Below are 51609 nucleotides of genomic sequence, written 5' to 3'. Positions count from 1 at the left end.
TCGAGGGCGTGGACGTTTTGCGCCCACGCCTCTGCGCACCCCTTCGACATAAAACCCAGCCCCGCTCCCGTCCTCCCTCGGGACTCCTCCTCACTCCCTCGGGCTGAAACGGCGAAACACGAGCCAGAGGAAGAGGGGACATTCACACACCGCTTCGCCCGATGCTCAGCGCGCCTTGCGGAAGGTGAGGTTGAGGCGCTGCGCGCCCAGCCGTGCGTGGTGCCCGTCCTCGAGCGGCAGGATGCCGTGGTAGCGCAGGCGCGAGGGTCCGCCCCAGACGACCACGTCCCCGTGCTCGAGCCGCACGCGCTGCGGGCGTTCGCTGCGCTCGAGGCCGCCGAAGAGGAACACCGCCGGCAGCCCCAGCGACACCGAGACGATGGGGGCGCCGTAGTCCTGCTCGTCCTTGTCCTGGTGCAGCGAGAGCTTCGCGCCGGGCAGGTAGCGGTTCACGAGGCAGGCGTCCGGGGTGAAGCCCTCGTAGCCCGCGCGCGCGGCGGCCCGGGTGGCGAGCTGCTGGAACGAGGCGGGCATCGCGGGCCAGGGCACCCCACGCTCCGGGTCCAGCGCCGCGTAGCGGTAGCCCTGCCGGTCCGAGACCCAGCCCAGCGGCCCGCAGCTCGTCATGGCGACGGACATGCGCAGGCCCCCGGGCGTGGTGAGGTGGCGCGGCGGGGACTGGGCGAGCACAGACTCGACATCTGCGAGCAGCGCGTCGAGGCCCGCCAGCGCGTAGCCGCGCAGCAGCAGCGCCCCGGGGGCGAGCGCGATGGTCTCCCCTGCCCCGCCGGCCAGGTCGAGCGTGAGCTGCGGGCCGCTCATGCCGCGTCGTGGAAGATGAGGCCCAGCGTGTGGCGGCGGCCCGCGCGAAGGCGGCTCACGCCGTGGCGCAGCTGCACCCGGTACACGCCGCGCGTGCCCTGCACCGGGCGGTGGTGCACCGCGAACACCGCCGCATCGCCCTGGCGCAGCGGCAGCACCATGGGCCGCGACTGCATGCGCGGGCGCTGCTCGGTCATCACGAACTCGCCGCCCTCGAAGTCGCGCCCCGGCTCCGAGAGCAGGAAGGCCACCTGCAGCGGGAAGACGTGCTCGCCGTAGAGGTCCTGGTGCAGGCAGTTGTAGTCCCCCTCGCCGTACTGCAAGAGCAGGGGCGTGGGGCGCAGCTGGCCCGCGGCGTGGCAGCGCTCGACGAAGGGCGCGTGCGCTTCGGGAAAGCGCGTGGGCAGGCCCAGCGCCTCGCTCCAGCGGTTGGCCACCGGCGCGAGCCGCGGGTAGAGCTGCTCGCGCAGCAGCGCGACCAGCGGCGGCAGCGGGTAGGCGAAGTACTGGTACTCGCCGCGCCCGAAGCCGTGGCGGCCCATGACGACGCGGCTGCGAAACAGCTCCTCGCGCGGATGGAGCGCGGCGAGCGCCTCGCACTCCGCGGGCTGCAGCAGGCCGGGCACCACGCTGCCCCCCTGGGCGTCCAGCTCGCGCGAGACGGCCTCCCAGTCCACCCGCGTGAGGCGCTCGGGCACGGAGGGCTCGGCGGGGAGCGCGCGTGCGGGCCTCATCGCGCGGCCTCGCGCTCGAGCAGCGCGCGCTTGCGCTCCACGCCCCAGCGGTAGCCGGAGAGGGCGCCGTCGCTCTTCACCACCCGGTGGCAGGGGATGGCCACGGCGAGCGCGTTGGCGGCGCAGGCGGCGGCCACCGCGCGCACGCTGCCCGGCGCGCCGATCGCCCGCGCCACCTCCGCGTAGCTCGCGGTGCTCCCTGCGGGGATGTCCTGCAGGGCACGCCACACGCGCTGCTGGAAGGCCGTGCCGCGCACGTCCAGGGGCAGCGCGTGGCCGAGCCGGGGCTGCTCCACGAGCCCCACCACCTGCGCCACGAGCCTCTCGAAGGCGGGGTCTGCGCCCAGCAACGTCGCGCGCGGGAAGCGGCGCTCGAGGTCGTGCACCAGCGCCTCGGGCTCGTCCCCCAGCAGCACCGCGCACACGCCGCGCGCGCTCGCCGCCACCAGGATGGCCCCGAGCGAGCACTGGCCCACGGCGAAGCGGATCTCCACGTCCGCCCCACCCGCCCGGAACGCCGAGGGCGTCATGCCCAGCAGCGCATCCGTCTCGGCGTAGAAGCGGCCGCTCGAGCTGTAGCCCGCGCCGTAGATGGCCTCGGTGACGCTGCCGCTCGCCTCCAGCTCCGCGCGCACCTGGCGCGCCCGGTGCGCCGCCGCGTACGCGCGCGGGGTGAGCCCCGTCACCGCCTTGAAGAGGCGCTGGGTGTGGAAGACGCTGAGCCCCGCGTGGCGCGCGAGCACCTCGAGCCGCGGCACGCGCTCGCTGCGCTCGATGAGCCGGCACAGCGCGGCCACCTGCGCGGCGCGGCGCTCCTCGGCCGGAGGCTCGGTGGGCCGGCAGCGCTTGCAGGCGCGGAAGCCCGCGGCCTCCGCCTCCTTGGGCCCCGCGTGGAAGGCCACGTTCTGCGGCCGCGCGGGCCTGGAGGCGCAGGACGGCCGGCAGTACACGCCGGTGGTGCGCACCGAGTAGACGAAGCGGCCGTCCTCTTTCGGGTCCCGGGCCCGGACGGCTGCCCAGCGGGCGTCCTGCTCTACCTGGGTGCTGCGCTCCTCGTTCTTCGCAGGCATCTCGTGCTCCTCGTCCCGCCCGGAGGACTTCCGCGGGTCACGGGAGGAAGCTAATGGGGGCCCCGGGTGCCAGCACTCCGGCTCTTGCTCCGCAATCCCGAGCGCGGCGCTACTTCGCCCCGGCCACCGGGCCCTTGCCCGGGCCCGCCTTCGCGCCGCGCACCACCCGCTGCACGAGCGTGACGACGAGGAGGATGAGGCCTCCCGCCATCACCCCTACGAGCGCGCTGAGCAGCGGAGGCACGAGCGATGCGAGCGCGCCCGCGTGCTCCTGCAGCCCCTCCTCCAGGTGGTGGAGGAAGGGCAGGCCGTGCACGAGGATGCCGCCGCCCACCAGGAACATGGCCGCGGTGCCCGCGACGGACAGCCCCTTCATCAGCCAGGGCGCGGCGGCGAGGATGCCACGGCCCAGGCCCTGCGCGCCGCCCCCCGGGCGGCGGCTGAGGAAGAGGCCCGCGTCGTCCAGCTTCACGATGCCCGCGACGAGCCCGTACACGCCCACCGTCATCACCACGGCGATGCCCGCGAGCACCACCAGCCGGGTGCTGAAGGAGGCCGCGGCCACGGTGCCCAGCGTGATGGCGATGATCTCCGCGGAGAGGATGAAGTCGGTGCGCACCGCGCCCTTGATCTTGTCGCGCTCGAGCGCGACCAGGTCCACCTGCGGGTCCGAGAGCGCCGTGCGCAGCTCGCCGCGGTGGGCATCGTCCTCCTCGCGGTGCAGCAGCTTGTGGGCGAGCTTCTCGAAGCCCTCGAAGCAGAGGAAGCCGCCGCCCACCATCAGCAGCGGGGTCACCAGCCAGGGGGCGAGCGCGCTGATGGCGAGCGCGGCGGGCACCAGGATGGCCTTGTTCACCAGCGAGCCCTTGGCCACCGCCCACACCACGGGCAGCTCGCGCTCGGCGCGCACGCCGGCCACCTGCTGGGCGTTGAGCGCGAGGTCGTCCCCCAGCACCCCCGCGGTCTTCTTGGCCGCGACCTTGGTGAGCACCGCCACGTCGTCCAGCACGCTGGCAATGTCGTCGATGAGCGCGATGAGGCTGGTGCCGGCCATGTGGGTCTTCCGGGGCTCGGGGAGGGGGCGGGGAGGCACGACGCCGCGTGTAGGACGCTCGCGAGATACCACAGCAGGCGCAGGGACGTGCGAAGCTGCGGCCTCGGAGCCCCCGCCCCTGGACACCCCTCGCCCACCGACGGTCTTCCTCCCTGCCCTCTGCGCGCTGGCGCTCCTGCTTGCGGGCGCCGCGCCGAGCACTGCCCACGCCGAGCTGCCGCACGATGCGCACTGCGAGCCATTGGTGGCCCGCCCCGGCGCGCCGCGCCTGTGCATCCGCGGCAACGCCGTGCTCGCCGAGGGGGTGTACCGCGCGCTGCTCAGTCCCCCGCCGGACGTGCGAGCGGACGAGGAGGCGGCGGCGAACGTGCAGGGCCAGCTCAGCAGCTTCCTCACCCGCGCGGGCTACACGCTGGGCAGCGTGGCGGTGACGGTGGAGGGCCCGGACCTCCTCGCGGACGTGGACGAGGGGCAGCTCGAGCGCGTGGTGCTGCGCGGGCGCCTGAGCTGGCGCGCGCTGCGGCTGTGGCTGGGGCTGAGCATCCCCTCGGGCGTGTTCAACCAGGGCGCGCTGGAGCAGCAGCTCACGCGGCTGCGCGAGGAGCTGCGGCTGGAGCGCGTCTGGTACGAGCTGGTGCCCACGCGCGGCGTGACCCACACGGGGCCCCAGGCGGACGAGCTCGCGGTGCTGCAGTCCCTGGGGGTGGCCGAGGTGCGCCACCCCTTCGAGCTGCACGTGTTCGTGCAGGAGCCGGCCTGGCGCGAGGGGGTGGGCGTGGAGGTGCGCTCCGGGGCGCAGTACGGCCAGGAGGTCCTGGGCGCCTACCAGGGCTCGGGCCTCCTGCTCGGCCGCGACCGGTGGAGCGCGCGGCTGGGCGTGGGGATGCGGATGCAGCACCCGGTGGGCGACGGGGGCCTGCGCCCGGTGCCCACGCGCGTGCTCGGCGAAGTGCGCTGGTTCGCGCCGCCGCTCATCGGCGCGAGTGCGCGGCCCTACCTGCTCCTGCAGGGAGACGTGGTGCGCGAGCGGCGCGGGGACCTGGGGCTCGAGGCCTCCTACCAGCTGGAGACGGCCGGCTCGCTCAACCTGCTGGTGGAGCCCTGGCGCCGGCTCACCCTGAGCACCGGCGTGGGCGGGCGCTACGCGGACGTGCTGGGGGTGGACACGGTGGGCGGCAGCGTGGCGCTGCCCGAGGTGGCCGAGCAGGTGCACCAGCCGCGCATGGACCTCTTCGTGCAGGCGCGCGCCGAGCGCGTCTTCAGCGGGCAGGCGGGCCGGGTGGACCGGATGCACGCGCTGAGCCTCGATGCGCGCCACCACCTGGGGGTGAAGGAGGCCTCCTTCACCGAGGTGCGCGCGGAGTACCGCAAGGCGTGGGGCATCGGCTGGCACGACCTGCTCTTGCGTGGGCGCGGCACCTACCTGCTCGGGGGCGTGGCCTACCCGGACGAGGAGCCGCTCAGCCGGCACCTGCGCGGGATTGCCGGGGACGAGCACCTGCGGCGCGGGGGCTCGGTGAGCGCGGAGTTCCAGTGGTCACTGCTGCGCGACGTGTACCGGGCGAGCGTGTTCCACGACTTCGCCACCTTCGGGCGGCTCGTGCGCACGTCCGGCACCGAGCGGCTCACCTGGGGCAACAGCTTCGGCGTGGGCCTGCACGCGCTCTACGAAGGCACGCTGCAGTTCAACCTCTACGGCGCGCTGGGCAAGACGCCGGAGGATCGCGAGCTGCGCAAGGGTTTCGTCTTCGAGGTGCAGAAGGTGTTCTGAGGGTGCTCTGAGGGAGGTCACATGCGGATCGTCGGAATCTCGGGGAGCCTGCGAAAGGGCTCGTTCAACGCCTCGCTGCTGCGCGCCGCCGCCGAGCTGGCGCCTCGCGGGGTGGAGGTGGACATCGCCTCCATCGCCGGCATCCCGCTGTACGACGGCGACCTCGAGCGCGAGCAGGGGCTGCCCGCCGCGGTGACGGCGCTCAAGGAGCGCATCGTCGGGGCGCAGGCACTCCTGCTGGTGACGCCCGAGTACAACAACTCCATCCCCGGCGTGTTCAAGAACGCGATCGACTGGCTCTCGCGCCCGCCGCAGGACATCCCGCGCGTGTTCGGTGGCCGGCCGGTGGGGCTCATGGGCGCGACGCCGGGGCGCGGCGGCACGCGCCTGTCGCAGGTCGCGTGGCTGCCGGTGCTGCACACGCTGGGCGCGGAGCTCTGGTCGGGCGGCTCGCTCTACGTCGCGGGCGCGGGCCAGGTGTTCGACGCGCAGGGCGCGCTGGTGGACGAGGCGGTGCGCAAGCTGCTCACCCAGTACATGTCCGGCTTCGCCCGCTTCGCGGCGCGCAGCGAGGGCTAGGGCGCGCGCTGCCCCCTTGCGCGCCCCGAGCCCTCTGCTCTAGTCCGGAGCCGTGAGCACGGACGAGAAGACCGACAAGGCCCACCGCGCCATCCACGCGGTCTGGAGGATCGAGTCCGCGCGGCTCATCGCGGGGCTGGTGCGCATGGTGCGCGACGTGGGGCTCGCCGAGGAGCTCGCCCAGGACGCGCTGGTGGCGGCGCTGGAGAAGTGGCCCGCGAGCGGGGTGCCGCAGAACCCGGGCGCCTGGCTCATGGCCACCGCGAAGCGGCGCGCCATCGACGTGCTGCGCCACGGGCAGCGGCGCGAGCGCAAGCACGAGGAGCTGGGCCACGAGCTGGAGGCGGACCAGGCCGCGGCCGTGCCGGACCTGGACGAGGCGCTCGACGATCACGTGGGCGACGACCTGCTGCGCCTCATCCTCACCGCCTGCCACCCGGTGCTCTCCTCCGAGGCGCGCGTGGCGCTCACGCTGCGGCTTTTGGGCGGGCTGACCACGGAGGAGATCGCGCGCGCCTTCCTCGTGCCCGAGCCCACCGTGGCCCAGCGCATCGTGCGCGCCAAGCGCACGCTGGCGGAGGCGAAGGTGCCCTTCGAGGTGCCGCGGGGCGCCGAGCTCACCGAGCGGCTCTCCTCCGTGCTGGAGGTCATCTACCTCGTCTTCAACGAGGGCTACGCGGCCACGGCCGGAGACGACTGGATGCGCCCCGCGCTGTGCGAGGACGCGCTGCGGCTGGGGCGCATCCTCGCCGAGCTCGCGCCGCAGGAGCCCGAGGTGCACGGGCTGGTCGCGCTGATGGAGATCCAGGCCTCGCGCGCGGGCGCCCGGGTGGGCCCCACGGGCGAGCCCGTGCTGCTGCTCGAGCAGAACCGCGCCCAGTGGAACCCGCTGCTCATCCGCCGCGGGCTCACCGCGCTCGCGCGCGCCGAGGCGCTGGGGGACGCGCACGGCCCCTACGTGCTGCAGGCCGCCATCGCCGCCTGCCACGCGCGCGCGCGGCGCGCCGAGGACACCGACTGGGCGCGCATCGCGGCGCTCTACGCGGCGCTCGCCGCGCTCACGCGCTCGCCCGTGGTGGAGCTCAACCGCGCGGTGGCGGTGTCCATGGCCGAGGGGCCCGAGGCGGGGCTCGCGCTGGTGGACGCGCTGCAATCGGAGCGCGCGCTCGAGCGCTACCACCTGCTGCCGGCGGTGCGCGCGGACCTGCTCGCGAAGCTGGGGCGCTACGCGGAGGCGAAGGACGAGCTGGAGCGCGCGGCCGCCCTCACGAAGAACGACCGCGAGCGGCGCCTGCTGCTGGAGCGCGCGGCTGCGTGCGCGCGCGACGCGGCGGTGTCGGGCGCCAAGGGGAGCTAATCCCCCACCCTAGCCCTCTCCCAGAGGGAGAGGGGACCTCGGCAGGCGCACGCGGAAGGTGGTGCCCTCGGCGGCGCTGGACTCCACCTCCACCTGCCCACCGTGGGCGCGCGCGATGCCCAGCACGATGAAGAGCCCGAGCCCGATGCTGCGCCCGGCGTCGTTCACCTTGTTCTCGCCGCGCTCGAAGGGCTGGAACATGCGCTGCAGCTGGTCCGGCGGAATGGGCTCGCCCCAGTTGTGCACCTGCAGCAGCACGTGGTCGCCCTCCCCGCGGGTGAGCACGCTCACGCGCGAGTCCGGGGGGCTGTAGGCGAGCGCGTTGACGAGCAGGTTGCTCAGCAGCTGCGCGAGCCGGTCCGCGTCCCAGCTGCCCCGTCCGTCGCCCTCCGCCACCCGCTCCACCTGGCGCTCCGGGTGGGTGAGCAGCACCTCGTCCACCCCTTGCGTGGCGAGCGCGTGCAGGTCCAGCGGGGCGGGCTCGAGCGAGAGCCCGCCGCCGCGCCGGGCGCGGGTGAAGTCCAGCAGGTCGCGGATCATCCGCGCCATGCGCTCCGAGGTGGCCAGGATGCGCTGCGCGATGACGGCGTGGCGCTCGTCCAGGCCGGGGCGGCGCAGCATCGTGGCCGCGGACAGCTGGATGCCGTGCAGGGGGTTGCGCAGGTCGTGGCTCACGATGCCGATGAGCTGCCGCTCGAAGTCCGCCTGCTGGCGCAGCGACTCGCGCACCTCGTGCTCGCGCGTCATGTCCCAGCCGATGGCCACGTAGCCCAGCACCCTTCCACCCTCCCCCCGGTACGGCACGTACGCGGCCTGCAGGTGCCCGCGCCGCCCACCGCCGAACACGAAGGGCGTCTCGAAGCGCACCGCCTCGCCCGCGAGCGCGCGCTGCACGTAGGGCAGCACCCCGCGGTAGCTCTCCGGGCCCAGCACCTCGGAGATGCGGCGGCCCGGCAGGGAGGCCGGGTCCACGCCGAACCAGCTGCGGTAGGCCTCGTTGCCCAGCACGTAGCGCTGCTCCACGTCGATGAAGGCGATGAGCGCGGGGATGGCGTCCACCACCAGCTGCAGCCGCTCCTCGCTCGCCCGCAGTGCGAGGGCGATGGCCTCCAGCTCCCGGCGCGCGAGCACGTGCGCCGTCACCTCGAAGCCGAACGTGGCCACCCCGTCCACCTTGCCATCCACGTCGCGCGTGGGCTGGTAGACGAAGGTGAACCAGGCATCCTCCAGGCGCCCGTCGCCGTGGCGATCCAGGCGCAGGGGCACCTCGCTGCCCTCGTAGGGCACGCCCGTGCGGTACACCTCGTCGAGCCGCGCGAGGATGCCCTGCTCCGCCACCTCCGGCACCGCCTCGCGCACGGTGCGGCCGAGTAGCGGGCGCACCCCTCCGATGACGCGCTGGTGCAGCGGGTTCACCAGCGCGTAGCGGTGCTCTGGCCCGCGGGTGACGCCCACGATGGCCGGGGCGATCGCGAACAGCTCGCGCAGGTGGGTGCGCTCGCGCTCCAGCTCGCGGCGCGCGAGCGCGGCCCGGGAGAGCGCGTCCTCGGCCCGGGCGAAGGCGCGGCGCACGCGCACCAGGGTGCGCACGCGGGCGAGCAGCGCCACGTCGTCGTAGGGCTTGGCCACGTAGTCGTTGGCCCCTGCGGCGAGCCCCTCGCGCACGTCCTCGCGGGCGCCGCGCGAGGTGATCATCAGCACCGGCAGCGCCACCTCGTCGTACTGCTCGCGCACGAAGCGCAGCGCCTCGAGGCCCGAGACGCCGGGCAGCTGCCAGTCCAGCAGCAGCAGGTCCGGGGGCACGGCGCCGTTCAGCCGCTCCAGCATGCTGGCGGCCTCCGGGAAGTGCACGACGGTGTACTGGCCGGAGAGCAGGGAGAGCGTGCGCTGGGCCTCGAGCGGGCTGTCCTCGACGAGCCACACCTGCGCGCCGGTCTCGACGAGCGGGGCGGGGTCCGGAGCGGGGGACGAGAGGCGGGCCATCCCCCCCTTCTTCCCACGGGAAGCCGCCGGGCCCAAGTCCCCCCTTCTCGATCAGTCCTCCTGTAGCGGCTCGCCCGCAAGCTCGTCGAGGGTTCGTGGGAGGACGGTGAGCAGGGGCTGCACGCCGGAGAGGACGGGCTCGAAGAGCGAGGGCTGGCCGGGGTCGGCGAACACCGCGCCGAAGTCCTCCGGGGTGAGCGCGCGGGCGAGGCGCGCGGCGAAGCTGTCGCGCAGCAGGCGCGCGTAGTACTCGGCGTCGTAGTCGCGCGGGTCTGCCGGGTCGAGGGCCATGGGGTCCTCGGGCCCGGCGTCCGCGTCCGGCTCGGGGAGCAGGCCCGCGCGCCCGCCCGTCGCGCGGTACACGCGCACGCGCTCGCCCAGGGTCCAGCTGCTGCGGCCCGCGGCGAGCAGCGCCTCGTAGGGCAGCTCGCGCCGGCGCGCGCGCTGCGAGAGGTACTCGGGCGCACTCTTCGTCAGTCGCACGCGCAGGGCCACCTGCAGCGTGGGCAGCTGGCGGCGGCGCAGCGCGAGCACCGTCTGGACGTAGGCCTCGCGCACGCCGGGCACGTCCCCGGCGAGCAGGCACGCGAGGGCGCGGCGCAGGAAGTCCTCCCCGAAGGGCTCGGCGCGGCTGGAGCGGAAGGCCACCCCGCGCAGCACGAGGGGGCCGCCGTAGGGCTGCAGCGCGTAGTTCTTCGGCTCGTGCGAGAGCATCGCCGCATAGCGCCCGTCGAACTCGAGGCGCACGCGCGGAGGGAGCAGCGCCGCCACCTCCGCCACCACGCGCCGCTCGTCGGCCTCGCTCCAGGCCTCGGGCACGGCGAAGTACACGCCGTCCGTGTCCGCCTCGAGCAGCGTCACCCCGCGCTCGGCGAGCGCGCGGCACAGCAGCGCGAGCACCAGGCGGCCGCGGCGCGTCACCTCGTTGGCCGCGTGCACGTCCGAGAAGCGGGTGAGGCCGCCCGCGCCCATGTAGCCGTAGGCGCTGTTGACCACGATCTTCATCGCGGCGCTCAGGGCCTCGTCGGTGTACCGCTCGGCGCTGCCCCTGGGCGCGGCGCGCGCGCGGGCCTTGGCCGCGAGGCGCTGCTCCACCAGGCGGTCCACCAGCGCGAGCAGCACGCCGAGCCGGTCGCGCGCGGGGCCGATGCGGTACTGGCGCATCAGCGAGGGGTAGAGGCTCGCCACGTCCGCCTTCACCACCCGGCGGGCCACCCCGGTGGCGAAGAGGTGCAGCGCCGCGCCGCTGTGCGAGGTGCCGTCCCCGGGCGCGTGCGCCGGGAGCGCGCTGCGCTCGCGCAGGTAGGCGCGCACGAGCAGCGGGTCCAGCACGCCCGTGGCGGGCCCCGCGTCCGCGAGCCGCTCGTAGCGGCGCGGCGCCATGCGCGCGAGCGCGAAGGCCGCGCCGCCCAGCAGCCGCGCGACGCCCGCGGCCTCGCGCACGTCGTCCATCGCATAGCGGCGCACGCGCGCGGGGTCCGAGAGGAACACCTCGTGCACGCGCGCGCCCGGGATGTGCTCGCGCTCGGGGCCCGCGAGCCCCAGGTGGCGCGCCACCGCCTTGAGCCCGTGCCCCGGCAGATCGCGCGCCGAGAAGTCATGGCGCCAGACGGCATCCAGCGTGTCGATGAGCTCGCGGCCGGGCACCGTGTAGCGCGCGCGCCGCAAGCCCTCCCCCTCGCTGCCGCGCACGAGCGAGCTGCCGCGCGCCGCGGGGCGCTGGCGCAGGCCCGGGGGCCCCCAGCGCCCCAGCGCGAGCGGCACGCCGAGCACGCGGGCCCGGTGGGCAAGGAAGGGCAGGTCGAAGCCGTGCAGGTTGTGGTTCTCGATGACGTCCGGGTCCGCGGCCGCCACGCGCGCGAGCACGCGGCGCAGCAGGTCCGCCTCGGCCGCGTCGCTCCCGTCCGCCACCTCCAGCGTCTCGGCGCGGCCCTCGGGGTCTCGCAGCGCGACGAGGAAGATGCGCCCCTCGGAGGGGTCGAGCCCCGTGGTCTCCAGGTCCAGCTGCAGGCGGCGCAGGTCGTCGAAGCCCAGGTCTCGAAAGTAGGTGCGGCCCGTGGCCACGAGGTACTGCTCCTCGGGGGGCAGCGTGAGCACGCGGTCCGAGCCCAGCTCGCGCAGGTGCCCGGGCGCCCCCGCCCCGAGCCGGCGCCGCGCGCCCTCGAGCACCGCCTGCGCGAGCGCGCGCCCGTCCTGCGCGCGCACGAGGAAGCGCAGCTGCCCGGGCCCCTCCAGCTCCTCGTAGGTCACGGCGCCACCGGGCGCAGGGCCCGCCGACTCCGGGCGCAGGCGCGGGCCCAGGTGGGCGAGGTCCTCGAGCGAGGCGAGCAGCAGCCAGGGCCGGAAGCGCGCCTCCTCGCGCACGAGCGTGCCTCCGCCTCCCGGGGGCCTGCGCCACACGAGCGCGCGCCCATCGGTCTCGGCCCACACCGAGACGATGCCGGGCGTGGCGTCCCACCCCCACAGCCACGCCTCCTCGCGGCTCACCCGCCGCCCGCCCCGGCCGCAGGGCGCTCGTCCTGCAGGGGCCGCTTCACCAGCGCGAGCGCCGCGGCGCTCACGGCGCTGCCGGCGAGGATGGCGAGCACGTAGGGCAGCACCGGGGTCACCGCTCCGGGGATGGCCAGCACGAAGAGGCCGCCGTGCGGCGCACGCAGCATGACGCCCGCGCGCATCGAGAGCGCGCCGGTGAGCGCGGCCCCCGCGGTGAGGCAGGGGATGACGCGCAGCGGGTCCTTCGCGGCGAAGGGGATGGCGCCCTCGGTGATGAAGGCGAGGCCCAGCACGGCGGCCGCCTTGCCCGCCTCGCGCTCCTGCCGCGTGAAGCGGCTGCGCGCGACGAGCGTGGCGAGCGCGATGCCGAGCGGCGGCGTCATCCCGGCCGCCATCACGGCCGCCATGGGCGTGAAGGTATTGCTGGAGAGCAGGCCCACGCTGAAGGCGTAGGCCGCCTTGTTCACCGGGCCGCCCATGTCCACCGCCATCATCGCGCCCAGCAGCGCGCCGAGCAGCACCGCGTTCGCGCCGCTCAGCCCCTGCAGGAAGCGCGTCATCGCCGCCATGAGCCAGGCCGCGGGCGCGCCCACCACGTACACCATCAGCAGGCCCACCCCGAGCGTGGAGAGCAGCGGCAGCACCAGCACCGGCTTGAGCCCCTCCAGGTTCGCGGGCAGGCGGATGGCCGCGCGCAGCCAGCGCGCGAGGTAGCCGGCGAGCAGGCCCGCCACGATTCCGCCGAGGAAGCCCGCCTGCAGCTGCATCGCGAGCAGGCCTCCCACCAGGCCCGGGGTGAGCCCTGGCCGGTCCGCGATGGAGAAGGCGATGTAGCCCGCGAGCACCGGCACCATGAGCGCGAACGCCGCCGCCCCCACCTGCGAGAGCGCGGCGGCGAGCGTGCCCGGCTGGCGCGCCGCCTCGAGGCCGAAGACGTAGGAGAGCGCGAGCAGCAGGCCGCCGGCCACCACCACGGGCAGCATGAAGGAGACGCCCGTGAGCAGGTGCGTGTAGGGGCCGCCCTCGGCAGGGCGCCGCGCCGCGGGCGCTGCCTGCACGGGTGCGGCCGTAGCCTGCGGAGGGGGGAGCGCGAGGGCCTCGTCCACCACGCCCCGCGCGCGCTTGAGCGCATCGCCCACCGAGGTCTGCAGCAGGCGCTTTCCCGCGAAGCGCTCGAGCGAGACGTGCGTGTCCGCGCCGATGATGACCGCGTCCGCGGAGGAGATCTCCTCGGGCGTGAGCGTGTTGCGCGCCCCCACGCTGCCCTGCGTCTCCACCTTGATGTCGCAGCCGGCCGCCTCCGCCGCCCGCTTGAGCGCCTCGGCCGCCATGAAGGTGTGCGCGATGCCGGTGGGGCACGCCGTCACCGCCACCAGGTGCCGGCGGCGCGAGGCGAGCGGGATGACCTGGGCCTGCGCTGCCGGCTCGGAGGTGAGCGCGAGCCCCGCCAGGCGCAGCGCCTCGGTGAGCACGCCCTCCGTGTCCCGGATGGCCTGCGCGGTGGAGGTGCGGTGCAAGGGCTTGCCCACGAAGCGCCGCTCCTCGACGAAGGTGTCCGCGGCGATGATGACGGCGTCCGCCTCGGCGATCTCCTCGGGGGTGAGCGGCGTGCGCGGCCCCTGCGCGCCCTGGGTCTCCACCCGCAAGGCATGCCCGCGCGCCGCCGCCACGCGCACGAGCGCCTCGGCGGCCATGAAGGTGTGGGCGATGCCGGTAGGACAGGCGGTGACGGCGACGAGCTTGGCCACGGTGACCCCTCCTTAGCGGACTTCTTCCACCTGCACCCGCGCCCCCAGCGCCTCGAGCTCCGCGTGCCCGGGAAGCACCGGGCCCGCGCACCCGAGCGTCCCCACCGCGAAGGCCGTGCCCCGCCGCAGTGCAGCCGCCGCTGGCTCGCCCAGCGCGAGGCCCGCGAGCACGCCCGCGAGCAGCGCGTCCCCCGCGCCCACGGTGCTCACGAGGCGCTCGGGCGCGGGGGGCCGCGCGTACAGGGCCTGGCGCGCCTCCACCCAGAGCGCGCCCTCGGCGCCGAGGGAGACCACCACCTGCTCCACGCCGTCCGCGACGAGGCCGCGCGCCGCTGCGAGCACCGCGGCGCGATCCGGAAGGCGGCGCTGCACCAGCTCCTCGAGCTCGCGCAGGTTCGGCTTGAGGAGGTGCGGACGCTCGCGCACGCCGTGGCGCAGGGGCGCGCCACTCGCGTCCAGCGCCACCCGGCACCCCGCCGCGCGCAGGCGGCGCACCAGCTGTGCGTACGCGTCCCCGGGCAGGCCCTCGGGCAGGCTTCCCGCCAGCACGAAGAGGGGCTGGCGGTGCGCGAGCGCGTCCACCTGCGCGAGCAGCGCGCTCCACTCGGAGGGCCCCACGCGCACGCCCGGCAGGTTCAGGTCCGTGACGGCGTCGCGCTCCCGGTCGAGGACCTTGAGGTTCGCCCGCGTCTCGCCGGCCACCCGCACGCAGCGGTCCTCGATGCCGCGCTCGCGGAAGAGGGCCTCGAAGGGTGCGGCGTTGTCCCGGCCGAGGAAGCCCGCCGCGGCCACCGGCTTCACCCAGCCGGAGAGGAAGGCCGCCACGTTCACCCCCTTGCCCCCCGGCGTCTGCCAGTGCGCGCTGACGCGGTTCACCTCGCCCGCGCGGAAGTGCGCGCACTCGAGGGAGTGATCGAGCGCCGCATTCAGCGTCACCGTCACTGCGCCTGCGGGTTCCATGGCGGGCTCCTGGGGGACTGAGGCACTCGGGCTGCGCCTGTGTCGAAGGAGGGAGGACAGAGGAGGGCGCGGACCTCGGCGGCGGTGCGGCACTGCAGGGCCCGCTGCGCGAGCTGCTCGAGCTCGCGCATGGAGCGGCTGCGCAGCTTCGCCTTGATCGCCGCCACGCTGGGGATGCTCACGCTCAGCTCCGTCACGCCCAGCCCCGCGAGCACCAGCGCGCCCGCGGGCTCTCCCGCGATGCCTCCGCAGGCGCCCACCCAGATGCCCGCGCCCCGCGCCGCCTCCACCGTCTGGCGCACCATGCGCAGCACCGCCGGGTGCAGGCCGTCCGCCTGCGGCGCGAGCACCGGGTGCAGCCGATCCATGGCGAGCACGTACTGCGTCAGGTCGTTGGTGCCGATGGAGAAGAAGTCCACGTGCTGCGCCAGCTGGTCGGCCATCACCACGGCCGCTGGCACCTCGATCATGATCCCCACCTCGAGCGGCGGGGCGCCCACCTCGCGCCGCACCTCCTCGAGGATGGCGCGCGCCTGCAGCAGCTCGTCGAGGCTCGTGACCATGGGGAACATCACCCGCGCGAGCCCCCGGCGCGAGGCGCGCAGGATGGCGCGCAGCTGGGTGCGCAGCAGGTCCGGGCGCTGCAGGCTCAGCCGCAGCCCGCGCACCCCGAGGAAGGGGTTCGCCTCGGCCGGCAGGTCCAGGTAGGGCACCGCCTTGTCGCCGCCGATGTCCATCGTGCGCAGGATGACCGGCAGCCCATTGAACGCCGAGAGGATGGCCTCGTAGGCGGCGAGCTGCTCCTGCTCGCCGGGAGGCGTGTCGCGCTCGAGGAAGAGGAACTCGGTGCGCATCAGCCCGATGCCCTCGGCGCCCGCGTCCACCGCGGCCTGCGCCTGGCCGGGCGCGGAGATGTTCGCGCCCACCTCCACGCGCACCCCGTCCGTCGTGAGCGCCGGCTCGTAGGCGCGGCGCCGCTCCTCCTCGCGCAGCCGGGCCGAGGCCTCGCGCTGCGCCGCCGCCGTCCGCAGGTCCGCCTCCGTGGGCTCGACCACCAGCACGCCCCCGTCGCCATCCAGGATGCAGGGCAGCCCGTCCGGGAGGTCCAGCGCCGCCGGCCCCACCGCGGCTACCGCGGGCAGGTCCAGCGAGCGCGCGATGATGGCGGTGTGCGAGGTGGCGCCGCCGCTCGCGGTGCACAGCCCCAGCACCTGGCGCGGGTCCAGCTTCGCGGTGTCCGAGGGCTCGAGGTCCTCGGCCACGATGATGACCGGGTGGTCCGGCGGCCGCGTGCTCCCGGAGACTTCGTCCGCGAGGAGGCGCAGCACGCGCCGCCCCACGTCCCGCAGGTCCCCGGCGCGCGCGGCGAGCAGCGGGTCGTGGAGCGAGGCGAGCGCTGCCGCGCGCTCCTCGTAGGCGGCGCGCCACGCGAAGCCCGCGCTCTCGCCCGCGGCGATGCGCCGCTGGGCCTCCTCCGCGAGCTCGGGGTCCGCGAGCAGCTCTCCGTGCGCGCGGAAGATCGCGGCGCGCGCCTCGCCCGCCTTCTGCTGGAAGGAGTCGTGGAGCGTGCGCAGCTCCGCCGCGGCGCCGGCCTGCGCCTGCTGCAGCCGCAGCCGCTCGGCGGCGGGGTCCGCGGCGCGCTCGCGCACCACGAGCCGCTCGCGCTTGAAGTGCCACACCGGCCCCGCGGCGATGCCGGGCGAGGCGCTCACCCCCGCGAGCACCCGCCCCTCGTAGGCCGCGATGGGCCGGGGCGGGGCGGCGGGGGCCGGGGACGCCTCGGGCGCGGGCGCGGGGCCATCGCCCAGCCCGCGCGCGAAGGCCTCCACCAGCGCCTGCAGCGCGGCCTCCGCGTCCGGGCCCTCGGCGCTCACCGTGAGCTCGCAGCCGCCCGCGGCCCCGAGGCGCAGCAGCGACAGCACGCTCTTCGCATTCGCCACGCGCTCGCCGAGGCGCAGGGAGACGTCCGCCTGGAAGCGGCGCGCCGTCGCCACCAGCAGCGTGGCGGGCCGTGCGTGCAGGCCGTGGGGCGAAGGGGCGCGCACCGCCACGCTGCGCTCCGTGCGGGGCACCGGCGCAGGCGGCGCGGGCGCTGCGGCCCGGCCGTTGAGGTGCAGGGCCACCTCCGCGGGGTCGGTGGTCACCGCGAGCCGCGCGGCGACGGCCGCGTCCCCCAGCACGCCGGTGAGGTTCGCGAGCACCTGGATGTGCTCGTCCGAGCGCGCGGCGATGCCCACCGCGAGGTGGGCCCTTCCCCCTTCGCCCCAGGGGACGCCGTCCGGGAACTGCACCACCACGATGCCGGTGCGGTGCACCTGGTCGCGCGCCTCGGGCAGCCCGTGCGGGATGGCGATGCCATGGCCCAGCAGCGTGCTGCCCTGGCGCTCGCGGCCGAGCATGGCCTGCACGTAGCCGGGGGCGATGAAGCCGCGCTCCACCAGCGCCTGGCCCACGAGCGCGATGGCCTCGTCGCGGTCGCGGGCGCTGCCGCCGAGCCGGATGTCGTCGAGGCCTACCTGCAGCATGTGCGCTCCGAGGTGCTTTGCGGTGACGCGGGCCTGCCATGCTCCGTCCCGGGCCCGGGGGAATCAAGGGACTCGGTCAGGGAGGCGGCAGGCGCTGCAGCGCGCCCGCGAGCACCCGCAGCAGGTGCTCCAGCTCGAAGGGCTTGCCGAGGAACTGGGCCCCCAGCTCGGCCACGCGCGAGGGCTGCCCGTGCACCGCGCTCATCACCACCACGGGAAGGTCGCGCAAGGAGGGGCTCGCGCGCACCGCCTCCAGCAGCTGCAGCCCGTTCATCTGCGGCATCATGTAGTCGGTGAGCACGAGCGAGGGGCGCGCGCGCTCGAGCTCCTCGAGCGCTCGCCGGCCGTTGGGCGCGGTCACCACGCCGTAGCCCTCGTACTCGAGCAACTCCTGGAGCGACTCGACGATGGTCAGCTCGTCGTCGACGATGAGGACGGTGGGCTTCATGGCGCGCGCTCGAGGCCCTCCCCTTCCCTAGCGCCCGCTCTTGCGGGGGGAGGGCGGGCGCGAGCCGCTGCGGCTCCCCACGCCCTTGCGCTTGCTGGCCGCGGGCTTGCGCGCATCCGCCCTCATCTCGCCGGAGCTGGGGGTGGAGACGCCGGTGAACACCGCGTGGCCGGGACGGAACGCCTTGCCCAGGCGCAGGCCGCCCTGCGCGATGTCGAAGCCGTAGAGGGCGTTGTCGTTGTCGCGGTCGCGCGTCTTCATCACCGAGAGCAGCCGCAGCAGCCGCGCCCCGGACTCCACCTTGCGCAGGAAGAGGATGTTTTCGCAGACGCCGGAGATGCCCGGCACGGGCGCCTCGATCTCCTGCACGAAGAGCTCGCGCGTCTCCTCGGTGAGCAGCGTGGTGACGCCCTCGCGGTGCAGCCGCTCGGTGAGCGCGGAGAAGAGGCCGCTGAGGCGCTCGGGATAGGGCGAGGAGGTGAAGAAGCCCACCAGCCCGTCGATGACGAGCCGGCGCGCGCCGGTGCGCTCCACGCCTTCCAGCAGGTCGTGCGCGAGCGCGTCCAGCATGCGCTCCACCGGCAGCTGCCAGCGCAGGGTGACGCGCCCCGAGCGCACGTGCTCCGCGAGCCCCAGCCCCAGGCGCTCGGCCTTGTAGAGCAGCGCCTGCGGGTTCTCGAAGAAGCCGTAGAACAGCCCCTTCTCCCCCTCGCGCGCGCCGGAGGCGAGGAACTGCACGCCCAGGATGGTCTTGCCCGCGCCCGAGGAGCCCAGCACCAGCGTGGTGGAGCCGCGCTGCAGGCCTCCGCCCAGCACCGCGTCCAGCCCCGGCACGCCCGAGCCCACGTCGTCGCGCGACTCGGGCGGCGCCTCGGCGCTCATGCCGCCCAGCAGCGCCTCGAGGCGCGGGTAGACGCGCACGCCGTCCGTGCCGATCGCGTAGGAGTGGCTGCCCTCGAGGAAGCCGCTGCCGCGCAGCTTGCTGACGAGCAGCTCGCGCACCCGGCGCTGGCGCAGCGAGTGCACGCGCAGCTGCAGGATGCCGTCCACCATGGTGTGCTCGGGCTGCACCTGCCCCGCCTCGTCGTCGCCCTGGGTGCCCGCGCTCTTGAGCAGCAGCACCGTGCAGCCCTGCAGCCCCACCCAGGTCTGCAGGTCCTGGATGAAGCGCTTGAAGGCGAAGGGGGACTCGGCGAAGTGCTCGGCCGTCACCACCCCGTCCACCACGAGCAGGCTGGACTTGTGCTCGCGCACCGCCGCGCGCAGCTGCTGCAGCAGGCCCGTGAGCCCCTGCTGCTCGAGCTCGCGGTGGGCGCTGACGTAGAAGAGGCTCTCGCCCACGCGGCCCACGTCGAAGAAGGAGAGCGTGCGCAGGTTCGCGAGCATGCGCCCGTGCGTCTCGGTGAGCAGGGTGAGGTAGACGGCCCTCCCGCCCCCGCGCACGTGGTGGCTGCAGATCTGGTTCGCGAGGATGGTCTTCCCGGCTCCCGGTGTGCCCGCGACGATGTAGATGCCGCCGCGGAACAGCCCGCCGTGCAGCACCGTGTCCAGGCCGGGGACGCCGGTGGGGAAGCGCTCGAGCGCGGGCGAGAGCGGAGCGGGCGGTGGATGCGCGGCGTCGGTCATGCGGATGCTCGGGCGGAGGGAGTGGGGCCTCGCCCGGAGGCATGTCACGCGGCCGCCTGCAGGGGAAGGCCCGAGTTCACTCCCCGTCCGGTACCGGGGGTGCCCTCCGAGCGCGCCCGCTCAGCCGAGCAGGTGCGCGAGCTGGTAGGCCGCGCAGGCCGCCGCGTAGGCGATGAGCGACATGCCCACGAAGGCGCCCGCCGCGATGCGGCCGCTGCCCGTCTCCTTGCGCATCACCGCGAGCGTGGAGGCGCACTGCAGGGACAGCGCGTAGAAGACGAGCAGGGAGATGGCGGTGGCGGTGCTCATCCCCTGCTGCAGCAGGGCCGTGGGCACCGTGTCCCCGCCGGCCTGCAGGCCGTAGAGCGTGCCCAGCGTGCCCACGAACACCTCGCGCGCGACGAAGGAGGTGAGCACGCCCACCGTCACCTTCCAGTCCGCGCCGATGGGCGCGAGCACCGGGGCGATGAGCTTGCCCAGCTGCGCGAGCCAGGAGCTCTCGAGGTGCCCCGCGCCGTGCGGGAAGTAGCCGAGCACCCAGACGATGATGGTGACCGAGAAGATGACCGGCGCGGCGCGGCGCACGAAGCTGAAGGAGCGGCTGAGCGCGGCGCGCAGGATGGCGCGCGCGCTGGGCAGGCGGTAGGGCGGCAGCTCCAGCACGAAGGGCGCATCGCCCAGCACGCCCTGGCGCTTGGGCAGCGCCGCGTGCAGCGTGGCGGAGACGAGGAGCGCCGCCGTCACGCCCAGCACGTAGAGCCCGGTGAGCACCAGCCCCTGCAGCCCGAGCAGCCCGCCCAGCACGGCGTGCGCCGGGATGAACGCGCCGATGAGCAGCCCGTAGATGGGCAGGCGCGCCGAGCAGGACATGAAGGGAATGCTCAGGATGGTGAGCAGGCGGCGGCGCGGCGACTCGATGGTGCGCGCGGCCATCATCGCGGGGATGGCGCAGGCGTGCCCGGAGAGCAGCGGCACGAAGCTCTTGCCCGAGAGCCCGAAGGCGCTGAGCGGCCGGTGCAGGATGACGGCGGCGCGCGCGAGGTAGCCCGAGTCCTCGAGCACGCCGATGACCACGAAGAGCACGAAGATCTGCGGCACGAAGACGAGGAAGGAGCCCATGCCGGCGAAGAGCCCGTCGCGCACGAAGTCCTGCAGCAGCGCGCCCGGCATCCACCCCGCCACGAGCGCGCCCAGCGCCGTGGTGGCCCACTCCACCGCGTCCATCAGCGGCGCGGCCCAGCTGAACACCGCCTGGAACAGCACCGCCATCAGGAGCAGGAAGGCGAGCGGCCCGCCGAGAGACGAGAGGAAGAAGCGGTCCAGCCGGTGCTGGCTCTTGAGCAGCACGTCCGCGTTGGGGCCGTGCGCCTGGGCGAGCGCGCGCGCCCGCGCCTTCAGCGCGCCGACGTCCGAGGGAGCATCCGGAGTGAGCGTGGGCAGCAGGCGCGAGGCGTGCCCCGCGTCCTTCCAGCTCTCGAGCGCGCGCTGCAGCTCGGGCACGCCCTGCCCCGTGCGCCCGGAGATGCCCAGCACGGGGCAGCCGAGCGCGGCCTGCAGCCCCTCGAGATCCAGGCGCGCCCCGCGCGAGACGAGCTCGTCCATCACGTTGGCGAGCACCAGCACCGGGACGCGCGCGGCCACCGCCTCGGGCAGCAGCTGCAGCAGCAGGTAGAGGCTGCGCTCGAGCCGGGTCGCGTCCAGCACGTAGAGCAGCCCGCAGGTGCCCTCGCTCGCGAGCCCCGCGCGCAGCTCGCGCACCGCCACCTGCTCGTCCAGGGTGAGCGGGCTGAGGGAGTAGATGCCGGGGAAGTCGCGCAGCCGCAGCTCGCCCATCTGCCCGCTGCGCACGTCCACCGTCACGCCCGGGTAGTTCGCCACGCGCTGCTGCAGGCCGGTGAGCCGGTTGAAGAGCAGGCTCTTGCCGCAGTTGGGGTTGCCCACCAGCAGCACGTCGCGCGGGGCCGCGCGAGGGGACGCAGCCCGCTGCACCGCCGTATTTCCCGGCGGGGACTGCGGCTCAGGCTGCGACATCGGAGGTCACGCCCGTGCGGGTCACGGCAGGTGCGGTGTGCAGCTCGGCGGGCACATCGTGCACGTCGATGTGCGCGACGAGCCGGGGCTCGAGCGAGAACACGCTGCCGCTCACCTCGTACACGTAGGGGCCGCCCAGCGGCGCCCGGCACAGGAAGCGCACCCGCGCGCCCTCGCAGAAGCCCAGCTCGCCCAGGCGGCGCTGCTCGGAGGCCGCGAGCCCCGCCCGCAGGCCGACGACGCGCACGCTCTGGCCCACCCGGGTCTCTCGCAGGGTCTGCATAGACAGCGAAGGTAATTGAGAACGCATCGCAAAGTCAAAGACGGCGTGCCGGCCCGCCCGGCAGCCCCTCGGGGCGTTGGCTGGGAACCATTAGAGGGCCTTCGGCGAGGATGCCGCGCTGGACGTACACGGGACGCACCAGGGCCCGCAGGTGCGGCAGGCGCAGGGTGAAGAGCAGCCCCGCGAGGAGGCATACCGCGCCGCCGAGCCCGATGGTGAGGGGGGCCCCGAAACGCTCGGCCAGCGAGCCGGCCAGCAGGCTGCCGAGCGGCGCCGTGCCGAGGAAGGCCATGGTGTAGAAGGCCATCACCCGGCCGCGCAGGTGCTCGTCCACCACCGTCTGCAAGAAGGTGTTGGTGGAGGCCATGGCCACCATGAAGCCCGCGCCGATGAAGGGCATGAGCGCGAGCGAGAGCGGGATGGAGCGCGAGAGGGCGAAGAGCGCGAGCCCGAGGCCGAAGGTGAGCGTGGCCACGGAGATGGCGCGCCCCAGCCCCAGCACCGTGCGACGGCTCGCGAGGTACAGCGCGCCGCCCAGTGCCCCCACCCCCGAGGCGGTCATCAGGAAGCCCAGCAGGTGCGGGCCGCCCGCGAGCACGCGCGTGGCGACGAGCGGCATCAGCACCGTGTAGGGCATGCCCATGGTGCTCACCACCGCGAGCAGCAGGAGCACGGTGCGCACCGGCACGAAGCCGGTCACGTAGCGCAGCCCTGCGCGCAGCTCCTCGCCCACGTGGCTGGGCGCCGCAGGGGGGCGCCCCTCGCGCCGCACGCCACGCATCGCGAGCAGCGTGCCGATCACCGCGAAGTAGGAGAGCGCGTCGAGCGCGAAGCACCAGCCCTCGCCGACGACCGCGATGAGGGCGCCGCCGATGGAGGGGCCCACGATGCGGCTGCCGTTCACCATGGTGGAGTTGAGCGCGATGGCGTTGGGCAGGTCCGCGCGGTCCTCGATCATCGTCACCACGAAGGCCTGGCGCGCCGGCGTGTCGAAGGCGTTGATGACCCCCTGCACCAGCTGCAGCGCGAGCACCTGCGGCACGGTGATGACGCCCGCGAGCGAGAGCGCCGCGAGCGCGGCGCTCTGCAGCAGCGAGAGCACCTGGGTGACGAGCAGCACGCGGTGGCGGTCCCACCGGTCCACGAACACGCCGGCGAGCGGGGCGAGCAGCAGCGTGGGGATCTGCCCGCAGAAGCCCACCACCCCGAGCAGCAGCGCCGAGCCGGTGAGCCGGTAGACGAGCCAGCTCGTCGCGATGCGGGTGATCCAGGTGCCGCACAGGGACACGCTCTGGCCGGAGAAGAAGAGCCGGTAGTTGCGGTGGCGCAGCGCGCGCAGCAGGTGGCCGGAGGGCGGCATCGGCTCCAACGTTCGCCCCCGCCGCCCGGCCGTGCAACGCCCGCCCGGAGCACGCGGCGCACGGCTGGAGCCCCGGGGCGGCCCGGAGCCACCCTGCCCTCGCCCGCCTGCCTGCCCAGCGCAAACAGCGTTGTCCAGGCTTCGTCCCACCGCTAGGGGATGGAGCCCGATGCCTCCACTCCTGCTCCAGCCCCTTCCCCTCTCCGCCGAGCCCCCTGCCTCCGTGCCGGGGCGGGCCTGGGTGGTGGGGGCGAGCGCGGAGGCGGCCGCGGCGATGGCGCACGCGCTCCCGCCCGACCTGCGCGCGGAGCCACTCGTCGGCGCCCCGGCGCTCCTCGCCCGGCTCCCCGCCGGCCCCTCCGGCGCACCCCGGGGGCAGGACCCAGGCGCCCGCCCGGACGCGGTGCTGCTGGACGGAGCGCTCGAGGACTGCGCGGACCTGTGCCGCCGCGTGCGCGAGCGCCACGATGCGCTCGCCTTGCCCCTGCTGGTGCTCGGGGGTGCAGCGGACCTCGAGGCGCTGGTGGAGGCGGGCGCGAACGATCGGCTGGACGCAGGCGCCCTCGAGCTCCGTGCGCCGGGCGCCCGCGCGGCCCTGTGCGCGCGGGTCTCCACGCTGGTGCGCCTGGGGCAGCTCGCGCACCTGCAGCGCCACTCGCTCGCGGCGCTCTTCGAGCAGGCGCCCGCCTTCATCGCCCACGTCTCCGGCCCCACGCACGTGTTCGACATGGCGAACGCCGCCTACGTGCGCCTCTTCGGAGGCCGCGCGCTGCTGGGAAAGCCGCTGCGCGAGGTCCTGCCGGAGCTGGAGGGGCAGCCCTACTTCGAGCTGCTGGACCGCGTGTACGCGACGGGCGAGCCCTTCACCGCGCGCGAGATGCCGGCGCGCCTGGACCGCGAGGGCAACGGCACGGTGAGCGAGGTGCTGGTCACCTTCGTCTTCCAGCCCACGCGCGCGCCCGGCGGCCAGGTGGACGGCATCCTCATCCACGCGGTGGAGGTGACGGAGCTGGTGCGCGCGCGCAAGGAGGCGGAGGCCGCGCAGCAGGCGCAGGCGGGGCTGCTGCAGGCGCTCGCCGCCCAGTCGCTCGTGTTCGTGGCGCTGGTGCGCGGGCCCGAGCTGGTGTTCGAGATGACCAACTCGGGCTACCGCAAGCTGTTCGGCGGGCGCGACCTGGTGGGCAAGCCGCTGCTGGAGGCGGCGCCGGAGCTGCGCGGCCAGGGCTTCGATGCGCTCATCGCCGAGGTGATCGCCACGGGCCGGCCCTTCACCGGCCGCGAGATGCCGGTGGTGCTGGAGCAGGAGGACGGGGCGCTCGAGGAGCGGCGGGTGAGCTTCGTCTACCAGCCGGTGCAGGGCGCGAGCGGCACCTTCGACGGCGTGCTCATCACCGGCACGGACGTGACCGAGGCGGTGCACGCGCGGCAGGAGGCGCAGGCGCGGCTCGCCTTCGAGGAGCGGCTCATCGGCATCGTGGGGCACGACCTGCGCAGCCCGCTCGCCGCGGTGCGCATGAGCGCGAGCCAGCTGCAGGCGCCGGGCGCGCTCGCCCCGGGCCTGAGCGGCGCGCAGGAGCGCGCGGTGGCGCGGGTGGAGCGCGGGGCGCGCCGCATCCAGGCGGTCATCACCTCGCTGCTGGACCTCACCCGGGCGCGCTCCGGGCGCGGCTTCCCCGTGGCCCCCGCGCCCGCGGACCTGGACGCCACCCTGCGCCAGGCGCTCGAGGAGGTGCGCGTCACCTACCCGGGGCGCGAGCTGCGCTACGCGCACCAGGGCGACACCCGCGGCCTCTTCGATGAGGGGCGGCTCGCGCAGGTGGCGGTGAACCTGCTGGAGAACGCGCTCAAGTACGGCGCGCCCGACCGGCCCGTGCAGCTCACCTGCGAGGGGGACGCGCAGGCACTGCGCTTCTGCGTGCACAACGAGGGCGCGCCCATCCCGCCCGAGCTGGTGGCGCAGCTGTTCCAGCCCTTCGTGCGGGGGCCCCAGTCGCAGGACACCGTGCGCGTGTCGGTGGGGCTGGGGCTCTACATCGTGCGGGAGATCCTCCAGGCGCACGGCGGCAGCATCCGCGTGCACTCGGACGAGGGCAGCGGGACCACCTTCCGCGTGGAGCTGCCGCGCGCCGCGCTCGAGGCCGCAGCGGGCGCCGACGAGCCCCCCGAGCGCGCGCGGGCCGGCCGCTCGCCTACCTGAGGGGCGCGGTGCCCTGCTCCAGGGCACCCCCGCTGCGCACCCGCGTCAGGCCCTGCGCATCTACTGCCGCACGGCCGGGCGCCGCGCGCGTGACGAGGAGCGCCTGCCCGGCCGAATAGGAGGGGAGCCCCACGGGTTCCACTCCGAGCGCGGGTGCGTTCCGCCCTGCGCATCCCTTCCTCTCGGAGACCGCCGCGTGCAGAGCCCGCCCCCCCGAGGCATCCCGGAGTTCCGCTTCCTCACGCGCGAGGACGAGGCGCGCGAGGCGCTCGCGCGCTTCGCCTCCGAGGACGTGGTGTCGCTGGACACCGAGACCTTCTACGACCCGCCGACGAAGCGCTGGAAGCACGGCCTCACCCAGGTGGCCGCCGCGAGCGGCCCGGTGCTGCTCATCGACGCGCTGAGCGTCCCCGCGCAGGTGCTGCGCGACTTCGTGGAGGCCCCCACCCCGCTGCTCGCCGCGCACAACGCGCGCTACGACGAGGGCGTGCTGCAGGAGGTGGGGCTCAACCCCCAGGGCTTCGTGGACACGCTGCGGCTCGCGCAGGATGCGCTGTGGCTGCCCAGCTACGGCCTGCTCGGCGTGGTGCAGGAGCTGTTCGGCGTGGAGCTGGACAAGAGCCTGCAGAAGTCCGCGTGGGGCCGCCGCCCGCTCAGCCCCGAGCAGCTCGCGTACGCCGCGGCGGATGCGTACTGGACCCTGCGCGCCTACCACACGCTGCGCGAGCGGCTGCAGCTCGCCGGGCACTGGGAGCGCGCGAGCAAGCGCGCGAGCCTCGCGCCGCGCGAGCGCGACCTGCTGGGCGAGAAGGCCCCGCCCGGTACGAAGAAGCGCAAGGCCGCGCCGCCCCTGCCCACCACGCCCCTCACCGAGGAGGAGCTGGAGCGGGTGCAGCGGCTCAAGGGCTGGCGCCTCGAGCAGGCGAAGCGCGAGCGGCTCCCCGCGTACATGGTCTGCCACGACCGCACGCTGGAGCTCATCGCGCGCGCGCAGCCCACCACGAGCGAGGCGCTGCTCCAGATTCACGGGCTGGGCGAGGCGAAGGTGAAGCGCTTCGGCGCGACGCTGCTCGCCGCGCTGGGCGCTCCTGCGGCGGGTGCCCCCACCCCTGTCCCGGGCCTGGCGTCCGCCGAACAGAGCGCGGAGGCGCCGGCGCAGGCCTCGACGCCGCAGCAGACGACGGAGGACGGAGGCGCTAGCTTGGGCCCGCTCTTCAGCCCGAGGTGACGCATGACGGATGGATGGAAGCGGAGGGCCGCGCGCTCCTCCCTGCTGGTGTCCCTGCTCCTGCCCTTCACGGCGCTCAGCGCCCCGAAGTTGCCCCCGCCGCCCCCCACCCCGAAGCACCCCGTCACCGACACCTACGGAAGCCTCGAGGTGCAGGACCCCTACCAGTGGCTCGAGGCCGCGGGCGCGCCCGAGGTGAAGGCGTGGAGCGACGCGCAGAACAAGCGCACGCGCGCCGTGCTGGACAAGCTCCCGGGCCGCGAGGCCATCCGCAAGCGCGTGACGCAGCTGCTCAGCTGGCAGTCCCCGGGCTACTACCTGCTCGAGGAGAAGGGCGGCCAGCTCTTCGCGATGAAGAACCAGCCGCCGCGCCAGCAGCCGATGCTGGTGGTGATGCCCGGCGCGGACCAGCCGAAGGCCGAGCGCGTGCTGCTCGACCCCGCGGTGCTCGACCCCAGCGGCCACACCACCATCGACTGGTTCGTCCCCTCGCCGGACGGCAAGCGCGTGGCGGTGAGCCTCTCCAAGGGCGGCACCGAGAGCGGCGACGTGCACGTGTACGAGGTGGCGAGCGGCCAGCCCGTGGCGAACGAGGTGGTGCCGCACGTGCAGGGCGGCACCGCGGGCGGCAGCCTCGCGTGGACGGGGGACGGCAAGGGCTTCTTCTACACGCGCTACCCGCGCGGCGAGGAGCGCCCGCCGGCCGACCGCGACTTCTTCCAGCAGGTGTACTTCCACGCGCTGGGCACCCCCACCGAGAAGGACACCTACGCGCTGGGCAAGGACTTCCCGCGCATCGCGATGACGAAGCTGAAGACCTCCGAGGACGGCCAGTACATCAGCGCGCTGGTGGCCAACGGGGACGGCGGCCAGTTCGCCCTGCACCTGCGCTCGCCGGACGGGCGCTGGCAGCAGGTGTCGCGCTTCGAGGACAAGGTGGTGGGCGCGGAGTTCGGCCTGGACGGCGCGCTCTACGCGCTCAGCCGCCAGGAGGCGCCGCGCGGCAAGGTGCTGCGCCTGCCGCTGCAGACGCCCGCGCTCTCGAGCGCGAAGGTGGTGGTGCCCGAGGGCGAGGCCTCCATCCAGGAGCTGATGCCCACGCGCACGCGCCTCTACCTGGTGGAGCAGCTGGGCGGCCCCTCGCAGCTGCGCGCGGTGGACCTGCAGGGCAAGAGCCTCGGCCTCGTGCCGACCCTGCCCGTGAGCACCGTGGCGGACCCCGTGCGCGTCGCCGGCGGGAGCGGTGACGACATCCTCTTCGCCAACGTGAGCTTCGTGCAGCCGCTCGCCTGGTACCGCTACGACGCCGCCAGCGGCAAGGCCACCAAGACGGCGCTCGCGCAGACCGCGCCCGCAGACATGAGCGACGTGGAGGTGGTGCGCACCGAGGCCACGAGCAAGGACGGCACCAAGGTGCCGCTCACCATCCTCAAGCCGCGCGGCCTGAAGCTCAACGGCAACAACCCCACCCTGCTCACCGGCTACGGCGGCTTCAACCTCTCGGTGAACCCCAACTTCAGCAAGCTGAGCCGCGCCTGGCTCGAGCAGGGCGGCGTGATGGCCATCGCCAACCTGCGCGGCGGCTCGGAGTTCGGCGAGGCCTGGCACCAGGCGGGCGCGGGCACGAACAAGCAGAACGTGTTCGACGACTTCTACGCCTGCGCGCAGCTGCTGGCGAAGCAGCGCTACACGAAGCCCCAGCGGCTCGCCATCCAGGGCGGCAGCAACGGCGGCCTGCTCATGGGCGCCGCCCTCACCCAGCACCCGGAGGCCTACGGCGCCGTCGTCGCGCGCGTGGGCATCTACGACATGCTGCGGGTGGAGCGCACGCCCAACGGGCAGTTCAACGTCACCGAGTACGGCAGCACGAAGGACCCCGCCCAGCTCGAGGCCCTGCGCGCCTACTCGCCCTACCACCACGTGAAGGAAGGGCAGCGCTACCCGCCCACGCTCTTCACCTCGGGCGCGAACGATCCGCGCGTGGACCCCTTCCACTCGCGCAAGATGGTCGCGCGGCTGCAGGAGGCCATGGGCGGCAAGGGCTTCATCCTCCTGCGCGAGAGCGGCGAGACGGGCCACGGCATGGGCACCCCGCTGTCGGCGAAGATCGAGGAGGAGGTGGACGCCTACTCCTTCCTCTTCGACACGCTCGGGGTGAAGTACCGCCCCGTCAGCGGGCAGGTGCCCGCGCCGCCGTCCAAGTAGCTCCGGCCGACGCAGCGCCGCGCGCTACTCGAGCCGCCGCGGAGAGCCGTCTCCACTCTCCGCGGCGCGCCGGCCCACCTCGGCCTGCTCCTCCACGCGCCGGTCCATGGCCTCCTCGGCCTCCTCCTCGCCTCGCAGCGCCGCGGTGCCCTCGCGGCCCGTGGGCTGCTGGGCATGGCGCCCGGCCCGGGTGAGCTCCCCGCTGTCCGCATTCGCGCGCTCGCTCTCCGCCCAGCGCTCCGGGGTGATGCCCCGCTCGCCGCGGTGGGCGCCCCGCTCCGCCTCCTGCTTGATCGTGCCCTCCTGGTCGTCGTCCCGCGTCCCGTCCTTCCCGCTGACCGGCTTGCTCGCCATCGTCGTGCTCTCCGTGCGTGGGTGAGGGGCCTGTGCCCGTCCCTCATGGCTATGCACGCGGCGCCCAGGGCGCTCTGCTGCCTACCTGCACGGCAGGGGGACGGGGGCACCTCGCGCGCGCAGGGCCTGCGGCAGGGCGGGCGGGCGTCGGGGCCATGGCGCTGCGGCCTTGGGGCGCACACCTTCCGGGGCATGGCAGAGCACAGGGCGAGCCTGGAGGGCCGGTGGTACGTGCGCCGCGTGTCGGGGCTGCTGCCGCCCGGCGTGACGAAGCGCATCGGCGTGGGCAGCGGCTGGACGCTGCTGCTCGGCCTGCCGGTCGCGCCCTTCCGCGTGCTGGGGGCGCAGGGCGCTCCCTCGGCGGATCGCGTGCTGCGCTACCGCGTGCTGCCCATCCGCGACGAGCTCTCGCCGCGCGCGGACGGCAGCTGGGAGGGGCGCGGCCTGCTGCTGGGGCTCGAGTTCTGCCGCTTCCGGCTCGAGCCGCGCTAGGGCGCGCCGTGTCACGGGGCTGGAGTATGAGGGCCTTCGGACGCGCCGAAGGGAGCCCTGCATGGCCGAGGACGTGAAGACCGACGTGAGGACCTACGACGGCAGCTGCCACTGCGGCGCGGTGCGCTTTCGCGTGAGGAGCCCGCCCATCCGCACCGGCATCCGCTGCAACTGCTCCATCTGCATCCGCCGCGGCGCGGTGATGTCCTCGCACTACGTGCTGCCCGAGGACTTCGCGTGGGTGTCGGGCCGCGAGGCGCTGCGGCTCTACCAGTTCGGCGACCACATGATGAACCACTGGTTCTGTGGGACCTGCGGCATCCACCCCTTCGGGGAGGTCGTGGAGCATCCCGGGAAGTGCCGCGTGAACCTCGGCTGCCTGGACGGAGTGGACCCGCTCGCGCTCGAGGTCGCGGTCATCGACGGGCGCTCCTTCTAGGCGCCTCCGGGCTCCACGAGCCGCAGGCCCTGCTCCCGCTCGGCCTCGGTGAGCAGCCTCCAGCCCCCCTCGGGCACGTCGAGCGCCACCTCGCCCACGGCCTCGCGGTGCAGCGTGCGCACCGGGTGCCCCACGGCGGCGAGCATGCGCTTCACCTGGTGGTGGCGGCCCTCGGTGAGGGTGAGCTCCACGCGCCCGTCGTCGCGCAGGCGCGCGAGCGCGGGCCGGGTGGGGCCGTCCTCGAGCACCAGCCCGTCGCGCAGGCGCGCGAGTGCCGCCTCCGCGGGGAGCCCCTCCACGCCCGCCACGTAGCGCTTGGGCAGCGCGCGGTCGGGCGCGGCGATGCGGGAGATGAGCTCCGGGGCGTTGGTGAAGAGCAGCAGCCCCGTCGTGTCGCGGTCCAGCCGCCCCACGGCGTACCACTCGAAGCCCTGCAGCGCGGGCGGCAGCACGCGGCGCAGGTGCTCGAACACCGTCCCCCTCCCCTCCGGGTCCGCGCCCGCCACCACGAGCCCCGCGGGCTTGTGCAGCAGCAGCACGTGGGCGGGAGCGGCCTCCAGCTCGAGCAGGCGCCCGTCCAGGCGCACGGCTGCCCCCGGAGCGAGCGGCCGCAGCGGCTCGCGCTCCACGCTCCCCGCCACCTCCACGCGGCCCGCGCGCACGGCGGCCTCCGCTTCGGCGAGTGGCAGCACCCCGGCGCGAGCGAGCGCCCGCGTGAGCCAGCGACCCTCGCTCTCTGCCTCCTGCCCTGGGGGCCTCAGCCGCGCAGCCTGCAGCCAGCGCGGCACCCGGGTGCGCTTCATCGCCAGAACCCTTCTCCCATTTTTATTCCGCCATTGGTCTGCCGGCCCGACTGCGCTGCCGCCTGCTCTGCAACCAGCGCCGCGCTCGCTTCGGGCACGAAATGCCTGATGCATACCTTGAACCACAGTCAACAACCCCTACAGGAGGTCGCAGCATGGGCAGCGGCATGGAAGGAGGCCAGGTCGGCACCACGGGTTTCTATGGTGAAGGCCAGGGCAACTCGGGCTCGAACGGAGGCGTCAGCCTCAAGCAGGAGAGCAAGGAGCAGGTGAAGCGCATCGGCGGGCTCACCCGTCAGCGCGCCTTCTCCACGGTGGACGCGCGCAAGGGCACGCTGGTGAGCGGGCTCAATGATTTCGCCCAGCAGCTCGAGGGCTTCGCCAACCAGGCGGGCCAGAACGGTCCCCAGCTCCCACAGCAGCTGATCGGCAGCGCGGTGGGCTTCGTGCGCAAGGCCAGCAGCACCCTGGAGAACAGCTCCACCGAGGATCTGCTCCGCCAGGCACAGACGCGGATGCGCGAGCGTCCCGCGGTGGCACTCGCCGGCTGCGCGCTGCTCGGCTTCGTCGCCGCGCGCTTCCTCAAGGCCTAAGGGGGATCGATGGAAACCGATCCCTCCCGAACCCGAAGCTACCGCGTGGTGAGTGACGGCGACTCCACGCGCGCGATCCCCGAGGACGACACCGCCTTCGCCACGGGCGACGTGCACGAGCGCCCGCTCAAGAGCCTGGTGTCGGAGTTCTTCGAGCAGGGGCGGCAGCTCCTGCGCGCCGAGGCGAAGCTCGCCCGGGCCGAGCTCAAGGCCGAGGCGAAGAAGGCCACCGCGGGCTCCGGCATGTTGGCAGCCGGCGGCGTGGTGCTGCTGCTGGGCGCCATGGCGCTCGTGGCCTTCCTGATCATCGCGCTCGCCTATGCGATCCCCCTGTGGGCGTCCGCACTCATCGTCACGGTGGTGCTGCTCGCCGTGGGCGCCGGCGTGGCCATGGCCGGTGCGAAGCGGCTGAAGACGATCCACGCCCCAACCAAGACCATCCAGACCCTCAAGGAGGACAGCCAATGGGCGAGCACGACGATGCGCTCCGCGACATCGCAGATGCACGGACACGCATGAGCGAGCTGGCGGAGGAGCTCGGCCGCCGCGCGAACCCCGAGCTGCTGAAGGCGCGAGCCAAGGAGTTCGCGCTCGAGAAGAAGGACGAGCTGACGGAGCACGCGAAGCAGCTCGCCGCACAGAAGCGGGAGGACCTCAAACAACAGGCGCGCGACAAGGCGCTCCAGTGGAAATCGCAGGCAAAGGAGACGGCAATGCGGAAGACGTACGAGTGGACGGACCAGGCGACGCATACCCCCCGCGGCCTGGGGCTGCTGGGCGGGCTGCTGGGGGCAGGGTTGGGCTCCATGCTGATGAAGCGGGCGTTCCGCTCGCGCATCGAGGAGCGCAGCTACGGGGCGTACGGCTACCGCGGCGGACGCGACTACGGCCGCGTGCCGGTGAGCTACGCGCGTGACGACCGCTACAGCCCGCTCGAGGGCGAGCGCAGCTACGGCGCTTATGGCTCCGGCGCCTACGGCTCCACCGAGGCGAGCAGCGCCATCCCCGACTCCGAGTACAGCGCCTACCCGTCTGCCACCGGCAGCGCCGGCGTGGGCTACGGCTCGGACTACAGCGACGCGGACCGCAGCGGCGCGAACCTGAAGGACCGCGCCCAGGACGCCCTGGGCAGCGCGAAGGAGCGCGTGAGCGGTGCCGCGGACAACGTGAAGGAGCGCGTGAGCGGCGCGGCGGACAACGTGAAGGAGCGCGTGCACGGCGCGGCGGACACGGTGCGCGAGCGCGTGCACGGCGCGGCCGACAGCGTGCGCGAGCGCGCGAGCCACCTGCGCGAGCGCGTGCCCTCCGCGGGCGAGCTCAAGAGCCGCGGCTCGGACTGGTACGGCCGGGCCCTCGAGGAGCAGCCCCTCGCGCTCGCGCTCGGCGCGGTCGCGCTCGGCATGCTCGCCGCGAGCCTGCTGCCGGTGAGCGACAAGGAGCGCCAGCTCATCGAGCCCGCGAAGCGCCGCGCCCAGGAGGGCATCTCGCAGCTCGGCGAGCAGGTGAGCCAGAAGCTCGAGGGCAGCAGCGAGGAGGAGAGCGACTCCGAGGAGCTCTCGCTCGCCGGCCCCACCTCGGCGGGCAGCAGCGCGGGCATCCCCCAGCTGCCGCCCCTCGACGAGGTGACGAAGGTCCACTGAGGCGCTGAGCCTGGGTGGTGAGGGACGCAGGTTCAGAGGCTGGTCATCGCCTCCACCACCCGCAGGAGCACGGCGCGCGCCGCCGCGTCGTGCTCCTCTGCCACCCGCCCGCGCAGCGCGACCACTGCGCGGGTGGACTCGGTGTGCTCGAGCAGCGCGTAGGCCCCCTTGCGCTCCAGGGCGTCGGCCGCGTGCGCCGCGCGCAGCAGCTCCTCCTCTTCCAACGTACCCACGGCATGCGCCCACGCGCGGTACAGCGCGCGCACCGCCGCGAGGTCCTCCTCCTGCCGCAGCGCGACCGCGAGCGCCTCGCGCACCGCGCCGCCCGGCGGCTCCGCCAGGAGCACCTCCGCCCACGCCGCCCGCTCGCCGCTGTCCTGCGCCGCGCGCAGCCCCTCGAGCGCGCGCGCCATCAGCTGCGGGCGCACGCCCACCTGCGCTTCGGCCACCGCACGCAGCAGCCCTGACGCGCGCTCGCGCACCTGCGCAGCCTGCGCCGCCGTGAGCGCGAAGCCCGGCCCCGCGGGCGAGAGCGCGGCGAGCAGCGGCGCGAGTGCGGCCTCCTCCAGCGCCTCGGGGCGCAGCGGACGGCTCGCCTCCATCCAGGCGCGGAAGTCCCTCGCTCCCGAGAGCCCCCCGCCCTCCCCTGCCCCCGCGCGCGCGAAGGGCTCCGCCTTGCCGCGGGCCGGGAGGAAGCGCAGCGCGGAGAGGCGCTCGGCCTCCGCGGGCTCACCTCGCAGCGACTGCAGCAGCCCGAAGTGCAGGAGCGCTACGTCCTGGTCCTTCACGCCGACGAGTGCGAGGAAGGTGGGGCGGCTCGGGCCGTCCCGCAGCAGCGTGGGGAGCCGGCCCGGGTAGTCCAGCGCCGCGGCCACCCGCTGCAGCGCGGCGTGCGCCTGGGAGAGCTGCTTCGCCGTCTTCAACCGCAGGGCCACCTGCGCCTCGGCGGCCCGCGTCCCGCCCACGTGCACCGAGACCTCCAGCCCGTCCTCGCCCGTCGCGTGGCGCAGGATGCGGCTGCCCGGCAGCTCGGCGCTCAGGGAGTCGGCGAGGGGGCCGGGCTCGGCCGTGTCCGGCCACAGGCGCAGCACCTTGCCGGGCCCCGCGGCGAGGAAGGCGGAAAGCCCGCGCGCGGCGAGCGCCTTCTGCAGGGCGGCGCGGGTGGCGCCGAGGACGAGGAGGCCGTGGGCGAAGTCGCTCATGGCGCCGCGCCATAGCACGAGGGTGGGCGCCGGTGGGTGCGTGTGCTGCCCAGCGCAGGACACGGCAGCGAGCGGGCGGCCGCCGCCGGTTTGACAGCCCCTGCGGGTCGCGGGTACTTGCCCCGCCCCGCGCCACTCGCGCGCGGGATCCCTTGAAGGAGCCCCCCGCCGTGCGCGTCGCCGAGGACCTGTACCAGCCCTACCCCGTGGCGATGCCCGCTCCGGCCTCGGCCGTGGCCTTCACCATCAAGCTGGGCCGGGCGCTGCACCACTACGGCATGCCGGCGCACCGCCTCGAGGAGGCGATGCGGCTGGTGTCGGAGCGGCTCGGGCTGGAGGCGCGCTTCTTCTCCAGCCCCACCTCCATCATCGCCTCCTTCGGCCCCCCGGAGGCGCTGCAGACCGCCCTCATCCGCGTGGACCCCGGCGAGATGGACCTGGGGAAGCTCGTGCGCCTGGACACGCTCGCGGACGAGGTCATCCTCGGCACGCGCACGCCCGAGGACGGCTCGCAGCGGGTGGAGGAGATCCTCGCCGCGCCGCAGGCCTATGGCCCCTTCCTGCTGCTCCTGTGCTGGGCGCTCGCGGCCTTCGCCGGGGCGCGCCTCTTCGGCGGCGGGCTGATGGAGATGAGCGTCTCGGGCTTCGCGAGCCTGCTCATCGGCGGGCTGGACCTGCTCTCGCGCAGCCGCCCCGCGGTGGCCCGGGTGCTGGTGCCGGTGTCCGCGCTGCTCGCGAGCACCATCGCGGTGGTGGCCGGGGCGCTGGTGGGCCCGCTCGCCGGCAAGGTGGTGACGCTGGCCTCGCTCATCGTGCTGCTGCCGGGGCTCACGCTCACGGTGGCCATGACCGAGATGGCCACGCGCAACCTGCTCTCCGGCACCTCGCGCATGATGAGCGCGGCGCTGGTGTTCCTGCAGCTGGGCTTCGGCGTGGCGCTGGGCAGCCGGCTCCAGGTCCTGCTGCCGCCGGTGCAGTCGCCCCTTCCCGGCCCGCTCGCGCACTGGACGGAGCTCGCGGCCCTCGCGGGGCTCGCGCTCTCGGTGTGCGTCATCTTCAACGCGCGGCGCCGGGACGCCGGGTGGATCCTGCTCGCCGGCGCGCTCGCGTACGTGGGCACGCGCTTCGGCGCGTACCTGCTGGGCCCCGAGCTTGGCGCCTTCGTCGGCGCGGTCATCCTGGGCATGGCGAGCAACGCCGTCTCCACGCTGCGCAACAAGCCCGCGCTCGTCACCATCGTGCCCGGGCTGATGCTGCTGGTGCCGGGCTCCATCGGCTTCCGCTCGCTCTCGAGCCTCCTCGAGCGCAACGTGGTGGCCGGCGTGGACACCGCCTTCAACATGCTGATGGTCGCGGTGGCGCTCGCGGCGGGCCTGCTCGTGGCCAACGCGATCGTGCCGGCGCGCAAGGTGCTCTAGAAGCGCCAGTTGAGGATGAGCCAGAGGTTGTTGCCCTGCACGATGTTGCGGGCCTCGACCTCGAAGTGCGCGCGCATGCGCAGCGTGAGCGGCTCGAGCAGCGCGGCGCTCACCTCGGGGCCGAGCCCGAGGAGCCGGTAGCGCAGGTCCTCGGTGCCCGGAGGTCCCCCCTCCTGCGCCGTGAGCTGCCACGCGCCGAAGCCCGAGAGCCCCACGTCCACGGGGACCGAGCCCAGCCGCAGCACCCGCCCCACGCCCCAGTCCACCACCACGTCGTGGCCGGGCTGGATGCCGCTGCCGCGCTGCTCGAAGTTCTGCTCGAAGCGCGCCACGGCGGAGAGGCTCCACGCATCGCGCGCCCCCCCCGGGTAGAAGACGCCGCCGAGCGAATAGACGAGCGCCCAGAAGCCGGTGCCGCGGTTGCGCGCCGAGCCCGGCGAGAAGTGTCCCGAGGGCGTCCACACCGTGAACTGCAGCTGGTAGTCGAAGGAGCGGCTCGCGCCGTAGAGCGACACTGGCGTGAGGAGCACGTCCCCCAGCCCGAAGCCGGACTCGGCCGAGGGCGTGGAGAGGTCGCCGGTGGCGACGGGCACCCCGGCGAGCGCGCCGTAGCGCAGGCCGAGCAGCTCGCGGTCCGTAGTCCAGGTGAACATGCTGATGTTCGCGTAGCGCAGCTCGTCGAGTGACTGCGCCTCCGCACCCGAAGCATCCGCGAGCTGCAGGTTGGTGAAGAGCCGGCTGAAGTTCGTGTACGCAAAGCCCGGACCGGGCGTGCTCGCCCCGCGGATTCCTGATTGCCCCGGAGGGTAGTGGCCGGTCACCGGTACCTGCGCGCCTGCCGCGCCCGCGAGGCCGAGGCCCACCAGCAGGAGGATTCGACCGAGCTGCAGAGGTGCCATGAGGTGCTCATGCAGCCAGGCAGCGGCCTGACCGATGCTCCGAACTTGTCCCGAGTCAGCCTGCCGTGGAGGCCGTTGCCCCGGTGCTGTTGTCGGCGCGAGGCGGCGCTCTTAGCTCTGCAACATGGACATCAAGCCCGCCGCTGTCGCGATCCCGAAGTCGACCGAGCACCTCGAGAAGGGGAAGTACGGCCCCATCTACCCGAAGACCCCCGCGTGCTACGGGTTCACCATCATCGCCAACGTGAAGCCGGGCCATGCGGACGCGCTGCGCGCCTACGGCGAGCGCCTGGCGAAGGCGCTCGAGCCCAACCCGGAGATCCTCGCGCCCCTCAAGCTGCACTACCTGCGCTGGGTGCTCTTCGACGACGACACCCGCTTCATGTACCAGGGCATCTTCGACACGGACTTCGACAAGTACACCGAGGACGCCGTCGCCCTGTTCAAGAAGACGGGCATCGACACGGCCTTCGAGCACCTCCAGGACTTCCCCACGGACTGGAAGACGAACACCGAGGCGTTCGTCCGCTTCATCCGCGCCCACCAGTGTCCCAGCTTCCTCGAGTACGGCGAGTACCCCTACTTCACGGCCGACGAGATCAAGAAGGCCCTGAAGATGAAGGCCGCCCTCTCCGAGGCCCTCGAGCAGATGCAGTAGAGGCCGCCATGTCCGAAGCCACGACCGCCCGCACGTACAACCAGGACCACCGCGCCCGGAAGTACGCGCGCGGCCACCGGCGCGTGAGTGTGTACATCGCGTGGAGCTACCCCGCCGAGGCCAACCGGGACGCGACGACGCTCGACAACCGCTTCTCCACGATGACCGAGGTGCGCCGCGTGCTCTGGCCCGCGTACGAGACGCCGCAGTGGGCGGACCCGGGGCGCTTCCAGCAGGGCATCGCCGGCTCGCTCGAGCTCTTCTTCTGGGCCTGGGTGCGCTTCCAGCGAGTGGTGGAGGAGACCACAGGAAACGCAGTCCCCATGTTCCAGCGCGTGGACCAGGCGGGCTTCTTCCTCCCGCTCGACGAGCGCGTGCTCGCGGACACGGACACCCTCTTCGTGTTCGGGCTGGACCACAGCGTCACCGAGCAGCTGCCCTCCCCCGCGGAGATCGAGGCCGTGCGCCACTTCCTCCAGCGCGAGGGCACCTGCCTCGTCATCGGGCCGCACCACGACGTGGGGCACTCGGAGGACCTGGAGCAGCGCAACCTCGAGTACCTGCACCACGGCGACGCGCTGGTGCCCCGCCAGCAGCGCTTCGGCGGCTACACGCGCGCGCTGCTGAAGGGGCTGGGCATCCCGGTGGAGAACCAGTGGGGCCTGCGCCCCGCAGTGGTCGGCGCGAGCGGGGTGAGCGAGTTGGAGAAGGAGGGCGCGATCTCGGGCGTCCCCGGCAAGGCCACCCGCATTGCGCCGCTGAGCATCGCCAAGGACCTGGACACCCGCGGGTGGCTGCAGGGCGTGCGCAACTTCAACTTCCACCTGCACCTGCCGCACTACGCCGTCACGTCCGACGACCCGCGCGCCGCCCACGTCCTCGCCCGCCAGCCCATCGACCTCTCCCGGCCACACCCCTTCACCCGCGCAGGGAACAAGGAGTTCAACACGCTGGTGTGGGTGCCGCGCGGCAGCGGGAGGGCCGGCGACGTCTTGGTGGTCGACTCCACGGTCTTCAGCACGCTGTTCGGCAGCGACGAGAGCCTGGAGCGCTTCTGGAAGAACCTCGCCACGGCGTGACCTCGTGCTCCAGCTCGACGACATCCAGAGTGGCGTGCTGCGGCCCCGGCCCTCGCCGTACGCGGCGACGTACATCCTCTTCCGCATCGATGAGGCCCGCGCGGGGCGCGAGCTGATGGGGCGCCTCTCGCGCGTGGTGGCCTCCGCCGCGCACCCCGAGAGCCCCGCGGGGGCCACCTGGGTCAGCGTCTCGCTCACCTATCCCGGCCTGCGGGCCCTGGGCGTGCCGCAGGAGTCGCTGGACAGCTTCGCCTGGGAGTTCCAGCAGGGGATGGCCGCGCGCGCGAAGGCGCTGGGAGACGAGGGCGAGAGCGCCCCCGAGCACTGGGAGCGCCCCTTCGGGACGGGCGAGGTCCACGTGGTGCTCACCGCGCTCTCGCCGGACCAGACGCACCTGGAGGCCGCGCTCGAGCGGGCGCGCAAGGTGTACCAGGGCCTCTCCGGCATCACCGCCCTCTGGCGCCAGGACTGCCACGCGCTGCCCACCGACACCGAGCCCTTCGGCTTCCGCGACGGCATCGCCCACCCCGCCATCGAGGGCAGCGGCATCGCCGGCAGCAACCGGCACGAGGCGCCCTTCAAGGCGGGCGAGTTCGTGCTCGGCTACCCCGACGAGACCGGCAACCCTCCCCCGATGCCCCGTCCGGACATCCTCGGCCGCAACGGCACCTACGTGGTGTTCCGCAAGCTGCACCAGCGCGTGGCGGAGTTCCGCCGCTTCCTCAAGGAGAGCGCCAGGACTGCCGAGGAGGAGGAGCTCATCGCCGCGAAGCTGATGGGCCGCTGGCGCAGCGGCGCGCCGCTCGCCCTCTGCCCCTTCCACGACGACCCGGCGCTGGGCGAGGACCGCACGCGCAACAACCACTTCCTCTACGGCGACGACGCCACGGGCTACCACACGCCCCCCGGCTCCCACATCCGCCGCTGCAACCCGCGCGACGCGAAGGTGGCCGGCGTGGTGCGGCTGCACCGGATGATCCGCCGCGGCACGGCCTACGGCCCCCAGCTCCCGGAGGGCGTGCTCGAGGACGACGGCGCGGACCGCGGGCTGATGTTCGCCTTCCTCGGCACGCACCTCGGGCGGCAGTTCGAGTTCGTCCAGTCCGAGTGGATCGAGGGCGGGGACTTCCTCGGCCTCGGGGACGCGAAGGACCCGGTCACGGGGAGCAACGACGCGGAGGGCAGCTACGCCTTCCCGAAGAAGCCCGTGCCCCGGCGCCTGCGCGGCCTGTCCCGCTTCGTGGTCACCCTCGGCGGCGAGTACGCCTTCATGCCGAGCCTGAGCGCGCTGCGCTGGCTCGCGGAACTCTCCCCGTGACGCCCGTGCAGGCAGACGTGCTGGTGCTGGGTGCGGGGCCTGCGGGCGTGCTCGCGGCGCTGCGCGCAGGCGACCTGGGCGCGCGCACGGTGCTGCTCACGCGGGAGGCGTTCGGCGGCATGGCGGCGCACGACGGTCCGGTGCCGGTGCGCACGCTCGCGCACGCGGCCCGGCTGCTGCGCGATGCCCGGCAGCTCGGCCGCTACGGCATCGCCGTGCCCGAGCCCGCGCTGGACTACCCGCGGCTGCTCGCCCGCGTGCGCGAGGTGGTGGGCGAGGTGCGCGCCCACGCCGCGCTGCAGCCGCAGATCGACGCGGCCGGCGTCACCGTGCACGAGCAGGTGGGCACCGCGCGCTTCCTGGACCCGCACACCGTGGAGACGGCGAGCGGGCTGCGCGTGCGCGCCGAGAAGCTCATCCTCTGCACGGGGGGCAAGAGCCGCCGCCTGAGCGTGCCCGGCTTCGAGCTGACGAACACGCACAGCGACGCGTGGGGCCTCAGCGCCGTGCCCCCCTCGATGCTGGTCATCGGCGGGGGCGCCACCGGGGCGCAGGTGGCCTCCATCTTCAGCGCCTTCGGCACGCGCGTGCAGCTCTTCCAGGCGGGCGCGCGCATCCTGCCCACCGAGGACGAGGACGTGTCGGCCGCGGTGGCGGAGGCCTTCCGCCGCTCGGGCATCGCGGTGCACGAGGCCTTCGGCGCGATCGAGTCCTTCGAGAAGACCCCGCAGGGCGTGCGGATGCACTTCACGAAGGACGGAGCGCGCGGCAGCGCCGAGGCCGCGCTCGCGGTGGTGGCGGTGGGCTGGGTGGCGGAGACGGGCGGGCTCGCGCTCGAGGCCGCAGGCGTGGAGACCAACCCCCGCGGCTTCGTGCAGGTGGACGCGCACCTGCGCACCTCGGCGCCGCACGTCTTCGCGGCCGGAGACGTGACGGGGCGCCTCATGCTGGTGCCCCAGGCGCTGCAGGATGGCTTCGTGGCGGCGACCAACGCGGTGCGCGGGCCCACGCTGCAGTGCGACTACGGCGTGTCCCCCATCGGCAGCTTCACCGATCCCGAGTACGCCCAGGTGGGCCTCACCGAGGCGAAGGCGCGCGCGACGCGCGACGTGGTGGTGGCGCGGGTGCCCTTCGACTCGACGACGCGCACGCTCATCGACGGGCGCACCACGGGCTTCTGCAAGCTCGTCGTGGACCGCAGCATGCGCACCCTCCTGGGCTGCCACGTGGTGGGCGAGCGGGCGGTGGACATCGTGCAGACGGCGGCCATCGCCATGGCCGCGGGCATGCGGGTGGACGCGCTCGCGCTCGTGCCCCTCTCGTTCCCCACCTACACGGGCATCCTCGGCCGCGCCGCCGCCAGCGCCTCCCGGCAGCTCAACCGCGAGGCCGACCCGGGCCGCTTTCCGGAGCTTCGCTGAGCGCCTCCGGGGTTTCCCTCTCGGGGGGAGTCTGGACCCGGGAGCACGGGCGGCGGGTAGCCCGGGCGCCTGCTGCGAAGCGGCCCCTCCCACGCCACCTTCCTTTGGGCTCGACCCAAGGAGGATGTGCCATGAAGAACTTCAAGGCTGTGGGGCTGGCGCTGATGGCGGTGGGACTTCTCTTTGGCTCGGCAGCCCGTGCCGGCGGGGAGCACCAGAAGATGCAGAAGGCGGTCGAGAAGAAGATGGACTACCTCGACCGCGTCACCCGCTTCGAGCGCGATCAGATCCAGCTCGGGCAGCTCGCGCTGGCGCACAGCCAGCAGCCGCGCGTGCGCGAGTTCGCCAACCGCCTCATCAACGATCACAAGGCCAGCCTCAAGACCATCCAGACCTGGGCCGAAGGCCGCGCGATGCAGGTGGCGGCCCTCAACGAGGATGCAAACCAGGGCACCGGCGGCAGCGGCACCAACAGTGGCGCTGCGATGGGGACCATCGCCCAGACGAGCGCCAAGGGGGCCCAGGCGAACAACGAGTACAGCAAGAAGACCGAGCAGCAGCGCCAGACGCTCGGCGCGCTCCCGCCCGAGAAGTTCGACAAGGAGTTCCTCTCGGCCGTCGTCAAGTCGCAGGAGGAGGGCAAGAAGCTGCTGAAGCAGGGGGGCGACGAGTTCGAGGCGGACCACACGCTCGCATCAGTCCTCGCCAAGGGCCAGCCCACCATCGACGCCCACATCGCGCAGGCGAAGTCGCTCAAGGACATGCTCTGAGCGGCTGCCCCCTCTCCGCCCGGGAGAGCGCCTTACACCGCGCACGGCGGCGCGGTGGGGGCCCGCTCGGATGCGCGCGAGGGCACCCGCTTCCTCGTCACCCTGCCCCGCCACAGCGTGGCCACCGCGCAGGAGCGCCCGGAGCGCTCGCCGACCTGAGGCGCGGGGCTACCCGCCGCCGCCCTCGTTCGCACCCGAGCCACCCGTCGCGGGAGCCGGGGCTGGCGCGGGCTCGGGCTCCGGCGCAGGCTCGGCCTGGGGCTCCTGCGGCGCGGCGGCTGCTGCCCCCGAGCCACCGGTGCCGGGCTCGGGAGCCGGCGCGGGCTCGGGAGCAGGCGCAGGCTCCGCGGCCGGGGGCGGCGCCGGCTCCGCCGCGGGAGCCGCACCCGAGCCACCGCTCGCGGGCGGCGGGGTGTGTTCCTCGTGCACGGTGCTCTTGGCGTTGTCCATCCCCTCCGCACCGGACGACTTGTGCGCACAGCCGGAGCCGAGCAGCGCGAGACCTGCGAGCAGGCCGATGAATCCCTTCATGGTGTCCTCCTTGGGTCGAGCCCAGGGAAAGGTGGCGAGGGTGGGGCCGCTCTGCAGCAGCCACCCGGCCTACCCGCCGCCCGTGCTCCCGTCTCGGGAAGGGTCCCGAGGCGAGCGCGGAGCGGGAAACAACCCTCGGGAGCGCCACCACCGGGCAGAGGGGTGGCGCCCCCGAGGACGCTGTGACGGCGCGAACTCCCCGTTCCGTCGCCGTCGCAGACCCGACCCCGGCGCGATCAGCGCCGGGCCAACTTGAAGTGCGCCACGTCCGGAGCCGGGTATACTGTCCGTATACCCACCGGTTCGCCTGGGGCCCGGCTCTCAGGGGCGCTGCGGACGGCGGCCCTCGGCTCCTGTCCACCGGGATGGACCGGAGGCAGGAGAGCACCCGAGCCCGGCGCCCTCGGCTGCCAGGCGGGCAGGAGAGTCGTCCAGTCCCGCACGGGCGACCGGAGCAGCGCAGCAGGCAGGGTCGCAGGGGGAGCGTCGAGGATGGAGATCAGCACTTCGGACATGGACGGGCAGCCGGAGGATCGACCGTGAGCAGGAGGACCCCAGCAGGCCCGAGTATACAGCCTGTATACCCGAATGATTCCTCGCGCGCGAATGGCTCGATCGCCAGCTTCCTGCACCGCAACCGCATCCTCGAGGGCGCGGCCCGGGTGTTCGCGAAGCGCGGCTTTCGCCAGGTGAGCGTGGAGGAGCTGCTGGAGGCGGGCTCGGTCTCGCGCCGCACCTTCTACAAGTACTTCCGCAGCAAGGAGGACGTGCTGCAGGCCCTGCACGCGGTCTCGCTGCAGTACCTGCTCGAGCGCACGCGCGAGGCGATGGAGGCGGCGCCGGACCTGCCCGGCAAGCTCGAAGCCTTCGTGGACACCTACCTCTCCTTCAACCGCACGGACCTCGAGCTCTTCCGCACCCTCCAGGCCGAGGCGCTGCGGCCGGACACGCCGCTCGCCCGCGAGCGCGCAAGGGTGGTGGAGACGATCGCGGAGCGCCTCTCGGACGAGGTGCAGGCGGTGCACGGCCGCCGCCCCGAGCGCTGGCTGATGATGGGGCTGCTCGCGGGGCTCACCGAGGTGAACGTGCAGCTGCACGCCCAGGGCAAGGTGACGCCGGCGCTGTGTGCGCGAGCCCGCCGCGCGATGCTGCGCATCCTGCAGGCGGGGCTCGCCCCGGAGGGGGGCCCCGTGCCGCCCCTGCCGCTGGAGCCGCGGCGCGCCGTCAGAAGTGGTGCGTGATGCGCTGCAGCCAGTCCCGGTCCAGCGTCCACGGCGTGCTCGCCCCCTTGAACCAGGGCGCGTAGCCCTGCCCTTGGGGCGCGTTGGGCTCGCGGTAGGTCCACCAAGTCCAGCCGATGCCACCGTCGCCCAGCTGCTCCAGCAGCCCGTCCACGATGTTTCCGGCGTCAGGCACCGACTTGCGGATGCCCACCTGCTGCACGAACACCGGCGCGTCGTGGCGGCTGCGGAACTCCGCCAGCGCGGCGTACCAACCCGGGTCGCTCGCGGCCTGCAGGAACAGGTCTCCCGTGTAGACGAGCGAGGTGCCCCCGTCGATGTACGCCGTGTCGAGGTGCTGCAGGTCGTAGCCCGCGCCCGCGCCCACCAGCACCGGGATGCTCGGCTCGGAGGCGCGGATGCTCGGCAGCAGCGAGGCGTAGAAGGCGGGAAAGAGGCTCCAGTCCGGGCAGGCGGCGTGGGCGCCGCAGGTGAAGTTGGGCTCGGGCAGCAGCTCGTACATGCCCATGCGCGGCACGCCCGCGTAGCGCGCGGCGAGGAAGGCCCAGGCCGCAGCGAAGCGCCGCTTCATCTCCGGGTCGTTGGAGAAGTTCGCCGCCGCGCCGCCCTCCGCCGCGCCGCAGGCAGCCACCGTGTCGCGCTCGCGGCTGCCCTGCCCGCAGTTGCTGTCCACGAAGAGCACCACCCAGAGGCCGTGCCGCACCGCCCAGGAGATGTTCCGGTCCAGCTGGCACAGGTGCGCCGCGTCCAGGTACGGAGGACCGCTCGGGTCATAGGCGTCTGCGCCGTCCGGGTAGTCCCCCCACCAGCGCAAGGGCAGGCGCACCACCGTGGCGCCCTGGGCGGCGTTGTCGATGGCGTCCTGCTCCGTGCCGCTGCCCCACTCGCCCCAGTTCCACCCCCGCAGCACCACCTCCTGCCCGTGCTCGTCCAGGATGCGCGGGCCACTCACCGCGAGGCGCGTCACGGGGCCTGCGTCCACCTCGAGGCAGGAGGGGATGACGGCGCCGGCATCCGGCAGGCCTCCGCCGCGTCCGGAGGACGCCGGGCCGCAGGCGAGCACGAGCAGCAGGAGGAGCCCGGTGGAGCGCACCGGGCAGGACACTGCGAGCGCGCGGCGAGGAGGCGTCATCGCCTCCTCGAACCGCGCAGACGCGCGGAAGTTGCGCGCCCCCGCACTCAGCGCCTCCGGCTGCGCCGGGGACTCACCACCTCGTGCACTTGGGGCAGGGGACCTTGATGATGCCGTCCCCGTCATCCTGCGCCACCACGGTGCGCGAGGCAGTGGAGGCTGCAGGACGGGGCTGCGGGTGGCCGAAGCCGAAGAAGGACCAGAGGATCAGCAGGTACGCCATGGGGAAGCTCCACGGGAAGGCGCCGGAGAGGACGCACCCCGGGTCGGCGCCGCGCCCCCGGGACGCCGGAGGATGGCAGCGCCCGCTCAGGGCACGACTCGCACTCCAGGTGAGGGGCGCTTTGACTGTCCGCCAAGAGTCACTCCCCCCGCTCTCCTCCCGGCGTAGGACCCGCACTCACACAGTGGAGTTATATTTTTTCACCTACATTGCGTGTTGGCCGGGATTCTCCTTATAGAGGTCGGGCGTTGCGAGCGCGCCTCGGTGCGCGCTCGACCCTCCCCGCTGGAGCTCCCCGCCATGAAGCCCACCTCCCCCTCCGCGGCGCGCATCGCCGCGCTGCTCCTGCTCGGTGTGCTCGTCATGGCGGGGTGCGACGGTGCCACCCCGCCCCCGAAGGTGGACCCGGGCGCGAGCGCACCGGACGCCGCGCGCTCGAGCGTGGAGGTGAGCCCGACCGCGCACGCGCTGGCGAATGGCGTGGACGCGGTGGAGGTGAAGGTCACGGTGCGCACGGCGGCGGGCGCTGCGCTGCCGGGCCTCACCGTGACGCTGAGCGCGGAGGGCGAGGGCCGCAGCGTGCAGCAGCCCGCGGCCCCCACCGATGCGCAGGGCGTGGCCACCGCGCGCGTCACGTCGACCGTGGCAGGGACCGGCGCCGTGACCGCCCGCGTGGCGGCGCAGGGCAGCTCCGTGGAGCTCGCGAGCCACCCCACCGTCACCTTCGCTGCCCTCCCCGCCTCGCGGCTCGCCTTCGCCGCGCCGCCGCCGGACGCGGTGGCGGGCGCGCCCCTCGCCGAGGTGGCGGTGCGGCTGCAGGACGCGGACGGTAGGACGGTGACGGACGCCACCGGCAGCGTCACGCTCGCGCTGGGCTCCGGCCCCGCGGACGCGGCGCTGCAGGGCACGCTCACGGCCGAGGCGGTGGAGGGCGTCGCGCACTTCCCCGGGCTCACGCTCGAGCGCGCGGGCGAGGGCTACTCGCTGCTGGCGAGCGCCGCGGGCCTCACGGGCGCGACGAGCGCCCCCTTCGCGGTGACCCCGGCGCCGGTCGCGCAGCTCGCGCTGCGCGTCTCGCCGGCGACGGTGGAGGCCGGTACCCCGGCGGACCTCGAGGTGACGGCGCTCGACACCTTCGGCAACACGGTCACGGGCTTCCGCGGCACGGTGGCGTTCAACCCGGGCGCGCTCGCCGAGGGGCTGCCGGCGGACTACACCTTCACCGCGGCGGACCTCGGCCACCACACCTTCCCGGGCGGAGCCGCGCTCACGCGCGCCGCCGTGCATCCGCTGACGGTGGTCGACGTCGCGGCGAGCCCGCTCGTCGCCGGAACGGCGCAGCTCACCGTGCTCCCCGCCGAGGCCCAGCGCCTGTCCACCGCGGTGCTGCCCACGGGCCTGCGCGTGCGCCAGCCCTTCACCCTCGATGTCTCGGTGCAGGATGCCTACGGCAACCTCGTGCCTTCGAGCAGCGCCGCCGTGAGCCTCGCGCTCGGCCCCTCGGGCACGCTCTCCGGTACCTCCACGCTGAGCGCGGAGTCCGGCGTCGCCCACTTCTTCGGCCTCTCCATCGCGCAGGAGCGCGCGGACTGGGTGCTGGTCGCGTCCGCAGCGGGGCTCGAGTCCAGCGCCACGCCCGCCTTCTCCGTCACCGACGACGTGGCCCCCGCCCTGCCGGTGCTCGCGCTCGCCGGGCAGGCCACCGCCACCTCGCTCACGGTGGCCTGGACGGCCGTGGGTGACGATGGCTCCGAGGGGACGGCGGCGCAGCACGAGCTGCGCTACTCGCTGCAGGACATCGCGTCCGACGCGGACTTCGCCGGGGCGACGCCGGTCGCGCTCGGCGCGCCCAGGGCCTCGGGAGGCGCGGAGTCCGCGTCGCTCAGCGGCCTCGCACCCCACACCACCTACTACGTCGCGCTGCAGGTGACGGACGACGCGGGCAACCGCGTGCGCTCCGCCACCCTGCCCGTCTCTACCGCCTTCGCCACTGCGGCGAAGCTGGCCTTCCTCGACCAGCCCTCCGCGGGCACGGCCGGCGCGGCACTGCCCGGCCTGCGCGTTGCCGTGCAGGACGCGGAGGGGCTCGGGGTGGACCAGGCGGACTCCGCGGTGACGCTGAGCGTGGAGGGCGTGAGCGGCTTCGGTCCCTGGACGGTCTCGGCCAGCGGCGGCATCGCCACCTTCTCGAACGTGCGCATCGACCGCGCCGGCGCGGACTACCGCCTCGTCGCGAGCTCCGGAGGCCTCACGGGCGCCGCGAGCCAGCCCTTCGCCATCGGGCACGCCGCTGCGGCGCGGCTCGCGCTGAGCGGGCTGCCCTCGGGCGTCGTGGTGGGCGACGCGCAGAGCGTCGGCGTCACGGTGAAGGACGCCTTCGACAACACGGTGGTGGACGCGACGAACGCGCTCACCCTCTCCTCCACGGACGGCGCCGCCACGCTGCCCGCCGCGCACACGCTGACGGCGGCGGAGGGTGGCGAGCACACCTTCACGGGCATCGTCTTCGAGACCGGGGGCTCGCAGCGCCTCACGGTCTCCGCGGCAGGGCTCACCAGCGCGGCCCAGACCACCGAGGTGGATGACCCCACGCCGCGCGGGCTGGTGCTCTCGGGCCTCGCCTCCCAGGGGACGGCGGGCGACTCCGTCACCGTCACGCTCGAGGCCCGCGACGCGATGGGCCGCGTCGCGCCAGGCTACCGCGGCACGGTGCACTTCACCACGGACGACGCGCAGGCGACTCTTCCCGCGGACTACACCTTCACCGAGGCCGACGCGGGCCAGCACGCCTTCTCCCTCGCCCTGCGCAGCGCCGGAACCCACAGCGTCACCGCGACGGACACCGCGAGCGCGGGCTTCAGCGCTTCGGCCGGCACCACCGTGCGCTGGGCGCCGCTCGCCTCGCTCACGCTGCAGGGCCCCGCGAAGGCCACCGCCGGCAGCCCCGTCACCGTGAGCCTCCTCGCGCGCGACGCCTTCGGCAACGCGGTGCGGGACTACGCCGGCACGGTGCACTTCAGCTCCGCGGACGCGCAGGCCGTGCTGCCCGCGGACTACACCTTCACGTCCCTGGACGAGGGCAACCGCCGCTTCCCGGTAACGCTCGTGCGCGCTGGCAGCACCGTGCTGAGCGTGGCGGACGCGGCCGCGGGCCTGGGCGATGCGGCCACCCTCGCGGTGGACGCGGGCGCGGCCTCCGGGCTGGAGCTCGCGGCCGCCGCGGGCCCCGTGACGGCCGGCACCCCGCTGTCCCTCACGCTGAGCGCGCGCGACGCGTGGGGCAATCTCGTCCCCGGCTACACGGGCACCGTGCACTTCACCTCCGACGACACGCAGGCGGTGCTGCCCGGGGACTCCGCGTTCTCGGCCGCGGACGCGGGCCAGCACGCCTTCAGCGCCGAGCTGCGCACTGCGGGCACCCGGCAGCTCGCCGCCGTGGACCTGGCGCAGGTCACCTTGCGCGCCCAGCTGCAGCGCGAGGTGGTGCCCGCCGCCCCCAGCACGCTGCGCTTCGCAGACGCTCCGGCCAGCGGCACCGTGCGCACTGCGCTCTCCACCGTACAGGTGGAGGTGCTGGATGCCTACGCGAACCGGGTGACGGAGAGCGCGTCCGCCATCACGCTGAGCCTCGCGGGGGGCAACGCCGCGGCGACGCTGTCCGGCACGCGCGCCGTGGCGCCCTCCAGCGGCGTGGCCAGCTACCCGGACCTCTCGGTGGACCAGCAGGGCACGGGTTTCGTGCTCGTGGCCAGCGTGACGGGGCTCGCGGGCGCGACGAGCGCCCCCTTCTCCATCGTGGACGACCAGGCGCCGGCGACCCCCTCCCTCTCCGCGAGCGAGGTGTACAGCGACCGCCTCACGCTCTCGTGGCTCGCCGTCGGTGACGACGGGAGCGCGGGCCAGGCCTCCGCGCAGGAGCTGCGCTACGCCACCAGCGCGCTCACCGCCGAGACCTTCGGCTCGGGCCAGCAGGTGGCCCTGGGCGCGCCCGCGGCAAGCGGCACCTCCGAGTCCGTCACCATGGCCGGGCTCGCCGCAGGCACCGCGTACCACTTCGCGCTGCGCGTGAGCGACGACGCGGGCAACGTGAGCTACGCCTTCCTCGATGCCTCGACGGCCGCAGACCCCTGCGCGGGCGTCACCTGCACCCCGTCCGCGGACAGCTGCGCCGCGGACGGCGTCACGCGCCTCACCTACAGCGCGAGCTGCGCCGTCGTGAACGACGCACCCAGCTGCCAGGAGCAGTCCACGTCCGTGGCCTGCACGGGCGCGAACGCCGTCTGCGTGCAGGGCGCCTGCACCGCGGCGCCCCCGCCCGCCGCCTCCGAGCTCGTCATCTCCGAGGTGATGCACACGCCTTCCGTGGGCACGACCGAGTACGTGGAGCTCACCAACACCACCCAGCACCTGCTGAACCTGAACGGTGTGACGCTCAGCTACGCGGGGACGGGCACCCCGGGCAGCTTCACCGTGGGCACGGGCGTCCCCGTCGTCCTGGGCGCGGGCGGGCGCTTCGTGCTCGCGCAGAGCGCAGGCGCGGACACCAATGGCGGCGTGGCGGCGAACGCTGCGTACGGTGAGGCCTTCCTCCTCGACGGCCAGGGCACGCTGGACGTGAAGCGGGGCAGCACCTCGCTCGACTCCCTCGCGTACACCCCCAGCTTCCCCCAGACACCCGGCCGCGCGATGAGCCTCGCGGCCTCCATCGTGGGCACGAGCGCGAGCGCGCACCCCTGGTACTGGTGCGACGCCACGGACGTGCTCGCGGGCGGAGACCGGGGCACGCCCGGCGCCGCCAACGGCAGCTGCGGAATCGCGGTGCAGGCACCGGTGGACTTCTGCGCCATCCAGTCGCCGAAGACCATCGCGTCCGTGGCACCGGGTGCGTCCACCTCCGTGTACGGCCAGTTCTACGAGCCGGGCGCCACGGACCGGAACCTCTCCGGCAACGACGGCTACCCCCACGTCTTCGCGGAGCTGGGCTACGGCACGAGCACGGACGTCAGTACCTGGACGTGGGGCGCGGCGCCCTTCGACGCGGGCTTCGTGACCACCGGAAACAACGACCAGGTGGTGGGCACGCTGAGCATCCCCAACTCGGGTAGCTACCTCTACGGCTTCCGCTACCAGGTGCGTGACCCGGCCACTGGGGCGCTCTCGCCCTACACGTACTGTGACCAGGACGGCGTCGCGACGCCTTCCGCGGGCAACTACGGCACGGTGACGGTGGCGGCCCTGCAGCCGCCCCTGACGAACCACGTGGTCATCAGCGAGTTCTCGGGTGGAAACGGCACGGGCACCGCCGCCACGGACGAGTTCATCGAGCTCTACAACCCGACCAACGCGGACGTGGACCTGTCCAACTGGCAGGTCGGCTACAAGTCCGCGACCGGGACCACCTGGAGCTCGACCGTCACCATTCCGGCCGGGAAGATCATCCGTGCCCACGGGTACTTCCTGCTGGCCGGAGCCAACTACAGCGGCGGTGCCACCGCCCCCAGGGACGTTCCGTACACCTTCGACGCCTCCTCCTCCACGACGGCCGGCGGCCACGTGCGGCTCCAGCGCCTCGTGAGCGGGACGTACGTGGACGTGGACAAGCTGGGATGGGGCACCGGGAATTCCCCCGAGGGCACCGCGGCCCCAGCCCACCCCGCCGTGGGTGGCAGCCTCGAGCGCAAGGCAGTCAGCACCTCGACCTCGGCGACGATGGCCGTGGGCGGAGCGGACGCTCTGCGCGGCAACAGCCAGGACACCGACGACAACTCGAAGGACTTCGTCACCCGGGCCGTCCGCCAGCCGCAGAGCTCGGTGAGCCCGACGGAGATCTACTGAGACCGCGGCCCCCGGGACGATGACCGCCCCGCCCCCCCGTCACGGGTGGAGCGGGGGGCTCACGCCCCGCCGCGCAGCAGCCACAGCCCCGCGAGCACCATCAGGAAGTAGGGCACCAGCGCGCCCGCCCCCGCGTAGTCCTTCGCGAGCCGCTGGCCGAAGAAGAGGCTGAGCAGCGCGACCCCCGCGAGCGCGACCCCGAACAGCGCCACGCGCCCCTCGCCCGAGGCGAGCAACTGCACGAAGCCCACCGCGCTCAGGGCCCCCGCCCCCACCTCGAGCAGCGTGACCACCGCGAGCATCAGCGGCACCACGGCGCGCAGGGGGCTCTTGGCGAAGTGCCCGGTGAGCCAGCCCAGGTTCCCCTTCCAGTCGAAGAACTTGTCCAGGCCCGACTGGAGGAAGAGCACCGCGAAGAAGGCGGCGGTGAGCGCCTGGGCGAACCAGAGGGGGAGGTGGGGGGCGTCGAGAGCGGGCATGAGGGCCCCACTCTTAGCGCCCCCGCGCGCCTGGGGGCCAGGGAAGCGTGCACCAGTGGCCGCGGGGGCGAACGAGCGGCCTTCCCTTCCGGCCTTCCGCCCCTATCGTGAAATACCTATGGCCACCCAGAACCCGCAGACGGCGCAGCGCGCGCTCGCAGTGCTCCTCATCATCGCGCTGGTGCTGCTCGCGCTGATCATCCAGCCCTTCGCCAGCGCCTTCTTCCTCGCGGCGGTGCTGGCCGGCGCCCTGCGGCCCGTGCAGACCTGGCTCACCCGCAAGCTGCGCGGGCGCAAGAACGTGTCCGCGGCGCTGATGTGCATCGGGATCATCCTGGTGCTGGTGGGGCCCATCGCGGGCATCGCCACCTTCGTGGTCTCCGAGATCTCCACCGGCGTGAAGTACGTGAGCCAGACGGTGCGCAGCGAGGGCGTGACGGGGCTGGTGGACCGGCTGCCGCCCAGCGCCCAGAAGCTCGCCCGCAAGGCGCTGGACCGCATCCCGGTGGAGGAGGGGCAGCTGGACGAGGAGATCCAGAAGCGCGCCCAGAGCCAGAGTGGGCGCGCGGCAGCGGCCGTGACGAGCGCGGTGGCGGCCACGGGCTCCT

Annotated in this window: 42 protein-coding genes (1 of these 42 cut by a window edge); 20 read left to right on the top strand and 22 right to left on the bottom strand. The window is 74.1% G+C overall.

The window, feature by feature from the left end:
• Positions 1–165: 165 nt before the first annotated feature.
• The 4 genes from alkB to FGE12_RS16070 form a co-directional block, all read right to left on the bottom strand.
• Positions 166–822 (bottom strand): DNA oxidative demethylase AlkB, encoded by a 657-nt coding sequence (gene alkB / locus FGE12_RS16085; RefSeq protein WP_153867344.1) that lies wholly within the window; start codon positions 820–822, stop codon positions 166–168.
• On the bottom strand, positions 819–1556 hold the full coding sequence (locus FGE12_RS16080) for a 2OG-Fe(II) oxygenase (RefSeq protein WP_153867343.1): 738 nt from the start codon (positions 1554–1556) through the stop codon (positions 819–821). Before FGE12_RS16080 ends, alkB begins: the two co-directional genes overlap by 4 nt.
• On the bottom strand, positions 1553–2626 hold the full coding sequence (ada, locus tag FGE12_RS16075; protein ID WP_153867342.1) for a bifunctional DNA-binding transcriptional regulator/O6-methylguanine-DNA methyltransferase Ada: 1074 nt from the start codon (positions 2624–2626) through the stop codon (positions 1553–1555). The genes FGE12_RS16080 and ada overlap by 4 nt, the downstream gene beginning before the upstream one ends.
• Before the next feature lie 109 nt (positions 2627–2735).
• The gene (locus FGE12_RS16070) at positions 2736–3680 is read right to left on the bottom strand and encodes a DUF808 domain-containing protein (RefSeq protein ID WP_153867341.1); all 945 of its coding nucleotides are present in this window, start codon (positions 3678–3680) and stop codon (positions 2736–2738) included.
• A 244-nt stretch (positions 3681–3924) separates the two neighbouring features.
• On the opposite strand from FGE12_RS16070, the gene FGE12_RS16065 reads away from it, so the two are divergent.
• The 3 genes from FGE12_RS16065 to FGE12_RS16055 are packed head-to-tail and all read left to right on the top strand — an operon-like array spanning position 3925 to position 7387.
• Positions 3925–5451, top strand: a complete 1527-nt coding sequence (locus tag FGE12_RS16065; protein ID WP_153867340.1) for a hypothetical protein — start codon at positions 3925–3927, stop codon at positions 5449–5451.
• A gap of 21 nt (positions 5452–5472) precedes the next feature.
• Positions 5473–6030 carry an NADPH-dependent FMN reductase gene (locus FGE12_RS16060; RefSeq protein ID WP_153867339.1) on the top strand — a complete coding sequence of 186 codons (558 nt, stop codon included), beginning with the start codon at positions 5473–5475 and terminating at the stop codon, positions 6028–6030.
• 52 nt (positions 6031–6082) lie between these two features.
• Positions 6083–7387 (top strand): RNA polymerase sigma factor, encoded by a 1305-nt coding sequence (locus tag FGE12_RS16055; RefSeq protein WP_370459010.1) that lies wholly within the window; start codon positions 6083–6085, stop codon positions 7385–7387.
• 9 nt (positions 7388–7396) lie between these two features.
• Here FGE12_RS16055 and FGE12_RS16050 read toward each other — a convergent pair whose 3' ends face one another.
• The 10 genes from FGE12_RS16050 to FGE12_RS16005 all read right to left on the bottom strand — a co-directional run bounded on the left by FGE12_RS16050 (position 7397) and on the right by FGE12_RS16005 (position 22844).
• Positions 7397–9370, bottom strand: coding sequence for a PAS domain-containing protein (locus FGE12_RS16050; RefSeq protein WP_153867338.1), 1974 nt, complete (start codon positions 9368–9370; stop codon positions 7397–7399).
• Between the two features lie 51 nt (positions 9371–9421).
• Positions 9422–11857 carry a ribonuclease H-like domain-containing protein gene (locus FGE12_RS16045; protein WP_194797924.1) on the bottom strand — a complete coding sequence of 812 codons (2436 nt, stop codon included), beginning with the start codon at positions 11855–11857 and terminating at the stop codon, positions 9422–9424.
• Complete coding sequence (locus tag FGE12_RS16040) at positions 11854–13611, bottom strand: PTS fructose-like transporter subunit IIB (RefSeq protein WP_194797923.1); 1758 nt, start codon at positions 13609–13611, stop codon at positions 11854–11856. The genes FGE12_RS16045 and FGE12_RS16040 overlap by 4 nt, the downstream gene beginning before the upstream one ends.
• 12 nt (positions 13612–13623) lie before the next feature.
• Positions 13624–14571, bottom strand: coding sequence for a 1-phosphofructokinase (gene pfkB / locus FGE12_RS16035; RefSeq protein WP_153867337.1), 948 nt, complete (start codon positions 14569–14571; stop codon positions 13624–13626).
• On the bottom strand, positions 14550–17096 hold the full coding sequence (gene ptsP, locus FGE12_RS16030) for a phosphoenolpyruvate--protein phosphotransferase (protein ID WP_153867336.1): 2547 nt from the start codon (positions 17094–17096) through the stop codon (positions 14550–14552). Before ptsP ends, pfkB begins: the two co-directional genes overlap by 22 nt.
• A gap of 76 nt (positions 17097–17172) precedes the next feature.
• Positions 17173–17544 (bottom strand): response regulator, encoded by a 372-nt coding sequence (locus FGE12_RS16025; protein WP_153867335.1) that lies wholly within the window; start codon positions 17542–17544, stop codon positions 17173–17175.
• Positions 17545–17571: 27 nt separating this feature from the next.
• Positions 17572–19170, bottom strand: coding sequence for an ATPase domain-containing protein (locus FGE12_RS16020; protein ID WP_153867334.1), 1599 nt, complete (start codon positions 19168–19170; stop codon positions 17572–17574).
• A gap of 120 nt (positions 19171–19290) precedes the next feature.
• Positions 19291–21201, bottom strand: a complete 1911-nt coding sequence (locus FGE12_RS16015) for a ferrous iron transporter B (protein ID WP_153867333.1) — start codon at positions 21199–21201, stop codon at positions 19291–19293.
• Positions 21188–21484 carry a FeoA family protein gene (locus FGE12_RS16010; protein WP_194797922.1) on the bottom strand — a complete coding sequence of 99 codons (297 nt, stop codon included), beginning with the start codon at positions 21482–21484 and terminating at the stop codon, positions 21188–21190. Before FGE12_RS16010 ends, FGE12_RS16015 begins: the two co-directional genes overlap by 14 nt.
• 34 nt (positions 21485–21518) lie before the next feature.
• Positions 21519–22844, bottom strand: a complete 1326-nt coding sequence (locus FGE12_RS16005) for an MFS transporter (RefSeq protein ID WP_153867331.1) — start codon at positions 22842–22844, stop codon at positions 21519–21521.
• A 169-nt stretch (positions 22845–23013) separates the two neighbouring features.
• Between FGE12_RS16005 and FGE12_RS16000 the strand changes: the two genes are divergently transcribed.
• The 3 genes from FGE12_RS16000 (at position 23014) to FGE12_RS15990 (ending at position 28474) form a co-directional block, all read left to right on the top strand.
• Positions 23014–25041: a PAS domain-containing sensor histidine kinase gene (locus tag FGE12_RS16000; RefSeq protein ID WP_153867330.1), complete on the top strand. Its 2028-nt coding sequence runs from the start codon at positions 23014–23016 to the stop codon at positions 25039–25041.
• Between the two features lie 196 nt (positions 25042–25237).
• The gene (locus FGE12_RS15995) at positions 25238–26269 is read left to right on the top strand and encodes an HRDC domain-containing protein (protein WP_153867329.1); all 1032 of its coding nucleotides are present in this window, start codon (positions 25238–25240) and stop codon (positions 26267–26269) included.
• A gap of 3 nt (positions 26270–26272) precedes the next feature.
• Positions 26273–28474, top strand: coding sequence for a prolyl oligopeptidase family protein (locus FGE12_RS15990; protein WP_153867328.1), 2202 nt, complete (start codon positions 26273–26275; stop codon positions 28472–28474).
• A 24-nt stretch (positions 28475–28498) separates the two neighbouring features.
• Here FGE12_RS15990 and FGE12_RS15985 read toward each other — a convergent pair whose 3' ends face one another.
• The gene (locus FGE12_RS15985) at positions 28499–28828 is read right to left on the bottom strand and encodes a hypothetical protein (protein ID WP_153867327.1); all 330 of its coding nucleotides are present in this window, start codon (positions 28826–28828) and stop codon (positions 28499–28501) included.
• A 192-nt stretch (positions 28829–29020) separates the two neighbouring features.
• Between FGE12_RS15985 and FGE12_RS15980 the strand changes: the two genes are divergently transcribed.
• Positions 29021–29320, top strand: a complete 300-nt coding sequence (locus FGE12_RS15980) for a hypothetical protein (protein ID WP_153867326.1) — start codon at positions 29021–29023, stop codon at positions 29318–29320.
• 61 nt (positions 29321–29381) lie between these two features.
• On the top strand, positions 29382–29759 hold the full coding sequence (locus FGE12_RS15975) for a GFA family protein (RefSeq protein ID WP_153867325.1): 378 nt from the start codon (positions 29382–29384) through the stop codon (positions 29757–29759).
• Here FGE12_RS15975 and FGE12_RS15970 read toward each other — a convergent pair.
• A complete protein-coding gene (locus FGE12_RS15970; protein ID WP_153867324.1) occupies positions 29756–30562 on the bottom strand; it encodes a pseudouridine synthase in 807 nt (268 codons plus the stop codon). The genes FGE12_RS15975 and FGE12_RS15970 overlap by 4 nt on opposite strands.
• Before the next feature lie 155 nt (positions 30563–30717).
• Here FGE12_RS15970 and FGE12_RS15965 point away from each other — a divergent pair, with 155 nt between their 5' ends.
• From FGE12_RS15965 to FGE12_RS15955, 3 genes are read left to right on the top strand one after another with little or no spacing between them, the layout of a single operon-like run.
• The gene (locus FGE12_RS15965; protein ID WP_153867323.1) at positions 30718–31155 is read left to right on the top strand and encodes a hypothetical protein; all 438 of its coding nucleotides are present in this window, start codon (positions 30718–30720) and stop codon (positions 31153–31155) included.
• 9 nt (positions 31156–31164) lie between these two features.
• Positions 31165–31674 (top strand): phage holin family protein, encoded by a 510-nt coding sequence (locus tag FGE12_RS15960; RefSeq protein ID WP_153867322.1) that lies wholly within the window; start codon positions 31165–31167, stop codon positions 31672–31674.
• On the top strand, positions 31671–32795 hold the full coding sequence (locus FGE12_RS15955) for a hypothetical protein (RefSeq protein ID WP_153867321.1): 1125 nt from the start codon (positions 31671–31673) through the stop codon (positions 32793–32795). Before FGE12_RS15960 ends, FGE12_RS15955 begins: the two co-directional genes overlap by 4 nt.
• A 32-nt stretch (positions 32796–32827) precedes the next feature.
• Here the strand turns inward: FGE12_RS15955 and FGE12_RS15950 are convergent, their stop codons facing one another.
• Complete coding sequence (locus FGE12_RS15950; protein ID WP_153867320.1) at positions 32828–33997, bottom strand: hypothetical protein; 1170 nt, start codon at positions 33995–33997, stop codon at positions 32828–32830.
• 170 nt (positions 33998–34167) lie between these two features.
• Here FGE12_RS15950 and FGE12_RS15945 point away from each other — a divergent pair, with 170 nt between their 5' ends.
• A complete protein-coding gene (locus tag FGE12_RS15945; protein WP_370459008.1) occupies positions 34168–35415 on the top strand; it encodes a threonine/serine exporter ThrE family protein in 1248 nt (415 codons plus the stop codon).
• Here FGE12_RS15945 and FGE12_RS15940 read toward each other — a convergent pair.
• Positions 35412–36314, bottom strand: coding sequence for a transporter (locus FGE12_RS15940; RefSeq protein ID WP_153867319.1), 903 nt, complete (start codon positions 36312–36314; stop codon positions 35412–35414). The genes FGE12_RS15945 and FGE12_RS15940 overlap by 4 nt on opposite strands.
• 124 nt (positions 36315–36438) lie before the next feature.
• Between FGE12_RS15940 and FGE12_RS15935 the strand changes: the two genes are divergently transcribed.
• The 5 genes from FGE12_RS15935 (at position 36439) to FGE12_RS15915 (ending at position 41560) form a co-directional block, all read left to right on the top strand.
• On the top strand, positions 36439–36972 hold the full coding sequence (locus FGE12_RS15935) for a hypothetical protein (protein ID WP_153867318.1): 534 nt from the start codon (positions 36439–36441) through the stop codon (positions 36970–36972).
• 8 nt (positions 36973–36980) lie between these two features.
• Entirely contained in the window at positions 36981–38051 is a 1071-nt protein-coding gene (locus tag FGE12_RS15930; protein ID WP_194797921.1) for a hypothetical protein, read from the top strand.
• Positions 38052–38055: 4 nt separating this feature from the next.
• Entirely contained in the window at positions 38056–39369 is a 1314-nt protein-coding gene (locus tag FGE12_RS15925) for a Dyp-type peroxidase (RefSeq protein ID WP_194797920.1), read from the top strand.
• Entirely contained in the window at positions 39366–40790 is a 1425-nt protein-coding gene (locus FGE12_RS15920; protein ID WP_194797919.1) for an NAD(P)/FAD-dependent oxidoreductase, read from the top strand. The genes FGE12_RS15925 and FGE12_RS15920 overlap by 4 nt, the downstream gene beginning before the upstream one ends.
• Positions 40791–40921: 131 nt before the next feature.
• Positions 40922–41560 carry a DUF4142 domain-containing protein gene (locus FGE12_RS15915; protein ID WP_153867316.1) on the top strand — a complete coding sequence of 213 codons (639 nt, stop codon included), beginning with the start codon at positions 40922–40924 and terminating at the stop codon, positions 41558–41560.
• Between the two features lie 168 nt (positions 41561–41728).
• Here FGE12_RS15915 and FGE12_RS15910 read toward each other — a convergent pair whose 3' ends face one another.
• The gene (locus FGE12_RS15910; protein WP_153867315.1) at positions 41729–42091 is read right to left on the bottom strand and encodes a hypothetical protein; all 363 of its coding nucleotides are present in this window, start codon (positions 42089–42091) and stop codon (positions 41729–41731) included.
• A 539-nt stretch (positions 42092–42630) separates the two neighbouring features.
• Here FGE12_RS15910 and FGE12_RS15905 point away from each other — a divergent pair.
• Positions 42631–43332: a TetR/AcrR family transcriptional regulator gene (locus FGE12_RS15905; RefSeq protein ID WP_194797918.1), complete on the top strand. Its 702-nt coding sequence runs from the start codon at positions 42631–42633 to the stop codon at positions 43330–43332.
• Here FGE12_RS15905 and FGE12_RS15900 read toward each other — a convergent pair.
• Both FGE12_RS15900 and FGE12_RS15895 read right to left on the bottom strand, forming a co-directional pair.
• A complete protein-coding gene (locus FGE12_RS15900; protein WP_194797917.1) occupies positions 43316–44464 on the bottom strand; it encodes a cellulase family glycosylhydrolase in 1149 nt (382 codons plus the stop codon). The two genes, FGE12_RS15905 and FGE12_RS15900, sit on opposite strands and share 17 nt — an antisense overlap.
• A 73-nt stretch (positions 44465–44537) precedes the next feature.
• Positions 44538–44687 (bottom strand): hypothetical protein, encoded by a 150-nt coding sequence (locus FGE12_RS15895; RefSeq protein WP_153867312.1) that lies wholly within the window; start codon positions 44685–44687, stop codon positions 44538–44540.
• 300 nt (positions 44688–44987) lie between these two features.
• Here FGE12_RS15895 and FGE12_RS15890 point away from each other — a divergent pair, with 300 nt between their 5' ends.
• Positions 44988–50522, top strand: coding sequence for a lamin tail domain-containing protein (locus FGE12_RS15890; RefSeq protein ID WP_153867311.1), 5535 nt, complete (start codon positions 44988–44990; stop codon positions 50520–50522).
• Between the two features lie 59 nt (positions 50523–50581).
• Here the strand turns inward: FGE12_RS15890 and FGE12_RS15885 are convergent, their stop codons facing one another.
• Positions 50582–51001, bottom strand: coding sequence for a DoxX family protein (locus FGE12_RS15885; protein WP_153867310.1), 420 nt, complete (start codon positions 50999–51001; stop codon positions 50582–50584).
• Between the two features lie 118 nt (positions 51002–51119).
• Here FGE12_RS15885 and FGE12_RS15880 point away from each other — a divergent pair, with 118 nt between their 5' ends.
• Positions 51120–51609: the start of an AI-2E family transporter gene (locus FGE12_RS15880; RefSeq protein ID WP_228530814.1), read on the top strand. Its footprint extends 638 nt past the window's final position; only the first 490 of its 1128 coding nucleotides appear in the window; its start codon is at positions 51120–51122; the stop codon falls past the right edge of the window.

The organism is Aggregicoccus sp. 17bor-14, assembly GCF_009659535.1.
In the GTDB taxonomy this organism is placed as follows: Bacteria; Myxococcota; Myxococcia; order Myxococcales; family Myxococcaceae; genus Aggregicoccus.
Note: the sequence above shows the minus strand (reverse complement) of the source record. Positions and strands in the feature narration are given on the sequence as shown.

What these genes read in the sequence shown, in the direction of transcription:
- FGE12_RS15975 (WP_153867325.1), top strand. Translation starts at nt 29,382, where the DNA reads ATGGCCGAGGACGTGAAGACCGACGTGAGGACCTACGACGGCAGCTGC.
- FGE12_RS16005 (WP_153867331.1), bottom strand. Translation starts at nt 22,844, where the DNA reads ATGCCGCCCTCCGGCCACCTGCTGCGCGCGCTGCGCCACCGCAACTAC.
- FGE12_RS16015 (WP_153867333.1), bottom strand. Translation starts at nt 21,201, where the DNA reads ATGTCGCAGCCTGAGCCGCAGTCCCCGCCGGGAAATACGGCGGTGCAG.
- FGE12_RS15890 (WP_153867311.1), top strand. Translation starts at nt 44,988, where the DNA reads ATGAAGCCCACCTCCCCCTCCGCGGCGCGCATCGCCGCGCTGCTCCTG.
- FGE12_RS15980 (WP_153867326.1), top strand. Translation starts at nt 29,021, where the DNA reads ATGGCAGAGCACAGGGCGAGCCTGGAGGGCCGGTGGTACGTGCGCCGC.
- pfkB (WP_153867337.1), bottom strand. Translation starts at nt 14,571, where the DNA reads ATGGAACCCGCAGGCGCAGTGACGGTGACGCTGAATGCGGCGCTCGAT.
- FGE12_RS16000 (WP_153867330.1), top strand. Translation starts at nt 23,014, where the DNA reads ATGCCTCCACTCCTGCTCCAGCCCCTTCCCCTCTCCGCCGAGCCCCCT.
- FGE12_RS16080 (WP_153867343.1), bottom strand. Translation starts at nt 1,556, where the DNA reads ATGAGGCCCGCACGCGCGCTCCCCGCCGAGCCCTCCGTGCCCGAGCGC.
- alkB (WP_153867344.1), bottom strand. Translation starts at nt 822, where the DNA reads ATGAGCGGCCCGCAGCTCACGCTCGACCTGGCCGGCGGGGCAGGGGAG.
- FGE12_RS15910 (WP_153867315.1), bottom strand. Translation starts at nt 42,091, where the DNA reads ATGAAGGGATTCATCGGCCTGCTCGCAGGTCTCGCGCTGCTCGGCTCC.
- FGE12_RS16070 (WP_153867341.1), bottom strand. Translation starts at nt 3,680, where the DNA reads ATGGCCGGCACCAGCCTCATCGCGCTCATCGACGACATTGCCAGCGTG.
- FGE12_RS15915 (WP_153867316.1), top strand. Translation starts at nt 40,922, where the DNA reads ATGAAGAACTTCAAGGCTGTGGGGCTGGCGCTGATGGCGGTGGGACTT.
- FGE12_RS15985 (WP_153867327.1), bottom strand. Translation starts at nt 28,828, where the DNA reads ATGGCGAGCAAGCCGGTCAGCGGGAAGGACGGGACGCGGGACGACGAC.
- FGE12_RS15900 (WP_194797917.1), bottom strand. Translation starts at nt 44,464, where the DNA reads ATGACGCCTCCTCGCCGCGCGCTCGCAGTGTCCTGCCCGGTGCGCTCC.
- FGE12_RS15885 (WP_153867310.1), bottom strand. Translation starts at nt 51,001, where the DNA reads ATGCCCGCTCTCGACGCCCCCCACCTCCCCCTCTGGTTCGCCCAGGCG.
- FGE12_RS16050 (WP_153867338.1), bottom strand. Translation starts at nt 9,370, where the DNA reads ATGGCCCGCCTCTCGTCCCCCGCTCCGGACCCCGCCCCGCTCGTCGAG.
- FGE12_RS16010 (WP_194797922.1), bottom strand. Translation starts at nt 21,484, where the DNA reads ATGCAGACCCTGCGAGAGACCCGGGTGGGCCAGAGCGTGCGCGTCGTC.
- ada (WP_153867342.1), bottom strand. Translation starts at nt 2,626, where the DNA reads ATGCCTGCGAAGAACGAGGAGCGCAGCACCCAGGTAGAGCAGGACGCC.
- FGE12_RS15960 (WP_153867322.1), top strand. Translation starts at nt 31,165, where the DNA reads ATGGAAACCGATCCCTCCCGAACCCGAAGCTACCGCGTGGTGAGTGAC.
- FGE12_RS15935 (WP_153867318.1), top strand. Translation starts at nt 36,439, where the DNA reads ATGGACATCAAGCCCGCCGCTGTCGCGATCCCGAAGTCGACCGAGCAC.
- FGE12_RS15895 (WP_153867312.1), bottom strand. Translation starts at nt 44,687, where the DNA reads ATGGCGTACCTGCTGATCCTCTGGTCCTTCTTCGGCTTCGGCCACCCG.
- FGE12_RS16020 (WP_153867334.1), bottom strand. Translation starts at nt 19,170, where the DNA reads ATGACCGACGCCGCGCATCCACCGCCCGCTCCGCTCTCGCCCGCGCTC.
- FGE12_RS15950 (WP_153867320.1), bottom strand. Translation starts at nt 33,997, where the DNA reads ATGAGCGACTTCGCCCACGGCCTCCTCGTCCTCGGCGCCACCCGCGCC.
- FGE12_RS15930 (WP_194797921.1), top strand. Translation starts at nt 36,981, where the DNA reads ATGTCCGAAGCCACGACCGCCCGCACGTACAACCAGGACCACCGCGCC.
- FGE12_RS16060 (WP_153867339.1), top strand. Translation starts at nt 5,473, where the DNA reads ATGCGGATCGTCGGAATCTCGGGGAGCCTGCGAAAGGGCTCGTTCAAC.
- FGE12_RS15990 (WP_153867328.1), top strand. Translation starts at nt 26,273, where the DNA reads ATGACGGATGGATGGAAGCGGAGGGCCGCGCGCTCCTCCCTGCTGGTG.
- FGE12_RS15965 (WP_153867323.1), top strand. Translation starts at nt 30,718, where the DNA reads ATGGGCAGCGGCATGGAAGGAGGCCAGGTCGGCACCACGGGTTTCTAT.
- FGE12_RS16025 (WP_153867335.1), bottom strand. Translation starts at nt 17,544, where the DNA reads ATGAAGCCCACCGTCCTCATCGTCGACGACGAGCTGACCATCGTCGAG.
- FGE12_RS15970 (WP_153867324.1), bottom strand. Translation starts at nt 30,562, where the DNA reads ATGAAGCGCACCCGGGTGCCGCGCTGGCTGCAGGCTGCGCGGCTGAGG.
- FGE12_RS15955 (WP_153867321.1), top strand. Translation starts at nt 31,671, where the DNA reads ATGAGCGAGCTGGCGGAGGAGCTCGGCCGCCGCGCGAACCCCGAGCTG.
- FGE12_RS15940 (WP_153867319.1), bottom strand. Translation starts at nt 36,314, where the DNA reads ATGGCACCTCTGCAGCTCGGTCGAATCCTCCTGCTGGTGGGCCTCGGC.
- ptsP (WP_153867336.1), bottom strand. Translation starts at nt 17,096, where the DNA reads ATGCTGCAGGTAGGCCTCGACGACATCCGGCTCGGCGGCAGCGCCCGC.